This window comes from Streptomyces sp. NPDC057565 (assembly GCF_042801455.1).
GTDB classification, from domain to species: domain Bacteria; phylum Actinomycetota; class Actinomycetes; order Streptomycetales; family Streptomycetaceae; genus Streptomyces; species Streptomyces yanii.
Window position 1 is genome coordinate 55,632 of sequence record NZ_JBHVFU010000012.1, and the last position, 56,911, is coordinate 112,542.

Genomic DNA, 56,911 nt, shown 5'->3' on the forward strand with positions numbered 1-56,911 from the left:
GATGGGACGGCGGGTCCCGGGCGCGTCGAGATGGACGAGCCGGACCTCCGTGCCCAGACGCTCGCTGAACCAGGTGTGGGCGGCGGCCGCAGCCTCCACCACCTCGATGGTGGACCGGTGCAGCGCCACGGGGACCGTGCGTCCGGGCTCGGGCACCTCGACGGCCAGCGGCGCGCTCCCCGACGCGGACAGACCGATGCCGCCCCCGGGCAGCGGCACGGCGGAGACCAGCGTCATGCGTGGCTGCTGCCGCTGTGTGACGGCCCGGCCCGTGGTGTCGACCAGCATCCACCGGCGGTCGCCGTCGAGTCCCCATGGCTCGACGGCGGCCTCACCGGGCGCGCATCCGGCCAGCGACTTGACCGGATGGATGTGTACGGCGCGCAGTACGGGAGGACGCATGTCCCCATCCTGCCAGTCCCCCGGGCCCGTCCTTCGGATCGGGCCCCGGGACGGACCGCGGCCGTGCGCAGCGGGCTCCGCGGCGGCTCAGTACCCCCGGCTCTGGTACGGGCGGTTGTACGGGTCCTCGTACGGAGAGGGCGCGGGAACGGGCCGCGGCGACGCCGGGCGCATCGACTCGTACCCCGTGCCCGGCGCCGGGCGCTGCTGCTGGGGCTGAGGCGTCTGGTAGCCGCCCCGCATGCCGGTCGGCTGCTGCGGGATGTACGGCGCCGGAGCGTGCTGCAGATGAGCCGGCTGCATCGGCGCGTAGCTCTGCTGCGATGCGGCCGTCTGCTGCGGGTAGCCGTACGACGGGTTCGGCTGGGAAGGCGCCGCGGGAAGTGCCGGCAGCGCCGACGGGAGCGCCGGCAGGTAGCTGTTTCCGGTGTCGTACGCGGCCGGCACCCGTATCGGGGCAATCTGGGGCGTACCCCGCTCCGCGACCAGGGAGTCGTAGATCGGAGTGTCGGGGAACGACGGTGCGGCGTAGTAGCCGCCGCCGTAGGTGGAGCGGGGGGAGGTCATGACACCCAAGTAAAGCCCACGATGTGCTGGTTGGGGAGCCCGATAAGAGGGTTGGTTTACGAGATGTGAGTGAACCGCGATCCCCAATGCGAGCGAACTTGGGAAAAAAGGGCGCCAAGACGCGTTGTAATCGTGTAAAGGGCGAGTTCACGGGGGGTTACCGGCGGATCACCGGACGGGACCCGGCGCGACTGTGGGCCCCGTGGCAGGGTGCGGATTAGGTTGGCACGGAAAAGTCGTCGGGTAGCCGGACTCGTGATGGGGGCGAGCATGACCATGCTAAAAGGAGCCAATGTTCCAGTGACGGCCCAGGCCGTGCGGGTCGAATTGGGGTGGCGTAACGTCCCGGGGGCGCCGGACGTGGATGCATCGGCGCTCCTTCTCGTGTCGGGAAAGGTGCGCAGCGACGCGGACTTCGTCTTTTACAACCAGCCGGTGCACGGCTCCGGCGCGGTGCGTCATGAGGGCAAACGGAACGCCGCCGGCAGTGTCACGGACAGCCTTGCGGTGGATCTGGCGCGAGTGGAGCCCGTCATCGAGCGCATCGTCCTGGCCGCCTCCGCGGACGGTGGCAGCTTCGGGCGGGTGGAGGCCCTGTACGTACGGATCATGGACATCTCGAACGGCTCGGAGATCGCGCGCTTCGACAGCGCGGACGCGACGGTGGAGACCGCATTCATTCTCGGCGAGCTCTACCGTCGGCAGGGCGCCTGGAAATTCCGGGCCGTGGGGCAGGGATACAGCAGCGGTCTCGAAGGTCTCGCCACGGACTTCGGCATTTCCGTCGACGAGCCGCAGCGACCCCAGCAGCCTCAGCAATCGCACCAGCCTCTTCAGTCTCAACAACCCCAAGCGGCAACACGAGTTGGCCTGCCGTCACCGCCCCGGCTCCCCCCGCACGCGCAGCCCCCGGCTGCCGCTCCGATGGCACCCCAGGTGCCCCCTGCCGCGCCGCCCGTACCGCCGTCACCCCAGCCCGTCCGGCTCTCCAAGGTGACGCTCACCAAGGACACCCCGTCCGTCTCCCTCGCCAAACAGGGCGGCACGTCGGGAGTCATGCGCGTCAATCTCAACTGGGAGGTGCGCAAACAGTTCAAGAGCTGGGGCAGCAAACTCGGCAGGGCCATCGCCAACCACGCGGATCTCGACCTTGACCTCTGCGCCCTCTACGAACTGACCGATGGCAGGAAGGGAGTCGTGCAGGCGCTCGGAAACGCCTTCGGCGCTCTCGGGCAGCCCCCGTATATCCATCTCGACGGGGACGACCGCACCGGCGCCGTCTCCACCGGCGAGAACCTGACCATCAACCTCGACCACAAGGACCGGCTCCGCCGAGTCCTGATCTTCGTCACCATCTATGAAGGCGCCCGGAGTTTCGCCGATCTGCATGCGACCGTCACCCTGCAGCCGCAGCACGGCGCCGCGATCGACTTCTCGCTCGACGAATGCACCGTTCCCTCCACCGTCTGCGCACTCGCACTCATCACCAACAACGGGGGAGACCTCACCGTGCAGCGCGAAGCCCGCTATCTCGTACCCGAACGCGGGGTGAGTCCGCAGCGCACCATTGACTACGCCTATGGGTGGGGGATGAACTGGACACCCGGCCGTAAATGACCCCCGGTCCGTCCGGGTCCCGCCACCGCGGACGGACCGGTGTCCCCTCCACTCATCGGTCCGGTGCGGCCTCGGGACGGGCGTAGGTACGCCCCTTCCAGGCCGCGCCGCGGCCGCGATGGTGCTGCACGGCCGAGTCCACCGTCATCAGCAGATACAGCACGGCGGTGAACGGCAGCAACGGCGCGAGCCACATCGACTGCCGGTAGTAGCCGAGCATCGGCATGTACGTCCCCGCCATCACCGCCCACGCCGCGCCACCCGCCCACGCCGCCGGCCGGTCGCCGCCCAGCAGCCCAGCCGCCAGCGTGACCGGCGGGGCGAGATAGACGAGCGCGAGACCCAGCACCGTACCGATGAGCAGAACCGTGCTGTGCCGCAACTGTGCGTACGCGCTGCGCGAGACCATCCGCCACAGATCCGCCAGCCGGGGATACGGCCGCACGCTGTCCACCCGCTCCGCGAGCCCCAGCCAGATCCGCCCGCCGCTGCGCTTCACCGCACGCGCCAGCGACACGTCGTCGATGACCGCCTGCCGGATGGACTCCGGAACCCGCGCCCGCTCGGCGGCCCCGGTCCGCAGCAGAACACAGCCGCCGGCCGCGGCCGCGGTCCGTGCCTTCGCACGGTTCACCCACCGGAACGGATAGAGCTGCGAGAAGAAGTACACGAACGCCGGCACGACAAGGCGCTCCCAGACACTCGCCACCCGCAACCGGGCCATCTGTGAGACCAGATCGAACCCGCCGGAACAGGCGGCGGCCACCAGCTCCCGCAGACTGTCCGGCTCATGCGCGATGTCCGCGTCCGTGAGCAGCAGAAATTCCGGCGCCGGCTCCCGGGCCCGCGCGAGCGCGATCCCGTGCCGTACGGCCCAGAGCTTGCCCGTCCAGCCGGACTCCGGCTCCCCGGGAGACACCACCGTCACCGGCAGCCCGCCGTACCGCACGGACAGTGCACGGGCGAGATCACCGGTGCTGTCCTTGCTGCAGTCGTCGACCAGGAAGATCTCCGCTGCCCCCGGATAGTCCTGTGCCTGCAGCGACGGCAGGCTCACCGGCAGCATGTCGGCTTCGTCACGCGCGGGCACGACGATCGCGACCGACGGCCAGCGGTCCGGCGCCGCACGCGGAGGCAGCCGCTGGTCGGTCCGCCAGAAGAACCCCTGCCCCAGCAGCAGCCACACCCATACGGCCAGCGAACCCACGGCGATCCAGGCAACGGCGCTCATTTGCCGCAGTCTGCCCCACTCCGACGAGACCGCAAGGGCGGTCGACTATGGTGACCGGGTGAAGATCGCGCTCATGGACTCAGGAATCGGCCTGCTCCCGGCGGCCGCCGCGGTACGTCGGCTGAGGCCCGACGCCGATCTGGTGCTGTCCTCCGACCCCGACAGCATGCCCTGGGGTCCGCGGACCCCGCAGGACCTGACCGCACACGCGCTGGCCGTGGCCCGCGCGGCCGCCGCCCACCGGCCCGACGCGCTGATCGTCGCCTGCAACACCGCCTCCGTACACGCCCTGCCGACGCTCCGTGCCGCGCTGGAACCCACGCTGCCCGTCATCGGCACCGTCCCCGCGATCAAGCCGGCCGCGGCCGGTGGCGGACCTGTCGCCATCTGGGCGACCCCCGCCACGACGGGCAGTCCGTACCAGCGCGGACTCATCCGGGAATTCGCCGGCTCCGTCGACGTCACCGAGGTCCCCTGCCCCGGTCTCGCGGACGCAGTGCAGAACGCGGACGAAGCCGCGATCGACCGTGCCGTCGCCGCAGCCGCTGCGCTCACTCCACCGGGCGTACGGGCCGTCGTTCTCGGCTGCACCCATTACGAACTGGTCGCCGAACGGATCCGTGCCGCCGTACAGCAGCCCGGCCTGCCGCCCGTGGCACTGCACGGCTCCGCCGGGGCCGTCGCCGCCCAGGCGCTGCGCCGGATCGGGGTCGCACCCGCCCCCTCGGCCGAACCGGCCACCTCCCTCACCGTGCTCCTGAGCGGCCGTGACGCCGAGCTGCCGGAAGCCGCCCTGACCTACGCCGAGGGGCGGCTGCTGGCAGCCGTCAGCCCCGCCCACTGAGCCGTCTTTCGGCTCGGTGAGGGCCGTTGGGCCCATCCCGGATGTCCGGATTCTGAGTACCCTGCTGGCATGAGGGACCACCCCCGGAAACCGAGCGAGACCGGTGCCGAGGCGGCTCCCGCCGTCTGGACCGGCCGGGCCACCAACAAGGCGCAGTGGGTGCTCGCTGCAGCCGGTGCGGCGTGCACGGCACTGGGTATCGAGCTCGCCGTGAGCTCCAACTGGACCTCCGGCATCGCCCCCCTGCTGATGTCGGTGATCGGCTGCGTGGCGGCCGGACTGCTCATGCTGTTCGGGACGCTCGCCTTTGTGAATGTGGCCGTGCGGGTCGACGGAGACGCTCTGGAAGTCCGCTGCGGCCACCTGGGTCTGCCGCGCCGCCGGATCCTGCTCACCCATGTGGTCGGGGCGGAGTTCGTCCCCCGGATCACCCCCCGCCACTGGGGCGGCTGGGGCTACCGATGGCGCCCCGAGCAGGGGACGGCCGTGGTGGTGCGCAGGGGAGAGGGCCTGGTGCTCAAGCTCGGCGACGGCCGGACGTTCACCGTGACGGTGGACGATGCGGAAGAGGGCGTACGGTTCATCCGCGAACGGCTCCACCTGCCGGCGGCCGACGCACCTGCCGGGACCTGACCGGTCGGCGGTGCCTTAGAGGAGCTCACAAAATGGGCGCCCGGCTCGCGACGCCTGGCACGCACGCTCGCTGCGTTGCCGAAATGCCCTAGTAGCTCCTTCCCCGAGCTCTCGGCTTCGTTCGAGCAGGGGAGACCCCGTCCGAGGACCTTCCAGCGCCTTGCGATCGCACGCACCAGACGCCGCGAGCTGATCGGACTCCCATTTTGTGAGCTCCTCTTACCCGTCAGAGAGGCGTGCGACCGACCCCCGGACGGCGTCCGGCCGCGGTCCCCGTGCTGCATGCGGCACGGTCCGCATCCTCGTCACCGTCCGTACGGGATGTGTCCGGCGTGCCGTCCCCGATCGGCTGCCGGGCCGAGGCCAGCCCCGCGAGCAGCCCCACGCCCGCCGTCACCGGCGTGAAGCTCAGCACGTTCCCGACACTCGCCAGCGCCGCCAATGCGGTGAGCGCGGAGCCCGCCGTCAGCACGACCGCCGTGCTGCGGGGTGAACGCCACAGCACGTACAGCAGCCAACCGAACGCCGCCCCCAACAGCGCCAGCCCCACGATCCCCTGCTCGGCGGCCTGCTGCAGCGGCGCCGAGTGGGGCTTCCCGTCCGACCGCACGGTCTGCTGGGCGGTGGGGCTGAGTTCGGCGAACCGGTCGGGCCCGATGCCCAGCAGCGGATGCTCCTCGGCGAGATCCACAGCGTCCTGCCAGAGCAGCACCCGGTTCCTGGTGAGCTGCCCCTCCAGGGAGACCATCAGCCCGTCGGGCAGCGCATCCTCGGCCACCGCCCATGACGTACCGACGACCAGCGCCGTGACCAGCGCCAGCCCGGTCAGACCGAGCAGTCTTCGACGCATCCTGACCGCGGCCAACGAACTGAGCAGCACTCCGAGCGCCGTGGCGAACCCGGCCACCGAGTGCAGGGCCGACGCGGCGCAGGCGGCGCCGAGCGCGAGCAGTCGCAGCGCGAGACGCACCGGTTCACGGCGGGCCGCCGCGGCCGCACAGCAGGCGGTGCCCGCGGCCAGCACCAGCAGTGCGGCCGCCGCCCCGGTGTGACCGGGCGCGACATCGGCAGCCGCGGTGGCGCCCGGTATACCACCGCGCCAGACGAGCGCCAGGACGAGGGCGGCGACGGCGGCGACCGCCGCGGTGGCCACCGGCAGCAGCGTGCCGCAGATCCGGCCGCAGGCGAATCCTGCGGCGACTGCCAGCAGCGCCAGCAGCACACCCTCCGGCCTCGTCTCCCGCCCGGCCGCGCTGATCAAGGACCAGATCGCGCAGGCGGCGAGGATCGCGGCTCCGGCGGCATCGGACGCGTTGCCGCGTTCCCCAGCCCCGTACCGGCCCGCCCGTGCAGTCATCGCGTCCGACCCCCCGAACTGTGACCGTCCCGTCCACGACGGCCGGATCCGGCCGGTCGGCGGGGGACTGGCGCACACGGTAACGGGAGCGGTGCGGGTTTGTGGAGGTGAAGCGCAGGAACGATCCGGCAGGAAGCATTCCGAATGCATTCCGTCCCCGCCCCGGGGCTGCCCCGCGCTTGCCTCACCACCGTAGACTCCGCCAGGTGAGCGCCACCATCAGCCCAGTCGACAACCCGCAGTCCTCCGCCACTCAGCCGCGGGGGAGACGGTTCCTGCCGCGGCTCGCACGGCCGGCCGCGGCCGTGCTGTCGGGTGTGCTGCTGTATCTGAGCTTCCCGCCCCGACCGCTGTGGTGGCTGGTTCTGCCCGGTTTCGCACTGCTCGGCTGGGTCCTGCACAGCCGCCGGCTGCGCGCCGGATTCGGCCTCGGCCTGCTCGCCGGGCTCGGCTTCATGCTGCCGCTGCTGCACTGGACGGGCGAGGAGGTCGGTCCGGTGCCGTGGCTGGCCCTCGCCACCGCCGAAGCGCTGTTCGTCGCCGTGGGCTGCATCGGGGTCGCCGCCGTGTCCCGGCTCGCCTGGTGGCCGGTCTGGGCCGCCGCCGTCTGGGCCCTGGACGAGGCGGTCCGGGCCCGGGTGCCGTTCGGCGGGTTCCCCTGGGGCAAGATCGCCTTCGGGCAGGCGGACAGCGTGTTCCTGCCGCTCGCGGCGGTGGGCGGCACGCCGCTGCTCTCGTTCGCGGTGGTGCTGTGCGGCTTCGGGTTGTTCGAAGCGGTGCGTTCCTTCCGCGCATACCGCAGCACCGGTCGGATCCCCCGCGCCGCGGTCGCCGCCGCGGCCGCGACCGTTCTCGTACCCCTGGCCGCGGCGTTGGCCGCGCGCCCGCTCGTCGACGACTCGGCGGAGGACGGAACCGCGACCGTCGCCGCGATCCAGGGCAATGTGCCGCGCCTCGGACTCGACTTCAACGCCCAGCGCCGCGCCGTTCTCGACAACCACGCACACCGCACCGAACAGCTCGCCCGCGAGGTGAAGGCGGGCAAGGTACCGCAGCCCGACTTCGTCCTGTGGCCCGAGAACTCCTCCGATCTCGACCCCTACCGCAATGCCGACGCGCGGATCGTCATCGACGAAGCGGTGAAGGCGATCAACGCCCCCACCGTGGTCGGCGCGGTCATCGAGCCCGACACCGGCAAGCTGCGCAACACCCTCATCCAGTGGGACCCTTCGGGCGGCCCCGTCGCCACGTACGACAAGCGCCATGTCCAGCCGTTCGGCGAATACATGCCGATGCGTTCGTTCGCACGCATCTTCAGCTCCGACGTCGACCGGGTGCAGCGCGACTTCGGACCGGGCAAGAAGGTCGGCGTGTTCGACCTCGCGGGCACCAAGGTGGGGCTCGTGACCTGCTACGAGGCCGCGTTCGACGACGCCGTACGCGACACGGTCGAGCACGGCGGCCAGCTGATCGCGGTCCCCAGCAACAACGCCACCTTCGGGCGCAGCGAGATGACGTACCAGCAGCTGGCCATGAGCCGGGTGCGGGCCGTGGAACACAGCCGGTCCGTCGTCGTCCCCGTCACCAGCGGCGTCAGCGCGGTCATCCGCCCGGACGGGACGATCGTCCAGAAGACGAAGATGTTCACCCCGGACGCGCTGGTGGACGAGGTGCCGCTGCGCTCCTCGCTGACCCCCGCGACCCGGCTGGGCATGCTCCCCGAAGGGCTGCTCGTGCTGATCGCCGCAGCGGGACTGGGCTGGGTGACCGTCAGGTCGGTACGGGCGCGCCGAGGACGCTGAACGGTGGCGTGGGCCACGTAGGGTCGGCGCATGGCCATTCCTGACTTCATCCGTGAAATCCGTGCCACGGCGGGCACACAGCTGCTCCTGCTGCCGGGCGTCAGCGCCGTGGTCTTCGACGACGAGGACAGGGTCCTGCTCGGCAGACGCTCCGACACCGGCAAGTGGGCGCTCATCGGCGGCATCTGCGAACCGGGGGAGCAGCCCGCGACGACGGCGGTGCGCGAGGTGTACGAGGAGACCGCCGTGCACTGTGTGGCGGAGCGGGTGGTGCTCACCCAGGCGCTGAACCCCGTGCAGTACGCCAATGGCGACCGGTGCCAGTTCCTGGACATCACCTTCCGCTGCAGGGCGACCGGCGGTCAGGCGCGCGTCAATGACGACGAGTCCCTGGAGGTGGACTGGTTCCCGCTCGACGCCCTGCCACCGTTGAACGAGTTCGGCCTCTTCCGGATCAAGCAGTCCCTGACCGACGAACCGACCTGGTTCGAGCCGACGGTCCAGCCGTGACGCGGTGGTAGACGCACCGTGGCCGGACGGGCCGGTTTCCCGGCCCGTCCGGCCACCGGAACTCAGGCGGTACGGGCATCGGTGGGCAGCACCGCGGTCGCGTCCGGCTCCGCCGTCGCCTCGATGTCCGCGAGATCCCGGTGCCGGGTCTCCTTGGCGCACACGACCGCCAGCACAGTGATGAGCGCCGCGGCGATGACGTACAGCGCGATCGGTGTCGAGCTGCCGTAGTCCACGAGCAGCGCGGTGGCGATGAGCGGCGCCGGAGCACCGGCCGCGACCGAGGAGAACTGCGCACCGATCGACGCACCCGAGTACCGCATCCGGGTCGCGAACATCTCCGAGAAGAAGGCCGCCTGCGGTGCGTACATCGCGCCGTGGAAGATGAGCCCGATGGTGACGGCGAGCAGCAGACTGCCGAAGCTGCGGCTGTCGATCAGTGCGAAGAACGGGAACATCCACAGCCCCACACCGACCGCTCCGACCAGATAGACGGGCTTGCGGCCGATCCGGTCCGACAGCGCACCCCACATCGGGATGACCGCGAAGTGGATGGCGGAGGCGATGAGTACGGCGTTCAGCGCCGTCTGCTTGCTCAGGTCGGCGGCCGTCACCGCATAGACGAGGATGAACGCGGTGATCACGTAGTAGCTGATGTTCTCCGCCATCCTGGCGCCCATGGCGACGAGCACATCCCGCCAGTGATGCCGCAGCACGGCGACGAGCGGCATCTTCTCGGCACCCCCCGCGGCCGCCTTGCGCCCCTCGGCCTGCGCCAGCGCCGCCTTGAACACCGGCGATTCATCGACAGAAAGACGAATCCACAAGCCGACGACCACCAGCACACCGGAGAGCAGGAACGGGATACGCCAGCCCCACGCCCCGAAGGCCGAGTCCGACATCAGCGCGGTGAGCGCGGAGAGCACTCCGGTGGCGAGCAACTGCCCGGCCGGCGCCCCGGTCTGCGGCCAGGAGGCCCAGAACCCGCGCCGCTTCGCATCCCCGTGCTCCGACACCAGCAACACGGCCCCGCCCCACTCACCACCGAGGGCGAAGCCCTGCACCAGACGCAGCACCGTGAGCAGTATGGGTGCGGCGACGCCGACGGTGGCGTGCGTGGGCAGCAGCCCGATGGCGAAGGTCGCACCTCCCATCAGCAGCAGACTCAGCACCAGCAGCTTCTTGCGGCCGAGCCGGTCGCCGTAGTGCCCGAAGACCAGGGCGCCGAGCGGCCGGGCGGCGAAGCCGACCGCGTAGGTGAGGAAGGAGAGGAGCGTTCCGACGAGCGGTTCGGAGTCGGGGAAGAACAGCTTGTTGAAGACCAGCGCGGCTGCTGACCCGTAGAGAAAGAAGTCGTACCACTCGATGGTGGTGCCGATGAGGCTCGCGGCGACGATGCGGCGGAGGTTGGACGGGGTCGGTGGAGCGGCTGCGGGGGAGGACATCGGCACCACTTCCTGGCGGTTGACGGGGACGTTTGCGTGTCGCCACACCGTAGGAACGTGCAGGTCAGGGGCGTATGTGGTGGGACACCATAGTTCGAGGCGCCGGAGTGCGTGTGGTCACCATGGAGGCGGTGCCGGGGCCTCTTTGAGGTCCCCGGAGGGCCCGCGAAGGGCGGTGTCCGAGTTGCGTTATTCGGGCACGGTTTGGAGGCGCGGTACGGTTGTGGACGGTTGACCAGGCGCCGAACTCCGTCGGCATCTCGCGCGACTGCCCGCCCGTCCTGAACCGCCAGATCACGCCCTCGAACTGCTGCCGCAGCCGCTCGGGGTACGGGCCGTACTCGCCGATCGGCAGGTACGGCGTGATGAATTCCCACTCCGGGTCGGTCAGTTGCAATCGCGTCACGCGAGACGGTCTATCGGACCGGACCGTGTCACGAAGACACATCCCGCAGATTGATCACGACTCGAAACAGGCCCTAGTACCGCCGCCTGGTGTTTGAGCAAGAAGTGAGCTTGGTCGAGCAGGCGCTGCGGAACATGCCTAACGTGCCTTAAGGGAAGGTTGCTGACCTGTGTTCATGTTTGACAGCACTAGATAATGCTCGATCCCGGCCGGTTCGGATTCCGACGGCACGCGAAGCTGTTCTTCTGAGGTGCGGTGGCCGGTGCGAGAATCCGAACTGTGGCGGTCAGCCCGTGGACGTATGGGACTCCGATCTTAGAGGTTGATCACCTGGAGGAGATCGCGGCCGGTGGCCGCGACCATCCCGAGCAGATGATCGCGCTGTGCCCGAACTGCCACGCGGTCAAAACGCACGGACGCACGCGGGAGGCCCTGCGAAGTCTGCTGGCCGAGGTGGTGGCCCATGCGCACGCCAGGCGGAACCGCAAGGTGGCGCTGTCCTGACGTTCCGCTCGAAGGAGTCCCCGGCATCGGCACTCAGACCTTCAAGCTCACTCAGCTTCTTCGAGCCGGCCACCGATCGGGGGACGGCTTCAGGGCGCAACGGGCGAGGCCCCCGGGCTGTTGATCGAGATGTCTGACGTCTCAACCACACTGCCTGGGGGCCTCGTTGGTCATCTAACCTGCCGGACTCGACCTGCCGCATGCACTCGTGGAGTGGGTCACGATGCTCGTGGTCACCCGTGTGGGCGACCGTCGCTGCAAGCTCCGTCCATCCCAACGTGCGCTGGTGGCACGGGTGTACCTGCGCGAGCACACCACCCTGGCGAAGATCGCCGCCGGGTTCGGGATCAGCGAGCCCACCGCACACGCCTACACCACCACGGTCATCGGCCTGCTCGCCGATCGCGCGCCGGGCCTGCTCAAAGTCCTACGCGAGACAGACCCGGACTGCGTCCTGTTGGACGGCACCCTCGCCGAGTGCGACCGCGTCGGTGACGGACGGGCCGACTACTCCCACAAACACCGACGGCACGGCGTAAACGTTCAGGTCGTCACCGATCCGGGCGGCCAGCTCATCTGGCTCTCGCCCGCGCTGCCTGGCCGCACTCACGACCTGACCGCCACCTGCACCCACCGGATCATCCGTATCTGCGAGCGCCAGGGCGTGCCCATCCTGGCCGATCTCGCCTACCAGGGCGCCGGCCCGTGGCTGACCACCGGCATCAAACGCAGACCCCTGCAGGAACTCACTCCCACCGAAAAGGACCTCAACCGAGCACTTGCCGCGGCACGAGCACCCGTCGAACGCGGCGTCGCGGGGCTGAAGTCCTGGCGCATCTTCCGCAGAGCCCGATGCAGCCCCAACCGCATGACGTCAATCGCCAAGGTCATCCTCACCCTGGAGCGGCAACGCTGAAGAAGCTCACTGTGCGGTCTCCTCGTTGGTGTTCTCGGGCGCGGCCAGTTCGCCCTGACAGGTGGCGCGGCCGTAGGTGCCGAACGCGGTGGCGGTCTGCACGTGCTTGCCACGTATGGCCAGTTAGCACCGGGCCTCGCAGCCCTTGCCGCCGAGCACGACGCGGATCGTGGGCGCCTTGCCCGGCGGGACCCGCACGGTCTTCTTCCAGGGCAGCGTGGCGTCGTGGACGACCACGGCCGTACCCGTCTCGCTACGCGCCTGATAGGTGAGATCGACCGTACCCTTGCCGGTCACCTCGTACGTCACCGCGGCGGTCGGCACCGGAGGCTTGGCGGGTTCCTCGTCGGTGTTCAGGACGCCGTAGACCACCAGGCCCGCGCAGGCGGCGATCAGGGCGACGCCGACCGCGATGCCCCGCCGGTCGACCGAGCGGGCCGAAGCGGCCGTGTCCTTCGGGTCCGCCGTTTCCGCCGTGCTCGCCGTCTCGGGCGTCGGCTCTTCAGGTTCGATCGAAGTCATGGCGGAATGCGGCTTTCGACTAAGGGCTGTCCCGTAATCCCTGGCGGGCGCACGACGACAGCTACGGCACCTCGCTGTGTTGTCGGAACGCCCGAATGCACCCAGTATGAGGACGCTCCTCCGCCTTGCGATGCACCGCATCTGACGCCGCGCGCTGATCCGCCAGGGATTACGGGACAGCCCTTAGGCGGCAGAACGGGTGGTTATACCGCATGCCGATGTGCTGTTTCCAGCGATCGGATGAACCGACATAAAAGCGACTCTCCGGTTCGTCCGAGTTTGCCTGCAAAGATTTCCGCGCTGGGCGGTGCGCAATTCTTGGTGTGTAACCGGCGCCTTCGGGTGAAGGGTCCCCGAATTTGCCGGTACTCACGCTGCTCACCCCAAACCTGAACTGGACCGATGCCTACGAAATCGGCCAGGGTCTGGCCGAAAAGCAATGGTGCCCCGCCTCCGTTCTGGTTACTTGAATGCCTTTTTCAAGTTCCTGAGGTCGATTGCCCTTTTTATGTATTCGGTTGACGTGCCCTCTTCTAGGTGATTAGGAATAACGCCGCAATGAGTAGGCCCGCAGCCAGACGGGAGAAGCCCGTCCGGTCCATTTGGCGTGCCGAAAAAAGAAGGGCATCAGGACGTGAAAGTGCGATACGGGAGACTCGTCTCCTGTCTTGTCGTCTCGGCGGTGGTGAGTACCTCGTTGCCGCAGGTGGCGTATGCCGTCACCAGTTCCGGCGGCGACGGCGGCAAGTCCGACAAGGGCGTCGTCGACACCGTCAAGGGCTGGTTCTCCGACGACGATGACGACGGGGACCCGAAGCCGCCCACCGGCGGCTCGTTGGCGATACCCAGCCGGGAGAAGCTGCCGAAGAGCAAGAAGCAGGCCCCCGCGAAGCGACTGCGCGAGCTGACCTCGCGCCGCACCGAGAACGCCCGGTTCTGGCAGCTGTCCGACGGTCGGATCCAGGCCGAGGTGTCGGCCGTCCCGACGGCGTACGGGACGGGCAAGGGCAAGAAGAAGACCTGGAAGACGATCGAGACGGAGGTCGGCAGGACCTCCGCCAAGGGCTTCGCCTTCTCCAACACCTCGAACTCCGGCCAGAGTTGGTTCGGTACCGATCCCGGCAAGGTGCTGAAGTTCCGGGCCGGTGCGGACGGGCCGGCGATCGCTCTCGGCCTGGCCGGAGTGGACGCCAAGTCCGTCGACCCGCAGGCGAAGGGTTCCACGGTCACGTACAAGGACGTGGCCGCGGGCGGCGCCGATCTGCAGTACGAGGTCGGTCCCGGCCGGGTGAAGGAGAACATCGTCCTGGCGAAGGCCCCCGAGGGCCGCGTCTCGTACACCTTCACCCTGGACACGGGCGGTCTGACGCCGAAGGCGCGCAAGGACGGTTCCATCGGGCTGTACGGCGAACTGCCGAACACGCCGGTGATGAACATTCCGGCCGCGTACATGACGGACACGCGCAAGGACGCCGCCTCGCCGTACGGGCTGTCCTACAGCCCGAAGGTGCGGCAGCAGCTGGTCCGTGACGGCAAGCAGTGGAAGATCGTCGTCACGCCGGACGCGAAGTGGCTGGCCTCACCGAAGCGCCAGTACCCGGTGAAGATCGACCCGACGATCACCATCGCGCCGGACGCGGCCACTTCGCAGGACACGATGGTCCTGTCCGACCAGGCCTCGGCGAACTTCAACAACACCTGGAAGCTGTCGGCGGGCAAGACAGACACGGGCATCGCCCGTTCGCTGATCAAGTTCCCGCTGACGGGCATCCCGGCGGGCACGACGATCGACGCCGCGCGCCTGGAGATGTACTACGACCAGTCGCACACCACCAACGGCAACGACGTCACCATGGAGGCGCACCGGGCGACCGGGGCGTGGGACGAGTCGACCGCGACGTGGTCCAACACCTCGGCGTTGTCGGGTGAGTTGTCGGGTACGACGGTCCAGATCGACGACGGTGACACCGGCACGGCGGCCGTGGGTGAGTGGCCGAAGGGCACCACGACCGGTGGTGCGGCGATCGGTGACGACTTCGCGTACAACAAGAACACCGCGACGGGCGAGACGTACACCTGGCAGCCGCGGATCAAGGAGACGGCGTCCTACCGGGTCGAGGCGCACTATCCGCCGGCGACGGACGGGGCGACGGCTGCCCCGTACACGATCACGCACCGGGACGGCACCGCGCCGGTCAAGACGGTCAACCAGTCCGGCTCGGCGGCTTCCTGGAAGACGGTCGACACGACGCAGTACTACTTCGCCGCGGGCAACGCGGGGAAGATCGTCCTGGGTGACACGGGCAGCTCCACGACCCGCAACATCGCGGACGCGCTGCGGTTGGTGAACCCCGGGCAGATCGTCAAGAACAAGGGCGAGTACAACTCCTGGCACAAGTTCGCGGTCACCGACACGGTCCAGAAGTGGCTGTCGGGCACGGCGACGAACCACGGGTTCGTGATCCAGGCCAAGGACGACACCCTCGCCGGGACGCTGACCGGCGGTCCGCGCTACGAGGCGGGTGACGGCTCGGCCTATGGCGGCGAGACGTCGACGATTCCGCGTCTGACAGTCACCTACGGCAAGACGGGTACGACCCTCAACTCCCCGACCGTGGTGCACTCCACGGGTCCGGAGCTGTCGTGGGCCAAGTACAACAACACCACCGGTGACACGGGCCTGGACATCTCCGAGTACCAGCTGCACCGCTCCACGCAGCAGGCCTTCACGCCCTCGGCGGCGACCCTGGTCGCCCCGATCGCGTCCTCGGCCACCACGTACACGGACACCACCGCGGTGCCGACCCCGGACTCCTCCTCGTCCGAGATCGGCAAGTCGTACTACTACCAGCTGGCCGTGAAGACCAAGAACGGCTCGGTGCTCGGTTCTCCGACGCGTGTGGTGGGCATTCCCAAGGCCGGCCGGACGATGAAGATCATCCAGGGCAGCCAGGGCGGCGTCACCGACACCACGCTCTCCTCGCTCCAGCCGACCACCAACCAGGACACCATCCAGTCCTGGAACGTGGGCCAGAACTGGCTGAGCGTCGGCAACAACTCCACCACGTACGGCAAGACGCGTGCGGCGCTGAAGTTCCCCACCACCTCGATCCCGGCGACCGCCACGGTCCTGGACTCGAAGATGTACATGTGGGGCGCCGAGACCACCACCGACACCGACGGCGCGATCTACGAACTCCACGGCCTCAACAAGGACTTCGACGAGACCACCGCCACCTGGAACAACGCCAACGCCACCACCGCGTGGACCACGGCGGGCGGCGACATGTCCGCCACCGTCTCCGACACGGTGGCCCAGGTCTCCGAGGTCGGCCGCCACTGGTGGGACGCGACCGGTCTGACCCAGTCCTGGGTGAAGACCCCGACGGGCAACAAGGGTGTCGCGGTCAAGCTCAAGGACGAGTCCGCCACCGGCCCCCAGGAGCGCACCCTGTTCCTGTCGGCCGAGGCCCAGGACGCCCAGCTCCGCCCCTACATCCAGGTGATCTACGTCGACTCCACGACGGACGACACCTACTACGCGCCGCAGACCCCCGCGCGGATGACCCCCAACTCCACGTACACGGTGGAGTTCACGGTCACCAACACCACGGCCACGGCTTGGGCGGCGGGTGAGCGCGAGCTGTCCTACACCTGGAAGCTCCCCGACGGCACGGACGTGACCACGGGTGGCAACCAGCTGAAGACCGCGATTCCGGCGCTCCTTCCGGGCAAGTCGGCCACCATTCAGGCCAAGGTCCAGACGCCGATCAACTCGGACTCCGGCTCGAAGCGGACCGAGTACGTGCTGGGCTGGGACGTCCGGAAGGTCTCGGACGGCAGCTGGCTGTCGGCCGGGACGTCCGCGATTCCACCACTGAAGCAGAACGTGGCGGTCGAGGACCCGACGTCCAACGCGCTGGGCCTGGAGAAGTTCTACGGATACAGCGGCAAGAGCACCGGCGCCGGTTCGACGATCATGAACAACCTTTCGTCGGGCAACGCCGTGTGGCAGTACAACACCTTCACGAACCCCGGTCGTGGGCTGTCCACGTTCTTCCGGATGGCGTACAACTCGCAGGACACCTCCGACACGGTCTCCGGTCATGGCTGGTCGATGCAGGCCTCCGGCCCGATCCGGATGGGTGCTCCGCTGGAGTTCCACCCCAAGCCGAATCCGACGGAGATCCGGCTGCCGGACGGTGACGGCACCACGCACGTCTTCCGCAAGCAGGGCGACGGCACGTGGAAGGCCCCGGCGGGCGTCCACTACAAGGTCACGCCGAAGGCGGGCCTGGACTGCACGCCGGCCAAGGACCCGATCCCGGACGCCTGGACGCTGACCCGCCCGGACGGCACCCGGTTCCTGTTCGGCTGTGACGGCTACCTGACGTCGACGGTGGACCAGAACGGCAACACCCAGACGTTCACCTACGAAGAGCGTAAGTCCAACAACAAGCCGACCAAGTTCCTCAAGTACATCACCGACCCGGCCGGCCGCCAGTCGCTGACCGTCGACTACTGGGACAAGGGCCAGTCCGGCTTCCAGTACGTCAATGACTCGGGCGTCCTGACGACCGACAGCGGCAACCTCAACAACTCGAAGATCTACGACCACATCAGGTCCGTCACGGACATCTCGGGCCGGAAGGTCGAGTTCTACTACACGACCAAGGGCCTGCTCGGTCAGGTCACCGACGGTGTCGGCGCGAGCCAGCCGAAGGACTTCAAGTTCACGTACGACGCCACCCAGGGCAACAAGAACGTCAAGCTGGTCAAGGTCACCGACCCACGGGGGAACGGGACTTCGCTCGCGTACTACGCGCCGCAGACCGGTGACGACCCGAAGTTCCACTGGTGGACCAAGAGCACCACCGACCGGCTGGCCAACGCGACGACGTACGCCTACAAGACGAACACGGCGAACGCGAAGTTCATCGACGCCAAGGTCACGGACGCCGAAGGGCGCGCCACCGACCACGTGCTCGACGACTTCGGCCGTCAGGTACAGATCACCAACGCCAAGTCCGAGTCCACCAAGCTGAATTGGGACGCGGACAACAACGTCACCTACATCGAGGAGGCGAACGGAGCCAAGTCGGCCTACTGCTACGACCAGAAGACCGGCTACCCGCTGCGGCAGTGGGACGCGGAGACGACCAAGAGCTGGTCGTCCGAGCAGCTCATCGCCACCTACTACTGCGACCCGGCGAACGACGGCAGCCTGCCCGGCGCGGCCAAGTACGAGTACCAGACGCGCGTGGACGGCTTCGCGGCCGACCTGTTCACCAAGACCTCTCCACAGGGTCGTAAGCACCAGTTCGGCTATGACTCGTTCGGCAACCTGAAGACGGTCACCGACCCCAAGGGTGTCGCCACCGCGACAGTCGACGACTACACCACGAAGTACGAGTACAACGCCTACGGTCAGCAGACCAAGGCCACGGACGCCAACGGCAACCCGACCACGAACTCGGACTTCGACGACAATGGCTACCCGAAGACGATCACGGACGCGGAGAACCACGCGACGACGTTCGTCTATGACGTGCGGGGCCAGGTCACGTCGGTCACCGATGCGCTGAACAAGACCACGACGCAGACCTACGACACCTTCGGCCGCTCGCTGGTCAGCAAGGTGCCGAAGGACCAGGCGGCGGGGATCTACATCACCGCACCGGCGCCGGTGTACGACGCCAACGACAACGTCACCGAGTCCACCGGCCCGACCGGAGCCGTCTCCAAGGCGGTCTACGACGGGGCGGACCAGGTCAAGGAGGCCACGGCTCCGGACAACAACACCACCGGCCGTAAGACCACCTACACCTACGACAAGGTCGGCAACCTCAGGACGACGACGGAGCCGAAGGGTGTGGCCACCACCGGTGACGCCACGGACTTCGTCACCACGAACAACTACGACACGGTCTACCAGCTCACCAGTGTCCTGAACTCCAAGGGAGACAAGGTCTCCTACGAGTACGACAACGTCGGCAACGCGGTCACGGTGATCGACCCGAAGAAGAACGCCACCGCCGACACCACCGACTTCACCACCAAGACCGCCTTCGATCTGAACCACCGGGTGGTCAAGTCCACCGACGCGGCCGGCAAGTACACCACGCGCGTCTACGACAAGGACTCCCTGGTGAAGGAGGTCACCGACAGGGAGCGCAACAAGAGCGAGACGATCTACGACGAGCGGGGCATGCCGGTCGAGAAGAGGGTGCCGTACTCCGGCACCACGATCCGCTCGACCAAGAGCGAGTACGACCAGGTCGGCAACGTCGTCAAGATCATTACGCCGCGCGGCACCGCCACCACCGGCAGCGCGGACGACTTCACCTCCCGCACCGAGTACGACAAGCTCAACCGGCCGGTCAAGCAGTTCCAGCCGTACGACCCGGCGGATTCCCGCTACAACAGCCCGAACGTCTACACCCAGACGACGTACGACGAGGTCGGCCGGGTGAAGAAGGTCTCGGCCCCGCCGTCGGAGGGCCAGTCGATACGCAGTGAGACCGACTTCACCTACTTCGACAACGGGTGGAGCAAGACGTCCACCGACCCGTGGGACATCCGCACGGCGTACGAGTACGACGATGCGGGCCAGCAGGTCAAGCGGACGCTGACCAGTGCGGGCGGCACCGCCAACCGCATTCAGACGACCGGCTACTGGCCGGACGGGTCGCTCAAGACCCGGACGGACGCACCGTCGGCCGGCGCGGAGCGCAAGTCGTTCGCGTACGCCTATGACGCCAACGGCAACAACACGTCGATCGACGACACCTCGGCCGGGGCCAGGATCGACGCGTACACGATGACCTACAACGGCCTGAACCAGGTCGCCAAGGTCACCGAGGCGCTGGCAGGCCAGGAGAAGAAGTCCACCTCCTACACCTATGACGTCAACGGCCAGCCCGAGACCGTCACTCACCCCGACCAGTACTCGCAGTACACGTACGACCTGCGGGACCTGGTCAAGACGGTCAAGGTCGGAAAGTCGGCCACCGACGCGTCGCCCAAGGTCACCGAGTACACCTTCACGGACCGCGGCCAGCGGCTGAAGGAGACCAAGGCCAACAAGAACACGTTGGACTACGAGTACTACCTGAACGGAGCGATCAAGAGCCAGACCGAGAAGAAGGCCGACGGATCGCTGGTCGCTTCGCACGCCTACACCTACGACGCCAATGGCAACAAGGCGCAGGACGTGGCGAAGAAGATGAACGCCGACAACCACGCGGCGCTCCTCGAATCGACCACGGACTACACCTACGACCCGGCCGACCGGCTCGCCAAGTCGGTCAAGTCCGGCAACGGTGCGGGCACGGAGACGTACGTCCACGACGACAACGCCAACGTCGTCAGCCAGTCGGTGAAGGGCGTGTCGACGTCCTTCGTCTATGACAGGAACCGGCTGACCTCCTCCACCACCAGTGGGGTCACCGCCAACTACAACTACGACGCGTACGGTCGGCTCGACACGGTCGTGTCCGGTGGCAAGACGGTCGAGGACAACACCTACGACGGCTTCGACCATGTGGTGGAGCACGTCGGCCTCAAGGGCGACGGCACCTCGAAGACCACCAAGTACGCCTTCGATCCGCTGGACCGCACCACCTCGAAGACCGAGGGCGCCAAGACCACCGAGTACAACTACCTCGGCACCAGCAGCGAAGTGCTGGACGAGCAGGTGGCGGGTGAGATCACCAAGTCGTACCAGTACAGCCCGTGGGGCGAGCGGCTGGCGCAGATCAAGCACACCAGCGGCGGTGGCGAGGAGCTCGGCGTCTACGGCTACAACAGCCACACCGACGCGGAGACCCTCACCGACAGTTCCGGTGACACCAAGGCCACTTACGGCTACACGGCCTACGGCAAGGACGACGAGTCCGAATTCACCGGCATCGACAAGCCCGACACGGCCGACCCGGAGAAGGAGGCGTACAACCCCTACCGCTTCAACGCGAAGCGCTGGGACTCGGCAAGCGGAACCTACGACATGGGCTTCCGCGACTACAGCCCGGGACTCAACCGGTTCACCACCCGGGACATGTACAACGGCGCGCTCGCCGATATGCGCCTGGGCGCCGATCCGTTCACCGGAAACCGGTACGCATTCGGCGGCGGAAACCCGATCAGCAATGTCGAGATCGACGGGCACTGCTTCGGCTGGGACTGGTGCGAGGACCAGGTCGACGAGGCCGGCGACTGGATCTCGGACAAGGCCAACGGCGTCTACATGGGCACCGGTGAGATCTTCTACGGCCTGGTGTCGAACGGCTTCGACACGGCGTCCTACTTCGGTTGGGCCTGGGACGGTGACTGCTGGAACGGCGGGGCCGGTGCTCCCGGCTGCGACTACGGCGCAAGCTTCGACAACTGGGCTGCGGACCAGGGGTACAACACCGACAAGTGGACGTACACCCTGCCGAGCATGATCAGCGACCTGGTCGGCAGGAAGCCCTCCACCAAGCCGTCGATGCCGGGTCCGGGCAGTATGCCCAAGAAGAAGAAGCCGGACGCGAAGCCTCAGCCCGCGCCCGAACAGCCCAAGCGGCAGAAGGCCGATGGTGAGGGACCGTCGCTGTTCCGGGCGCCCAAGCTGGGGCAGAAGGATGCGACCAAGAACGGCCTGATCACCTCGGAGCACGGCGTGCAGGGCCGGCACGAGGGAACGGCCTACCTCGGTGACACCCGAGGGGTCGCCGAGCAGTACGCTGGCCAGCCTGGCTTCGAGGCGGGCTACTGGGAGTATGTGATGAAGCCGGAGTTCGAGGCGGAGTTCCCTGCCAGCCAGTATCGGCAGCGGCATGAGAATTCCAGGGGAGCGGTGGAATACGAATGGGTGATTCCCCAGGCGGATATTCCCCGGTTCAACTCGATGATCGAGGATTCCCATTGGACCTCGTATGAGAAGGGGTTCTCAGGATGACAGCGGACGATGAGCAGCGGAGTGCGCCGAGCGCTCTCCAGCCGGGCGTGGTCCTGCGCGGGGTGGTGGAGTCCGTCTTCCCCACCGGCGCGTTCGTGGACCTCGGTGAGGTGCACGGGCTGCTGAGCACGGCGAACATGTCGTGGCGGCCGTTCTCGAGCAGCGAGGAGATCGTCCACGTCGGACAGGAACTGTCAGTGATGGTTCTTGGCGTGGGCGAGCTGACGGGTGAGGTGACTCTGTCGCTCAAGGACCTTCAGGACGATCCTCTGCGAGCTCATGCGCGGGATTCGTTCATGGAGCCCGTCGTGGGGCGCGTGGTCAAGCTCGGCGGTCTCGGTGCGTTCATCCGGGTCCGTGAGGACTTCGAGGGACTGCTGCCGACGGCCGGGTTCGGCGGGGTGCAGCTCGAAGTGGGCGACGAGGTGACCGTGGTCGCCGTGGAGATCAACGTCCACACGCGTCGGGTGCTGTTCACCAGAGCCGACTGACCGGGACCGCGATGCGACGGCCTGTCGGCCGCGGTCCTGTCGGCGAAGGCCTCTGCGCGTGATCCTGTCGGCCCCCGAGACTGGTTCTCGGGGGCCGACGTCGTGGCGGAGGGAGGACAGCGATGTCACTGCGATCATCGAGTACGGGTGACGTGCCGGCGGAGACAGCACGAGTGGCCAGGGCCGCTTTCCCCAAGGGCAGCCTGGCGATCCGGATCCGCGACGCACTGGGCGTGCTGTTCACTGAGCTTCCGCCAACTTGAAATCGCAGGTTAAGGGACTGGTGTGATCGGTCCTCGGGGTACTCGTGCTGGTCGTGGGCGGCAGTCCGCGGAGTAGATCATCTGGCGGAGCGGTCGGTTCGCCAGTTCCTGCCCACTGTGGCCGGGCCGCCTCCTACGATCCGGTGCATGGATCCCGAGCTGCTGGAACGGATCACCGCGCGACGTGCGGAACTGGACGAACTCGAGGAACAGCTGGCCAAACAGCTGGCAGAGGTGCGGGCGGAGCGGGACGAACTCGCCGTCGCCGAACGTGTCCTTGAGCGGGTCAGCGAGCAGATCGCCGACGAGCGCGCCTCGGCCGCGCCGGCGCCCGGACAGGTGGGCGGACGGCGCCGAGTCCGCGGGCTGGCTCATCTTCCTCGGAATCGTGCCGACCTTGCTCGCCTACCGCTGGTACTTCAACGGGCTGACCACGGTCCGCAGCACTACCGCGGCCGTGCTTGTGCTCCTCGAACCCGCCACGGCCGCAGCTCTGGCAGTCGTACTGGGCGAGCGGATCAGCACCCCCCTGGTCCTCGGGTCGGTCCTCCTCCTGACAGCCATCGCCGTCCTGTCACACGACCAGTCATGAGCTCGTGGCCCTCGCCCGCTCAGGCTGGCGAGGGCCACCCAGCCGGACTGATCCACAGTTCTTGACAATTACTCTCAATATCGCCATCAGCGGCGGTTGTGCGGAGTCTTGTACGGCCTGCTCGCCTCATCCGGCCCTGCACCATAGGACGCCCGCACCAGCCGCCGTGAGCGTGGGCGTCCTATGGTGCAGGGGCACTGCCCTCCACCTGGCCAGCAAGGAGAACCAGGCCGTGAACGTCGAGATCCCCCGCTCTTACGCGACACTGCCACCCAGCTCGGCGTCGGCGTTCCCTATGCCCTGAAAGTCCTGGCCGGCCAACTGGCCTGTCCTGTGGCTGCTGACCGCTGGCGACGACGGGGTCAACGGCCGGGGATGCCTACCCGGCAACCGGGTTCTGATGGCACTGGATGCCGTGGCCGCCTTCTACCGGATGAGGATGAACTCCCAGGCCAACGACGACAGCCTCAACGCCGACCCTCCCGTCGCACAGAACCGCCGCACGGCTGTACTTGTTCTGGTTGCAGTCAAGGGTGTACTGGATCACCGCCCGCGTCACGGGATCGACCGACCCACCCGCCAGGCACACCGAGAAGGTCTGCCCGTGCACGTCGGAATCACGCAATGAGACGGGGTGGATTTCCTCGCCGGGCGACTGGATGGCGGCGTCCTGCGGCAGAGTCCGTGGGGCAGCTACTCTGGAAGTTGACTACGCTCTGTGATCGTCGCTGGCCTCTGGACTTCCTGCTTCGCCCTGCATCGAGTTCGTGTCTGCGTGCCCCAACCAGCACGGTTGAGTTCCGGTGCTGGTTCTGTGCTGACTTTGGTGGCCGGAATCGTGGAAAACCGCAGGTCCTAGCCCCGATCGAATGAGTTGTCGTACCACTCGATGGTGGTGCCGATGAGACTCGCGGCGACGATGCGCTTGAGCGAGCGGGTGGTCGGTGGGGCGGATGCCGAGGCAGCCATGGATACCACTTCCGGACGGTTGCGGGGACGTTTCCGTGTCGCCACACCGTAGGAAGGGGCAGGTCAGGGGCGTATGTGGTGGGGGACCATAGTTAGGGAGACCGCTGTGCGCGCGGGCAACATGGGGCTGCCGCGGGGCCCTTGCCAGGGCTCCAGCGAAGTGTTCAGGGGCTCCGCCCGACATGCGATGTCTGGCACGTTTTGGGGCTGATTCCCGTACTCAAAAGGGTGTTTGAAGTAGGCGGATTGCCGACTGGCCGACTGCCACACCCACCCGGTGTGGGGGCCGTCGAGCGCGGCCGCGGCATTGGCCTCGCGTGGATCGAAACGCTGGACGGCGTCCTCGAAGGATTCGGGTCGGCGGCCACTCGAGCCGCCGAGGGCGAGTGGCTCATCGGCTCAGCCCCCGTCCATCTCCTCGCCGCCACCGTGCTCGAAGAAGCCGCTTCTGTCACCGAGGCACTCGCCCTCATCCGGGCCACTACGAGGCGGTCGGTGCCCCGGTGACACGTCGATTGCCGCCGTTGTGCTTCTGCCACAGTTGGTAGACCTCGACGGCCGCGTCCTGCGGCTCGTGGCGCATCGGCAGGCGGCGCTCGGTGTAGTCCCTGGCGAACTCGGCGTAGAAGGTGTCGAGTTCGAAGTACTTGCGGTCGTCCACGTAGTGCGGTTCGTAGGCGTCGCGGGTGGTGAGGAAGACGACCTCGTCGGGGGAGCAGTAGTACAGCGAACCCAGGCACATGGGACAGGGGTGCGCGAGCACATAGATGGTGGTGCCGACCAGGTGCTCCGTGCCGAGCTTCCTGCAGGCCTCGCGGATGGCGAGGATTTCCGCGTGCGCGGTGGGGTCGGAGGTCTGGGCAACCTTGTTGGGGCTCTCGGCGAGGATCTCGCCGTCCTTGACGATGACGGTAGCGAAGGGGCGTCCGCCCTCTTCGACGTTCTGGCGGGCGATGTCGATGGTGCGCTGGACGAAGTCCATGCTGGGGCCTCCGGTGGAAGGGGGGCGCCTGGCGGCAGGCGGTGTCCCGGGGGAAGAGAGAGGGGCGGGCTGGAGGGACCGTGTCGCGCTCCGGCCCGCCACGATCGATGGCGGACTGTCAGAAGGGCTTGGTCGGAAGGTACTTGCCGTCCAGCGTGATGACGGCGCGCTCGCCGCCCTCCGGATCGGCGACCTTCTTCACATCCAGCTTGAAGTTGATCGCGCTGATGATGCCGTCCCCGAACTGCTCGTGGACCAGGGCCTTGAGGGTCGTGCCGTAGACCTGGAGCATCTCGTAGAAACGGTAGATGGTCGGGTCGGTGGGAACCCCGCCGGGGATCGACCCACGGGTCGGGATGGTCTGCAGCAGCATCACTGCGTCGGCATCCAGGCCCAGCAGCTCCGCGACGGCATGGGCGGACGTCTCCGGCAGAGCGTGCTGGCCGAGCACCGCCGCGGTGACGAAGGCGACCGACAGGCCTGCGGCATCAGCGATCTGCTGCCAGGTCAGGTCCTTGCGGGTCTTGGCCTCGACGGCGGTGGCGGCGAGGATCTGGCGTGCGGTGGGGTCGAACTGGGCGTGTGTCATGAGAAGGATTCCTTTCTGCGGTACCGGCCCTGAGAGTGGCCGACGAGTTCGGTGGGGTGGTGGGTCATGTCGCCGCCGCGACGCCATCGATCGTCTCGATGGCTCCGGTCGCGATATCGAACATCCAGCCGTGCAGGGTGAGTGTCCGATCGACCACGGCGCGGGCCGTCGCGGCGTCGGCGTGCCGCAGCCCGCAGGCGATCACCGGCGTGGCGCTGAGGTCGTGTTCCTCGGCCGGGGCGGTCGTGGCTCGGCACGCGGAGTGACCGCAGACGATGAAGTCTTCACGCCCAGTACGGCGACGGCGTACGCGATGCTTGCTGCGACACCGTCCGGTCCTGGGGCGTAGGCCGGGACCGGATTTCCTGCGGTGCACAGTCACTCCCTTCGGTGGGTGCCGACCCGACGGGCTGACGGAATCAACCATGCATGAGCAGCCCCTATAGTGTCCAAGTCTTGATATCCATAAAATTGATTGATCACATCTATGGCTCGCTGCTGGACGGGCCATCAGGGTGATCGGAATAGACGCACTGCCCCGAATGCACGGTGGGTGCCGGGTTCTTCGCCGCGGCCGGCGAGATCTGGTTGAGCAGCTGTGGCACACCCTGGGTGGCACCCGCACCGACCTGTGCAGTGAGCGCCGGCCCGGGCTCCGGATCGGTGGCGGGGTACCGGCCAGTGACGAAGGACTCCGGACAGCCTTGGAGGCAAGCGGGCTGGGCCGATCGGTTACCGGCCGCCCGGGCTGCTGGCCGAAGTTTCGACCAGGCGCTCCCGACATGGGAAAATCGATATCCCTGCAGTCACGATCCGTCACCCAGAGCGACATCTGCTGGGTGTGGGGCTACTGAGAGGAATCGCCATGAAACGCCGGATCGCCCCCATTCTGAGCGCCGCTGCGCTCGCGGCCGGAGTTCTGGGCATCAGCGCACCATCGGCGAGTGCCGTGCCCGGAGGGTGCGCCTACGCCTCGTCGACCTACCGGCCGGCCCTGCAGTACGGCAACACGGGAGTGGCCGTGAAGCAGGCCCAGTGCCTGTCGAATGTCTGGGGCGGTGTGCCCAAACTGACCGTTGACGGCGCCCTCGGCAGTCGGACGCTCACCAAGATCAAGTGGATCCAGGGGTGTCACGGCCTGGCCAAGGACGGAATCATCGGCGCTGATACGTGGGAAGTCCTCTACAACCCGGCTCTCGACTGCTACGACCCCTACCCGGGGTAAAAATGCCCAGATGGCCGGCGCTTGTCCCGCACGCGTCGGAATGGAGCGTGCGGAACAGGTTCCAACCCCCATGGCGGGACACCGTCGGCCGGGACGTCGCTGGTCCGCAGGTCCAGCTGACGGGCCTCACGGTGTCGGTGGCGCCGTGGAGGCGGCCCAGGAACCGGCGGCCACCTCGTCGGAGTCGAGCACGTCCTCGCCGTAGAGATCCTCCAGCCAGTTGGTCTGGTAAATGGTGTCGAGGTACCGCTCGCCGAGATCCGGGCCGACGGCCACCGCGGTGAGATCGGGGGCGTCATGCCGGGCCAACCAGTCCGTTGCGCCGCTGACCACCGTGCCGGTGGAGCCGCCGAACAGGAATCCACGCCTGGCCAGACGATGGCAGGTACGGACGGTGTCCGCCTCCTCGACACGTATCACCTCATCCACGTAGGACTCGTCGAGCAGCGGTGGGCGCATGCTCATCCCCAGGCCGGGAATCATCCGGCGGCCCGGCGAACCGCCGAAGGACACCGAGCCGACGCTGTCCACTGCGATGATCCGCACCGGCCGGTGCCACTCCCGGAAGTAGCGCGCGCAGCCCATCAGGGTGCCCGTGGTGCCGGCTCCGACGAACAGCACGTCCAGCCGCGGGAACTGGCGGGCGATCTCCGGTGCTGTCCTGCGGTAGTGCGCCTTCCAGTTGCTCGGATTGGTGTACTGACTGAGCCACACGTACCGGTCGTCGGCGGCGCACAGCGCACGGACGTACTCGATCCGCGCGCCGAGAAAGCCGCCGTTGGCCTCCTGCCCGGCGATCATGTGCACCTGGCTGCCCAACGCCTCCATCATCATCCTGGTCGACAGGTTGCCGCGGGCGTCCGTCACGCACAGGAACCGGTAGCCCTTGCTTGCCGCGATCATGCTCAGCGCCACGCCGAGGTTTCCGGACGAGGACTCGACCAGGATCGATTCCGGCGTCAGGATTCCATCCCGCTCGGCGGCCTCCACCATCTCGGTCGCGGCCTTCAACTTGATCGAGCCGGCGAAGTTGAAGCCCTCACACTTCAGGAAGAGCGAGTGCCCGAAGATCGACCGAAGGTCGACATAGAGCTCCTCTTCGTTGAAGGCGTAGGGAACGGATACGACGGGCACGATGGTCTCCTCTGTCTGGAGCAGAGCACTTCCGGAACGTCCATCCGACCGTGGGCGGGCTTCTCGCTCTTGCGGGCAGGAGCCAGTGCCGAACCGGGCCGGACGGGGCCCTGCGTCAGCGGTCGCTGTCTCGTACGCCCCGACCTGCGGCGACTTGACCGGCGATCTCTCCTGGGACGGGTTCTGGACAAGCCTCCTGGGCTCCGGGCCGACTCATCCGTAGCGGCTCAGTTCGTGGAAGAAGTCGTCGACGACGTGCAACTCTCCGCGGCGGACCACTTCGTCGTAGACGTCTTTGCCCACTGCGAGGTCGAGCACCCCGAGGCCGAAGGGCGAGAACACCACCGTCCGGTCCGCCGGCACTGTCACCCGCCCGGCCATCACGTCGTCCAACGTGCCGTGCAGGAAGTCCCGGTTGCCGGTGAGCTGCTCGGCCAGATGCGGCGAGGTGTCGGCCTTCAGGCAGTGTTCGATGTCATCGACGATGTTGGTCGAGGCGAGCAGGATCTCCGGCGCGAGATCGCGCAGCGACACGTGCAGCACCAGCGGATGGTGTGCGAACCATGACAGGTCGCTGACATGCGGCCGGCCGGCGACGGTGGCGAAGACCACCAGGTCGCTGTGTCGGATCAGCTGCTCGGCGCTGTCGTGCACGGTGATCCGGCCGGTGGTCCCCGACTGCTCCAGGTAGCACCGGAAGCCCGCCGCGCTGTCGGCGGACAGGTCGTGCACACCGATCTCGTCGAACGACCAACCGGTGCCGGCCAGGAAGGTGTGGATGTAACGGGCGATCAGACCCGCCCCGACGAAGCCGACACGCGTCGGTCGCGGCCGGTCGCGGCTGAGCCAGTCGGCCGCCGATGCCGCCGACGCGGCCGTCCTGGTGGCGCTGATGATCGAGCTTTCCAGGCAGGCGAACGGGTAGCCGGTGTCACGGTCGTTGAGGATCAGCACGGCGGAGGCCCTCGGGATGCCGGCCGTCACGTTCTCCGGAAAGCTGGAGATCCATTTCAGCCCGTCCACCCCCACCTCGCCGCCGATCGAGGCGGGCAGCGCGATGATCCGTGAGGACGGGCGGTCGGGGAAGCGCAGGAAGTACGACGGCGGGTTCACCGAATCACCGGCGCCGTGCACCCGGTAGGTGTCCTCGACCAACTCCACGATCTGTTTCTCGCGCCCGTGCAATGCGCGCCGTACCTGGGCACCGGAGATCACGGCGAACGGGGGCACGGTGACCGGAGCGGACATTGCGGACTTCACAGCGGTGGAACCGATGGTGGTCATCCCACGGTCACCTCGACGGTCGGCGAGCAGTCGGCCAGACGTACCGGGTCGGCCATGGCGACGAGCACCTCGCGCGGTCCTTCGAAGGGCTCCCTGCTGTGCGCGGTGCGGACATTGTCGACGAGCATCAGGTCGCCGGTCTGCCATGGCTCGCGCGCGGTGTTGGCCTCGTACACGCTGTTGAGCAGCTGCACGACGTCCTCGCCGATCGGGTCGCCGTTGCCGAAGCGGGTGTTGAACGGCAGCCCGTCGGCGCCGTAGACGTCGACCAGGTACTCGCGCACCTCGGGGGCCATCGTCCACTCGTTGAGGAACGCGATCTGGTTGAACCAGCAGCGTCGGCCGGTGACCGGGTGACGCACCACGGCGCTGCGGCGCTGTCTGGTGCGCAGTCCGCCGTCGGGCTGCCACTCGAACGTGATTGCGTTGGCGCGGCAGTAGCTCTCGACGGTGCCACGGTCCGCGGTGCCGAACGCCTCGGCGACGGAGGCCCCGATCTCGTCGTTGTAGCTGCGGGTGAGCAGCCAGCCCTCCCGCTCGAACCGCTCGGTCAGGTCGGCGGGCAGCGCGTCGAGCACGGTCGGTGAGTCGGCCACCGCGGTTGCCCCGCCGGCGGTGGGCGCGCCGAGACAGGCGAACATCATCAGGCCGGGGAACTCAAGCGTGTAGCTCAGTTCGTGGTGCATGCACATCGGCTGGTTCGGCGGCCACTTCGATGAGGAGTACACGCGGTCGGAGTAGGTCCGTCGGGGCGCGAAGACCTCCTTCTCGGTCATCAGACCGGTGGCCAGTCCCGAGAAGACGGCGCCGGTCCCGTCCACGTCGCGCAGCCCGAGACCGCGGACCAGGACCGAACCGTGCTCGGCGACGACAGCGCGCAGCGCGTCCCGGTGCTCGGCCGCCCAGCTCGGCGCGTCGCCGGTGGCCTCGACCCGGAGGAGAGGAGGTTTGCCGGTTTCGAGTTCGACGTCGAGCGGCGACGCCGTGGATATGGAAGACATCTCGGTTCCTTTCAGTTGCCGGTCAGGGAGAAGCGAACAGTTCGGCGGCGCGCAGCACGGCCCGTGCCGCTTCGGTGGGACGGGTACGCAGGAAGTAGTGGCCGCCGTCGGCGAGTTCGTGCAGGTCGACCTGCTCGGCGAGGAGCTGCCAGTCGCGATGGCGACGTGAGTACTCCGCAGTGCTCGGGTCGTCGGCGGCAACGACCACGGTGACCGGCGCGGACAACTTCGGCACCGGCGGGTTGTCCAGGGCGTCGGCGAAATAGCGGTGTGCGGACAGGCAGTCGTGCCGGTAGGCGGCACCGATGCGCTCGGCGTGCTGTGCATCCAGCTCACCGAGCTCGGGGTACCCGCCGTCCGCGCTCAGCATGCCGGTGATCTCGGGGTCGCTGCGCCCGGTCAGCTCTGTGATGCCGGCGCGTCGGTCGGTGGTGTTGCCGAGCAGCTGCGCGCCGAGGAACACCCGCTGGACGTCCACCCCGCGCTCCTGCAGCTTCCTGGCTGTCTCCACGGCCGACGCGGCGCCCGAGGAGTGGCCCCAGAGCAGGACCCTGGTCAGGCCACGCCGGATGATCTCGACGACGACCTGCTCGACCACCTGTGCCATCGGCGCGAACGGCTCGCTCCCGGCAGCCATGTCGTGACCGGGCAGCTCGACCGCGTAGACCGCCGGCCCGCCGCTCGGCATCGCTCCGGCCATCGGCTGGAAGTTCACCGCGTTGCCGCCGGCGTAGGGGAAGCACACCAGGGCAGCGCCCTGCGTACCGTCCGATTCCGACAGTGACTGAAGCAGCCCGGAGCGCCCGGAGCGCAGCTCGGACCTGCCGTCGACCAGCCCGGCCAGATCGGCCAGGATCGGGTGACGGGTGACGTCCTTGAGGGACACCGCACGGTCCAGGGTGATCGCCAGCTTCACTGCCGACAGCGACGTGCCGCCCCGGTCGAAGAAGTGGTCCCGCCGTCCGATCTGGTCCTGGGGGATGCCGAGCACCTTCGCCCACGCGGCCGCCAGCTGCTGTTCGGTCGGCGTATTCGGTGCGCGGTACTCGTCCTGGACGAGGCCGAGTTCTCCGGCGAGCGCCTGCAAAGTCTTCCTGTCGATCTTGCTGTTGGCCGTCAGGGGCAGACTTTCGCGCCAGTGGAAGGCCGACGGGACCATGTAATCGGGCAGCGACTCACCGAGCCGGTCCAGCAGGACGTCTTCCTCGAGTGGCCGCCGACCGGAATAGAACGCCACCAGGTGCTTGCTCTGATCGGCCCGCTCGGTGACCACCACTGCACCGTCGCGCACACCGGGCACCCGCAACAGGGTGTTCTCGATCTCGCCGATCTCGATCCGGAAGCCACGAATCTTCACCTGCGTGTCCCGGCGGCCGAGGAACTCCAGCTTGCCCTCGGGCTGCCAGCGGCCGTAGTCGCCGCCCCGGTAGAGCCGGGCGCCCGCACGGTGCGGATCGGCCAGGTAGGCCTGCCGGGTGCGCTCGGGGTCGTTGACGTATCCGCGGCCGACGCAGACACCGGAGAAGACGATCAGACCGGGAGCGCCGAGCGGCACCGGGGTCAGGTGCTCGTCGACGACATAGACGTGCACGTTGTTGACCGCGGGACCCAGCAGGACGCGGTCCCCGTCGGGCACGCGGTCCATGACCTCGTGGTTGGTGTCGTCCGACGTCTCGGTCAGTCCGTAGGCGTTGATCAGCTTGATTCCGGGCTGGGCGGCGAACCAGCGCTGCGTGAGCTCCTTCTTCAGCGCCTCGCCGGTGACCGACACGCACCGCAGGTCCGGCAGCTCGCGGGGGTGCTGCGTCAGACACGACACGACGACGTCCAGGTAGGAGGGTACGACCTGGAGGACGGCGACCCGGCCGTCAACGATCTCGTCGACGAACCGTCGGACGTCGAGGATCACCTCCTGCTCCACCAGCAGGGTCCGCCCCCCGACCAGGAGCCCGGACACCAGTTGCCACAGCGAGATGTCGAAGCACTGGGGTGCGGTCTGGGCGACCACCTGTCCCTCGCCGATCCCCAGGTCGTCGATCTTGGCGTAGAGGTGGTTGAGCATGCCCGCGTGCTCGCACATCGCGCCCTTGGGCTCCCCGGTGGATCCCGAGGTGAAATAGATGTAGGCGAGCTGGTCCGGTGCGACGCGGAGGCCCAGATCGTCGTCGGCATGGTTCTCCTCGTAGGCTGCGCCGACGAAGAGCTTCTGGACGCCGGACAGCGATTCGAGGGCCTGGTCGAGCGTGGAAGTGCTGCCGGGCTCGGTCAGCACGAGCTCGCATGCGGCGCGGGAGAGCATGGTTGCGAGGCGATCGGCCGGGAAATGCGGCTCGATGGGCAGGTACACGCCGCCGGCCTTGAAGACCGCGAGCACGGCGGCCATCCAGTCCAGGTTGCGCTCGGTCACCACCGCGACGACACCCTCGGGGCGAAGCCCCCGCGCCAGCAAGGCCCGTCCCAACCGGTTGGCACGCGCGTTCAGTTCCCGATACGTCAGCTGCCGCTCTCCGTGGGCCGCCGCGACGGCGTCCGGGTGTGCCGCCACCCGCTGCTCGAACAACTCGTGGAACCGGTGGTCCGGGAGCTCCCGGCGCGGACCGGCGAGCGCCTCGATCTGGAAGCGGAGTTCCTCGGAGGAGAGCAGGCTCTGCCGCCCGTGTTCGGCGTCCGGATCGGCGGCGATCAGTGCGAGCGCGGTGAGATGGTATCCGGCGATCCTGACGGCGCAGTCCGCGTCGAGCGCGTCGGTCCGGTACCGCAGCCGCAGCACGAGCCGACCGCGGCATTGCGAAAATCCCACCCGCAGCACGGTGTCACCGGCGAGTTCGCCGCCCGAGCCGTGCGGATCGAACACGGTCTCCATCGACGGTTCGGCCAGGCCCAGTTCGCGCCTGAGCTCATCGACCGGAAAGTCCTTGTGCGCCAGCAGATCCGACGCGACTCGATGGGTGTCCAGCAACAGCGTCCGCCACGAGAGGGGTTCGGTCGTCAGTCGGCAGGGCAGCGGCCGGCTGCCTTCCGCCGTGACGTAACCGGTCGCGACCTCGTGCTCGCCGGACAGCGCGGCGAGTACCTTGGCGTGCGCGGCCAGCAGTACCGAGTCGAGTGGCATCGCCAGGTTCTCGGCCAGCCGGCCCAACGCTGCCACGACGTCGTCCGGGATCGTCGCCTCGTGTTCGCCGACGCCCGTCATCGGATTGAGCGTCCACCGCGGTATTGCGGTGAATTCACCGGCGACGAGCACAGCGCGCCAGAACTCCCGGTCGGCCTGCACGTGCGTTCCCATCTGGTCGTCCCTCTCCATTCACCGTCGCCACCGAGCTGTTCGGCGCCGACAAGGGCGGCGCTGCTACGCCTTCTGCGTCAGTGCCTCGGGCTGACAGGGGGCATCTCGCATTTCCGTGGCGGGATTTCCTCCCCAGCACGCGTGCTGCGGGACTTCCTCGCCTTTCATGAGAAAGGAGTCCGGGGCGAGCACCGCTCCGTCGCCCATCGTCACGCCGTAGTGGACGTGGGCTCCCACGCCGAGGGTGCAGCCGGCACCGATGGTGCTGCGATCGGACTTGAAGGTGCCGTCCTCCTGCGAGTGGCACTGGATCTTGCTTCCGGCATTGAGCGTGCAGTCGCTTCCGATGGTGGTGAGCGTCCGCTCCGTCAGATAGCAGCCGTCATCAAAGACCCTGCTGCCGATCCGAACCCCCAGCATCCGCCAGATCACGTTCTTGAAAGGGGTGCCGTTGAAGACGTCGAGGTACTTGTCAGGCACCTTCCAGAGGCGCTCGTGCCACCAGAAGTACGGGTCGTAGATGGAACACAACTGCGGTCGCAGCGCGCGGAATGCCGCGATACCGCGCTCCACCAGTACGAAGTAGACCGCGGTGAACCCAAGGCTGAACACCAGGAACACGGGGATCAGCGCATGCCCGTAGGAGTCGTACAGATCGACGTTCGCCAGGCCGAGCATCGTGAGCACGAAGAAATGCAGCCACCGCACGAGCAGGAAGAGGATCATCGAGCGGATGTTGTAGCGGTTCTTTGCGGCGAGGTTGCGGCGCAACTCGTCACCGGCCCGGAGACCGTCGAACCGGGAGTCGCGCTCGACCGACCGGGGAATCTCGAAGCACGGCGAGCCGAGCAGGCCCACCCCCTCCCGCACCTCGCCGTCGAGCGGAACCATCACCTTCGTCGCGAGGAGGCAGTTCTCACCCGTCTTGGCCCCTGAGGGATAGGCGATGTTGTTGCCGAGGAAGTTGTGTGCCCCGATCGAGGCCCGGGACACCCGGAAGGAGGTGCTCGAGAAGTCGGCGTTGATGATGGAGAGCCCGTCGGCGACCATCGTTCCACTGCCGACAGAGCACAGATACGGGGACTCGTGTTGCACTTCCGTGCCGAAGTTCGACCCGGTCTGCTCGACCTGGGACAAGTCGTATCCGAGGCCGCGCATGTAGGGGACGATGTAGGAGCTGTCCCCGAACAGCCAGGTGAAGAACTTGATGTTGGTCATGCGCCCGATCGCCCGGTGTATCGAGTAGTGAAACCCGTACAGCGGATAGACCTTGTCCGGTTCGACGGCCAGGTTCAGCAGGCGCGGGACGGTGAACAGGACGGCAAGGCCCACGACGACGAAGCCGAAGAACAGCACGAAGGAAAGGATCAGCGCGTCGATGTAGAGATCCGGCGAGGTGAACCCCAAAGCACCCGGGCTCAGCCGGTTGTGCAGCGCCGGAACCAGGGTCACCAGCATGTACGCGCCCCCGACAGTCAGCGGCACGTAGAGGAGGAACAGCTGAAGCACGGTGAGGAGACCGAAGCCGGCCCGACGCAGCGTGCCGCACTTGGCCGGCCGGATCCTCAGGTAGTCGTGCTCGGTGAGCTGTGCCGGTGATCCGTGCCGGCGCTGGCCGTCCGGGACCACCTGGCCGCTGTACAGCGTGGACGTGTGGCCGAGTTGTGCGCCGTCGCCCATCGACGTGTCGATGTCGAGCACGGTCTTCTCGCCGATGAACACGTCCCGGCCGAGGGTGACCCTGCCGGTCCGGATACGGCCGGCGTCTGCCCGGTAGCAGAGGAAGAACGAGTCTTTGCGGATCACCGTGCCGGCGCCGATCGTCAGCAGGTCGGTGCAGACCGGAACGTTGCGGGAGAGGATCGTGACTCCCTTGCCGATCCGCGCGCCCAGGGCGCGCAGGTAAAGCACGTACAGGGGATTGCCGACGAAGAAAATCATCGGGTTGGCGTGGATCAGCACCTTGATGGTCCAGAAGCGCAGATACGTCAGACCCCAGACCGGGAATTCGCGTGATTTCCACCGACCGATGAGGAGCCATTTGGCCACGATCGGGAAGGTGCACAGGCCGACGAAGCCGACGCCACCGAAGACGAACGATCGCAGGTAGATGCCGATCACATCCGAGCCGGCGGAGACCCATGCATAGCCTCGGTCGGCAAAAAGTCCGGCGAGGAAGGAATATCCCAGGAAAAGCAGGAACTGCAGCGTTCCGCAGAGGGCGTACCGGACCGTTCCGGCAGGGGGAACCACCTCGGTCGACACCGGGACCTGCGGCTCGGAAGGGGTGGTTGCGGCGTCCGCGAGTCCCGTCGCCAGACTTCGGATCGTGGGGTGCCGGTAGATATCCTTCATCGACGCCGAGGGGAGGTCCGTCCGTTTCCTGACCCGTGCACAGAAATGAGCCATCACCAAAGAGTTGGCGCCGAGGTCATCGAAGAAATGACTGTCGACCGACACCCTCTCGACGCCCATGACGTCAGCCAGCACCTCGGCGAGGTTTGTCTCGATGCCGGTACTCGGGCCGGTGTACCTGCGCTCGTCGATCGCAGATTCATCCGACCCAGGCGTCAAGACGTCGACGGATTTCTCCTCCATGCGAGCTCCTTGAGAAACATTCGAGCGCCATCGACCATGATGGTCGGCGCTCTGACACTCGCGCTTTTCGATGGCCGGAGCGAGCAATCCGGAATTCCGAGGCCGGGATCTGTTGTCCAGTTCCTAAACCGTTGCCCAGTCTCTGCTGCTCACCGTCGGGCTGCCACTCGAACTCGATCACATCGACGCGGCTGCGACTCTTGGCGGCACCCGGGGGTCCTCGCTGCCAAGAGTCCTGGCGTCGGGAGAGCGGAGCGATCGCCGCCCGATTTCATTCCTCATGCACGTTCCTGCCGAATACGACGGCGATGAGCTGCACACGGTTCTCGCCCTACTGCATACGAGTGGCGTGGGCCCGATCCTGGACGGGGCGGCGCAGATGGCGGGCAGCGGAGTGCCTGGCAGGTCGGGGCTGCCCGAAAGTCACGGATGTGCCGGGCCTTGAATCCCCGGCGCTCGGGGTTTCCGGCCTCGGTTGGGACGAGCGCTGCGTCAGGCTGGGTATGCGTGCGTCTGTGCGGCCTTGACCGCGGCCCAGACCGGGGCTCCCGGATGGAGGTCGAGTTCGGCTGCGGCGACCGTGGTCAGGTCGGCAGCGAGGGGGAGCTCGCCGGTGAGGTCCGCGCGGATCTGGTCGCCGTGCGTTTCGAGTCCGGTGACCTCGCAGTGCCACAGGTTGCGGGCGCTGGAGCCGGTGGGCCGGTCGCGATGGAGGGTGACTGCGCCGGGCGGGAACGCGACGAAGGCGGGGCCGGTGAGATCCTCGGTGGTGGTGATCGCCGGGCCGGAGTCGAGCTGTACGGTGTGGCCCTCGGCCAGCCCCTTGTAGAGGTTCAGGCCGACCAGTTGGGCGATGTAGTCGGTACGCGGATGGCGGGCGATGTCGGAAGGGGTGCCCTCCTGGACGACCCGGCCGTGCTCGATGACGACCAACCGGTCGGCCAGCACCATGGCGTCCAGCGGATCGTGCGTGACCAGCACGGCGACTGCCTCGAAGTCGGCGAGGTGGCGGCGGAGTTGGGCGCGTACATCGAGGCGGGTGCGGGCGTCGAGCGCGGCCAGCGGTTCGTCGAGCAGCAGCAGGCGGGGGTGGGTGGCCAGAGCGCGGGCGAGGGCGACGCGCTGGGCCTGGCCGCCGGAGAGTCGGCGGGGTTTGGCGCCGGCGTGGTCGGCGAGGCCCATGCGGTCCAGCCACTCGGCGGCCTGCGCGCGTGCCTCGGCCTTGGACGCGCCCTGGCAGCGGGGGCCGAATGCGATGTTGTCGAGGGCGGAGAGGTGCGGGAAGAGCAGGTAGTCCTGGAAGACGACGCCGACCGGACGGGACTCGGGCGGCGTACGGTCCAGCGCGACGCCGTCGAGACGCAGATGACCGCCGATGAGTGGGGTGAGACCTGCGAGCGCGCGCAGGGCGGTGGTCTTGCCCGCGCCGTTGGGTCCGAGGAGGGCCACGACGTCGCCGGGCGCGGCCGTCAGCGCCACGTCGAGGTGGAAGGCGCCGTGGTTGACGACCAGATGGGCGTCCAGGCCCGCGGCGGATGCGTCCGTGGCGGGGAGGCTGCCCGTGGCGTCGTCGATGTCCGTCATGAGGGGTTCGTCCAGCGGTTGCGCGGTGGGGGAACAGGAAGGGAAGCGTCGGCGGTCCGGCGCCTCGGCGATCCCGGGCGGACTGCGAGCGGCTCACGGGCGGTTCGGGTCATGAGGCCGTCATCCAACGGTCCCGCAGTCCGGCCAGGACCGCGATCGACACGGCGAGCAGGACCAGGCTCAGCGCGATGGCGGCGGCCGGGTCGTTCTGGAGGGCGAGGTAGACGGCCAGCGGCATGGTCTGCGTACGGCCGGGAAAGTTGCCCGCGAAGGTGATCGTCGCGCCGAACTCGCCGAGCGCGCGGGCCCACGCCAGCACGGAACCCGCTGCGATGCCCGGTGCGATCAGCGGCAGGGTGACCCGGCGGAACGCGGTGAAGCGGGAGGCGCCCAGCGTGGTGGCGGCCTCCTCGTACCGGGGATCGGCCGCCCGTAGGGTGCCCTCCACGCTGATGACGAGAAACGGCATCGCCACGAATGCCTCCGCGACAACCACTCCCGCCGTCGTGAACGGCAGCGTGATCCCGAAGGCCGAGTCCAGCCACTGCCCCACGACACCGTTGCGCCCCAGCGCCAGCAGCAGTGCCACACCACCCACCACGGGCGGCAGGACGAGCGGCAGCGTCACCAGGGCCCGTACGAAACCCCGCCCCGGGAAGTCCGTGCGCGCCAGAAGCCAGGCCAGCGGCACGCCCAGCACCAGGCTCACCCCGGTCGCCGCGGTCGCGCACACCAGGGACAACTGGAGGGCTTGCCACACCTCCGTGCTGGTCAGCTGGTCCGGCAGGCTGCGCCAGGGAGCCCGTACGAGAAGGGCGATCAGTGGCAGCGACAGAAACGCCAGGCCGACGAGCGCGGGCAGCAGAAGAGGCAGAGGCACCCTGCCCCGGGCGTCCGCCCGCACGCGCCGGCGCCGCGGCCCGTCCCCGCGGGCCTTGCCACCCGCGAGGAGCTCGTCCGCGGCGCCGGACTTGTCCAGCGCGGTCACGGCTTGAGGAACCCGGCCGCCGTCAGGACCTTCTGGCCCTCGGCGGACTGCACCAGCGCGATGAACGCCTTCGCCGCGTCGGCGTTGGGCGCGCCCTTGAGCAGCGTGATCGGGTAGTCGTTGATGGCCTCGGTGGACTCGGGGAACTCCACGCCCTCCACCCTGTCACCCGCCGCCTTCACATCGGTCCTGTAGACCACGGCGGCGTCCGCCTCCTTCAGTTCCACCTTGGTCAGGGCGCTCTTGACGTCCTGCTCGTACGAGACCGGGGTGAGCTCGAGCCTGCTGGCCTCCAGCGCCTTCTGCGCGGCCGCCCCGCACGGCACCGTCCTGTCGCACAGCACGACCTTGAGGCCGGACTTGGTGAGGTCCTTGAGGGAGGAGACCTTGTCGGGGTTGCCCGGCAGGGTCGCGATCTCCAGCTGGTTGCGCACGAAGGTGGACGGCGTGCCGACCGCGTCCTTCGCGTCGGTGACGATCGCCATCGTCTTCGGGCTGGCGGCGGCGAAGACGTCGGCCGGGGCGCCACCGGTGATGCTGGCGGCGAGGGTGTCGCTCCCGCCGAAGTTGAAGGTTACCTTCGTACCCGGGTGGGTCTTCTCGAAACCCTTGCCCAGGGTCGTGAAGCTCTCCTTGAGCGAGGCGGCGGCGAAGACGGTCACCGTGCCGGAGAGCTTCTTCGACGAGCCCGTGGACGCCGAGGAGTCCGGCTCGGCCGAGGAGTTGTCGGACGAGGAGCAGGCGCTCAGTGCCAGCAGCGCAGCGGCGCCTGCCCCGGCCACCTGCAGCGTCCGGCGGGTCCGGCGTGCGGAACGGGTCATCACGGGGTCTACTCCCTCTGGTTTCTTCCGGAAGAGTCCGTCGGACTCTTCCACGGCCTCTCGACGACCCATGGGGTCGACTTGATCACGGCAACCGCCGGAGCATCAGGCTCCGGCGCCAGTTCCTCAGCCGGGTGTCGGCTGAGGACGGACACCACCCGGAACGGCCCGGGCTGGATCCCCACCCGCGCCGACACATCTCCGAGGATCACGTCGGTGACGATCCCGGCAAGGCGGTGGCGCGCCGAGGATCCGTTGTTCGTCCGCTCGGCGCGGTGCAACTCCCGGGCGCAGGAAGCCGGTTCCGGCCTGTGGATCATCCGTCGGCCCAGCTCGTCACGCTCGGCCTGCAAAGGTCCGCCCCGACCCGGCGCCGCAGTGTGCCGACGCTCGCATCGAGGCGGCTGCTTCCCCGACCCGGTAGGTGCATGTGCAGATCATACTGCCGCAGATACAAGGTGGAAGTCTCCTGTGGCATCGCATGAGCTGGACTGTCTGGAGATGATGGTGGGCATGTGCGTTTATACGGGACTGCTGCCCGGGTATCGACATCCGGGAGGTGGTAGCCCGTGAGTCGTTCCCTTCCGGCCGTCGATCCGGTGGCAGAGGTCGCCCTGTCCGGCGACCTCGCGCGGCCGGCCCGGCTGTCGGTGCCCGACCTGCTCGCCTGGCCCCAGCACCGGGTACAGGTGAGCTTTGAGTGCGCCACCAGCGGAATCCAGCACCATTGCTTCGCAGGACCGCTGCTGCACGATGTCCTGTCCGACGCCGGCCCCGCCTTCGACCCCGTCCGACGCAAGGACCGCCTGCGCTTCCTGATCGCCGTGACGGGCGCGGACGGCCATCACGCCGTCCTGTCCTGGGCGGAGATCGACCCCGACTTCGGCCGTGCGTCCGTCCTGCTTGCGGTCAGCGTCGACGACACCCCGCTTGTCGGGGCCGGCCCGCAGCTCGTGCTGCCGCGGGACCGCTGCGGCGCCCGGCACATCAGCGGCATCAGCGCGATACGCGTGGACGGCGGCTACACGGCGTGGACGTGACACCGGCGAGACGAACCCGGTGGGGTTTCGACAGCTCCGTGAGGGGCTGCTCACCCCCGGCTGACGCGCAGCCACCGCACCCACCGCATCCAGGGCCGGCCACACCCGGTCGCGGGTCGGCGAAAGCTCCGTGAAGCGCACGCCGGTGGCGACGCGGACCGCATGGCCCGGCCGTACGACCTGGAGGGCTCGAGCGGGTGTCGGTGCCGGCCTTTCATCCGCCGCAGCCGACATGGCGCCGCACGGTGACCCGCCACCGTCGACGCACTGCCGGGCGCGCTCCCACTCGGTGAACGCGTGGCCCCGGCCGCCGTAAGTACGTGTCCGCTCAGGTGCGGTCGATGTGCACGCTGGTCGACTTCACGCGGGCGGTGGCCTCCACGCCGACCTCCAGCCCCAGTTCCTCCACGGCCTCCCGGGTCAGCAGCGAGACCAGCCGGTGCGGCCCGGCCTGGATCTCCACCTGGGCCGCGACATCGCCGAGCTTGACGGCGGTGACGATGCCCGGAAAGGCGTTGCGGACAGAGGTGTACGAGGTGTCCTCCTCGCCGCCACCGGTCCTGGCGACCTCGATCGAGAAGGCGGCCAGATCCCTGCCGTCGATGAGCCGGCGTCCACCCTTGTCCCGATGCGTGGCCACCCGGCCTGCATCCGCCCACCGCCGCGCGGTATCCGGGCTCACGCCCAACAGACGGGCCGCCTGCCCGATTGTGTAGGATTGCATACGCGTCAAGATAGTTACATATTCCTTGCATATGCAAGCTCTTAGCCGTGATTGCGTTGGCATGCGCCGCACCGCTTGAGTGGGCTGCGGCGTCCGGTTCCGGCGGGAATGCGGTCGCGAAAGTCTAGTAGGGCTCTGCCGGGCGGCGCCGTACGCAGGGCTGCCTCGGGGAGGGTTGTCGGCAGGTGGGACAGGCGCCGGTCCCGGGCTCCGCACTCGGTGCGCGGCCGGGCGCAGTGCCGAGGGCCTTGACCGCCGGGTCACGACGCGACAGCACCCCGGCGGACCCGGCCCGTCGGCCCCACCTCCCCAGGGCCGGGTCGCAGTCCATTGCGTGAGGCAGGCCATGAAGTGCGTCACAGCGCTGTACGGGGACCGGGTCAGTCGTCGGGGCTCTGGCGCCCGCAACGCCCCACCCCTGTCGGCCGATCCGAGGGTTCCTCGCTGATGGGCCGGGCGCTACGTCGCCCCAGAGCAACTTAGGTCACCCTTCCCCCTTGCTGTGGTCGCCTGGTACATGTGGGATTCCATCAGCGCATCGGAAGTATGGCCATGAACAAGGAAGATCCCACCGATCTCATACCTTTCACGATCGATCTGACCTTGGACGAAGCCCGGCGCCGGGCCGAGGTCATGGCCGCACTCGGGCCCGACTGGGACCCGGTCGCCGTTCTCCAGGGCGAGGACGAGGCGTACGCACTGCTCTACTCGGGCCTGGACGCCGAGCAGCAGCGCACCTACGACCTGCTGGTGGCGGCCGGTGTCCTGCCAGGAAAGGAGCCGGGCCGTGAGGCTGCCCATTGACCCACAGGCGGACGTGGCCCGCCGTGCCTGGATGGCCTGCCCCGTCTGCGACGACGCCCGCCATTGCGGGACCTGCGCAGACCGCCGCAACTGCGCTGATCACTGGCGCTACTTGATATCCACCAAGGGACCGGTCGTTCACCTTCAGTGTCCGCAGTGCACGCACATGTGGTCAGTGAACACGAGGCCCGACGTCACCTGCCGCGACGACAGCACCCCCGGCTTCTGATAGACGGCGGGCCGGGCGAAGAGTCGCAGCTCATGCCACCGGCCGCCTGATCACAGCTCGGCGGGGCCTTTCCACCGGACGAAGACCTCGGTGCTCGGCCGGAGTTCGGAGAACCGGCTCGACGGGGAGCGCTCCCGGAGCAATCGACGTACTTCTGCCTCGAAAGCCCCACGATGCGTGCCGAAATGGTGCGGAGCCGAGGACGACATCGAGACAGTCGTGTCGGAGCTCAAACGGCGCGGCGTGGTGTTCGAAGAGGTCGCCGTACCGGGGTTGCGAACGAGGGACGGGGCGTCTGAGGAGTGCCCGTTCGCCGCCCGCTGCGGCGAACGGACGACCTGCGGCAGAGCCGGTCAGCGAGGGACCGGGCAGGGTGACCGGAGCGTCGCCGAGACGGTTGCGGATGGTCTCGCGATCTCTTCGATGCGGTCGACGGCCGGCCCGGACGCGTGTCAGGGGCTGTCTGCCGGGTCGCGGCCGGTGATGGCGCGGGCGTAAGCGCGCAGGGCGGCTATCACCTCGGCGTGGTGTCCGGCGAGCTCATCCCTCCGGCAACTGTCCTCGATCGCGACGAAACCGGCAGCGAGCATGCTGGGGGCGAAGTGGCCGTGGAGCTGCCCCAGAACCTGGATCGCGGTGCGGACAGCGATCTGGCGCTCCGTCAGCGCGAGGTCGAGCGCGGCTTCCTTCGTGTCGCGAAGGCGGCGGTGCCCGTACTCGAGCAGCAGCCGGGTCGGCGCGTCGTCGGGGCCGCCGGACCTCCGTTGTCGATGGGGCCTGGGAGCGGTGCGACCGGGGTACGTGGCCATGGAGACGGCAGTGGAGCTCGGCATCCGTCCATGCGAGAACGGCAGGCGGATTCGGGCAGGAAATTTTGGAACAAGGCAATCCCGCGAGCGCTCTGGAGCGTATCCCGTCTGGAAGCCTCTTCAGGAGGGAAGCCCATGGCGATCTTCAGTTATCTCATCCCCGCGAAATACCGTCACGACAAGAGGGACATGACGTCGAGGAACTTCGACGACCACGGATTCGACGACCACGGATTCGACGACCACGGAAGGGATCACGGTCACCATCGTCGTCACTCCCACCACGGTCACCACTGGTGACCGCATAGGACGGCTGAGCGGGCCGGGGCTCCTGGACCGTTCAGCCGACGATCTTGAGGAACGCGTCTATGAGGCGTGTCTCGCTTCATGTTCTGCGGCGGCTGCTGTCGGTGGCCGATGATCCCGACGCGGTCGTCGCCGCCGCGCCGCCGGTCGCCCCGCGTGACGCGTTCCGTCGCTTCTGGCCCTACACACGCGGTGGCCGGCGCTTCCTCATTCCGATACTCGTCTTCAGCGTGATCGGACCCGTCGTCGACGCGGCCGAGATCTGGCTCTTCAAGATCGTGGTGGACGACGTCCTCGTTCCGCGCGATCTGCGTCCCTTCCTCTGGATCGCCCTGGCATACACAGGACTCATCATCGGCTCCGGCGTTCTGGGGTTCGCCGACGACGTGACGTCCACCTGGGTCAGCGAGCGCTTCCTGCTGGCCCTGCGGTCGGATGTGTTCCGGCACGTCCAGGGCCTCTCGCTCGGGTTCTTCGAACGGCGGCGGCTGGGGGACGTGCTGTCGCGTATCACGGGCGATGTCGACGCGGTCGAGACGTTTCTGCTCTCGGGGGTGGCGGACGGCCTCTATTACGTGATCCGGTTGGGCGTCTTCCTGGGGCTGCTGTTCTACCTGAGGTGGGATCTGACCATCCTCGCGCTCGTCATCGTGCCGCTTTTCTGGTGTGCGGCCCGCCGCTTCTCCCGGCTGATCAAGGCCGCATCGCGGGAGCGGCGGCGGCGCAGCGGTTCGATCAGCGCGATCGCCGAGGAGTCGCTCGGCAACATCGCGCTGGTGCAGGCATACAACCGGCAGGAGACCGAGGAACACCGGTTCGCACGCGAGAGCGTGGGAAAGTTCCGCGCGGCGATGGCCTCGGCACGCATCCATGCTGTCTACAGCCCCATCGTCGAGGTCATCGAACTGATTGGCGCGCTGGCCGTCATGGGCCTGGGTACATGGAAGTTGGCCCAGGGGCAGCTCACGCTGGGCGGGCTGCTGGTCTTCCTCGCGCTGCTGAGCAGCCTCTACAGTCCGATCCGCGGTCTGTCCCACCTCACCAACACGTTTTACGCGGCGTCCGCCTCCGCCGAGCGGATCATCGAGTTGCTCGACCAGCGCCCCCAGGTCGTCGAAGCCGCCGACGCCCGGAGGATCGGGCGGGCCCGGGGCGACGTCGAATTCCGTGGCGTCTCCTTCCGCTATCCGGGTACGTCCCGGTGGGCGCTGTCCGATGTGTCGTTCCATGTGACGCCCGGCACGACGCTGGCGCTGGTCGGTGCGAGCGGTGCCGGAAAATCCACGGTCGGGAAGCTGCAACTGCGCTTCTACGATCCGGATCAGGGGTCAGTCCTTCTCGACGGCACCGACCTCAGGGACCTGCAGCTGTCCGAGCTGCGCGACAACGTCGCGGTGGTACTCCAGGAGACGCTCGTGTTCCACGGCACCGTACGGGAGAACATTGCCTACGGTCGCCCGGACGCGGCAGAGGCGGACATCGTCGCGGCGGCGCGCGCCGCCGACGCCCATGACTTCATCCAGCTGCTCCCCGAGGGCTACGACACCGTGGTGGGCCAGCGCGGCCGCACGCTGTCCGGCGGGCAGGCCCAGCGACTCGCGATCGCCCGCGCGATGATCAGGGACGCGCCCGTACTGATCCTGGACGAACCGACCACCGGCCTGGACACCCAGTCGGGCCGCCGGATCATGGAACCGCTGCGCCGGCTCATGGCCGGGCGGACCACCATCGTCATCTCCCACAATCTGATCACCACCCGCGACGCCACCTCCACCGTGGTGTTGGACGGCGGCCGGGTCGTCGAGCGCGGCACGCATGAGGACCTGCTCCTGCGCGACGGGGCCTACGCCCGGCTTCACCGGTTGAACGGTGTGACCGTCCCGGCCCTCTCCGTCTCCCCACCCGCTCGGAAGGTTCTCTCATGAGCCGCGTCATGTCCCGACCGGTTCCGCCCCTCGCGCCCGGAACGATCCCCGCGCCGGGGTACGAGGTCCTGGCGCACCTGGCCCGGACCGGCTGGCTCGACCTCTACGACGCCTGGAGCGAGGAGCGGGACTGCCGATGCGTCGTGAAGGTCCTGCGCCCCGACCACCGCCACGAGGAGCAGCTGCGCGACCGGCTGCTGCGAGAGGGCCGTTGGCTCCGGACATTCACCCATCCGCACCTGGTCCGCGCTTACGAGACCTTCGAGTCGCCCGAGCCGCTCGTGGTGCTGGAAACGCTGACAGGCGAAACGCTGGCCCACCTCATCGGACGGTTGCGCCGCCGGCCGGCCGCCGCGGACGTGGCCCTTCTCGGCGTGCACCTGTGTTCCGCGATGCACTACCTCCACGGTCACGGCCTGTTGCACCTGGACCTCAAGCCGGCCAACGTCGTCGTCGACTGCGGGCACGCCAAAGTGCTCGACCTGAGCGTCGCACGACCGCCCGGAAGCGTACCTCCGGGCATCGGCACCTTCTGCTACATGGCTCCCGAACAGGCGCGTGGCGGGCCGCTGTCGGCCGCGGCCGACGTCTGGGGCATCGGCGCAACGCTGTACGAAGTCGCCGTGGGCGACGTGCCGTTCGACATCGGCGTCGCCACGGACGGGACCGACGACAGCGACGACACGGGCGGCGAGGACGACTGGTATCCGCAGCTCGAGGAACCTGCTCAGCCCATCCGGTCCCGCCGACGCCTCCCGCGTGATCTCGCCACGGCCATCGACGGCTGCCTGCGGCCCGATCCGGCTGCCAGGCCCACGATTCCCGAACTCGCCGCCGCCCTAGACGCGACGCTGCCTCAGCAGCGACGCCACATCGCTCCGCCGGAGGACGACTGACACGGCACGCAGCCGCTTGCGATGATGTGGTCCGCCACATCAGCTCCGGTTCGCACAGGGGCCGTGCCGACCGCGACACCGCACGTCCATGGGACTGGAAATTAGCGCCATTCACCCCCTTTATTGCGCTATGGGCGATTGACTGGCTCAAGGAGTCCGGGTGGCTGCGCTCGTCCGGGTGCTGCACGAACGGCGATCGCGGACCGTGGTGACGATCCGGAGGATGACGCCCGGTGGGCGCCGGTACACCGATGAAAGGGGAGGCGCCCCTCGGGACGTGTCCGAGGGGCGCCATGGCGGACGGCCGGCCAAGGGACGGGGGAACTGTCAGGTCCAGAGCCGGTATGTCACCATTCTCGGCATCCCCGACGGCCTGCTGTCGGTGAAGACGAGATGGAGCTGGGTGTAGTGCCGCACGTGAGGATGCTTCTTCAGCGGCTCCGAGCGGTCGAGCCTGACGGTCACGGGATGGGAGTGGAACGTGCCGGCGGCGCAGAACGGCCGGCAGTCGTTCACTACATTGAGCCCGCGGCCCGTGGCGAAATTGGGTTTCCAGGCCGACCACCGGAGCGCGGTGAGGATGCTGTTGCCATCCCCGCAGGCGATCAAGAACTCGTTCGGGCGTACTTGAGGATGCGAGAAGCAGTCGACGATCACGACGTCGGCGGGTGACCGTGTCCTTGTGGAAGCGGATGCCGGTGCGATTGCTGTTGCGAGCGATGCCGCGGCACAGATCAATACCGCTGCCTTCAGCTTGTGTCTCTGCATGTCCGCTCCCAGCCGTCTCTCTCCGAGCCCATCTGGCCTTAGCCGTACGCCTGGTCCGCCCCGGGGTGCGAACTGCGAATCCGGGGCAGATGCCGGACGGTGCTGCTGGCCCCTTCCCAACGGTTGTTCCGATATCGACGCTACGGCCGCGTTCAGGGACGCACCACCCGCACAGGTAACAACTTCGCAAAATGGAAGAAATATGCACATCTTCTCGCACGCGCGCGGAGTCCGTGAAGGCGCCGGAGGTGGCGAATCGGGGATGTGTCCCCGTCTACGGCAACCGCGCAGGCGGAGCCTTCGTGCGGGGAGCTTCTCGGGGTCCCAGATCCGCAACCCGCCCGGCGCCGCTCTCCCTGAACCAGGCCAGAAAGGTGAGAACGAAGATGCCTTCCACCACCAGGGACAGGACGCCGTACGGCGGCTCCCAGCCGGCTTCGCGATAGTCCGGCAGCCCGACGGTGCGGGACAGCAGGAATCCGATGATCATGCCGATGCTGGTGATCGCCCCGATCAGCCATGCGCCGAACGGTTCCCTCTGAAGGGCGAGTGCTGCGGCGACGGCGAGCATGACCACGCTGCCGACCAGGAAAAGAATGCCGATGTAGGGCATCTCCGTCAGGTGGGAGGGGACCAGCGAGAGGTGGATCACCGCGTTGGCCAGGGCGCAGAATGCTGCGGTCCCACGCAGTGCGAAGTGCGTCGTGCGAGACGTCATCACGACTCCAGGGGTCCGAGGCGGCCGACGCCGCCGTGCTTCTGACAGGGGCTGCGGACCGGGGCCACGCCGGGGCGTTGCCGGTGCCCGCCGAGCCTTCCGGTCCTGGGACCGGTCGGCCACTGTCGTTCGTCGGAGCGTGCCTTTCTTACCTACGGTGCTGCCGGGCCAAGGGTTCATGATCGGCCCGGTCCGGGTGGGTCGGTGCCGCGTGCTCGCGCCAGGAGGCTTTGGCACCTGGACCGCGACCCGGGTTTCGACCCAGTTCTTCGGCAGCGCCGAGGGCCGCCGGGCGGAGGCAATCCCTGGGGGCTCGTGTTACGTAGGGAGTATGCGCAGGATTGGCATTCCCCTGGAGCGGGTGCCCGACGAAGCGCTGCTGGCCGGCCTCATGACCGGCGATCCCGAGATCGCCGTGGCCTTCGTTCGGCGGTTCCAGCGCCGGGTTTTCGGCGTGGCCGTCGCCGTGGTCGGAGACGTCCAGCTCGCCGAGGACATCGCTCAGCAGACCTTCGAGCGCGCCTGCCGACACGCTCAGGTCTACGACCCGCGCCGGGGATCGGTGCCCACCTGGCTGGCGGCCATCGCGCACAACCTTGCGATCGACGCCGTACGCGCCCGCAAGGCCACTCCAGTCGACCCCGCGGATCTGGAGAACATGATGGAGACCGTCACCAGCACGCCGGAGCGGGAGGCGCTCTCCGCCGAAACCGCAATGGAACTGCATCGAGCGGTTGCCGCGCTGCCGCGCGATCAGGCACGTGCGCTGGTGATGGCCGGCATTTACGGGATGACGGCTCAGCAGGTCGCCGATTTCGAGAAGATCCCGCTCGGTACCGCCAAGACCCGGATCAGGGCAGCCATGGGCAAGCTCCGCGCATCCCTCGCAACCAAGCAGGCGGACCACGATGACTGAGACCCGTGGATTCACCTGTGAGCAGCTCCGGGAGATCGGTGCGGAGCTGGCGCTCGGCGTTCTGCCCGCCAAGGAGCGGGCCGGGGCGATGGATCACCTGGAGCACTGTCCCGCCTGCCGCGAATACGTCCACGAGCTGGTGGCCACGGCGGACGCGCTGCTGGATCTTGTCCCAGGAAGCGAACCGCCGGTCGGCTTCGAGGACAGGGTGATGGACCGGCTGGGACTGTCTTCCGGGCGACGGCCGCTCCGGCGCGTACGGTGGCGGCGCTTCGCCCTCGCTGCGGCGGCAGCCGCCGCGGGCCTTGGCCTTGTCGGTGGCGGGGGTTGGGTGCTCGGCGCATCCATCGGTCGTCCGGCCCCGGTCGCGCCGATCGTCTCTCCGGTGCAGTCGCACCTGCTCACCGCCCCACTCACCCACAGGGGCGAGTCGCGCGGGCAGGTTTTCCTCTACACCGGAGCCTCGCCCTGGCTGTACATGACGGTGGACGCCGACGGGCACTCCGGCACCGTCCGGTGCCAGCTTCAGCGGGCCGACGGCTCCACCGTCCAGGTCGGTTCCTTCGCCCTCAGCAAGGACGGTTACGGCGCCTGGGGCGCGCCCTACCCCGCCGCCACGGCGCCGGTCACCGGCGTCCGCCTGCTCGCCGCTGACGGCTCCGTGGTCGCCGCCGCCACCTTCGGACAGTCCTACCACTGAGCAGGGGTCGGACTGCCACGGACCGCGAGCAAACCCTCGGTAGCTGTCAACCTGCCTGTCCCGGCCGCGCCGCCGTCTCGATCTGGCGGAGCGGACGCGCACCCCGGAGAAATACCCTCGGGATGTCTCCTTCCGAGGTTCGGCGAGACGCCTCCATGTGCGGACTGGCCGGAGGTCTAAGCGGTCGCGTACACGCGGCTCGCGAACTCGGCGATCTGTTCGTCGCGCAGGTTCTTCGCGAGATTGGCCTCCGTGATCATGCCGACCAGGCGGTGGCCGCCTTGGACGTCGATCACCGGCAGCCGCTTGATCTGATGTTCCTCCATGGTCGTCAGGACCTCGGAGGCATCCGCTGCGGCATCGATCCAGTGGACCTTGGCGCTGAGGGACCCGGCCTGCACGGTCGCTGGGTCGACGCCCTCGGCGCAGCACGTGATGACGATGTCACGGTCAGTGATCAAGCCGGTGAGCCTGTTGTTGTCGCCGCAGATGGGCAGGCAACCGACGTTGAGATCGCGCATCATTTTCGCCACATCGAAAAGTGACTGGTGCGCACCGACGCACTGCACGCCACTGGACATGATGTCTCGCGCTAGCAGCTTGGCGGTCATGATTTCCTCCGTCCTCGACAGTGTTGCCCCTCCGTCATCGATCACAACACGAATGGCTCAGCGTCGCTCCCCGGATGTGGTGGCGAAGTAGCGGATCCCGAATCGGCCGCGACCGGGCGCGGATCCAGACGCTCGTGCAACCCCTCATGTGCCGTCGCCCGTGAGTGTCGGCCCGGTGGCTGTGCGGCGCGGTCGATATCCGGACCGCCGGCTGCTATGGCTCCACGTGGCCGAATCCCACCTCGAAGCGCTCGACCGAGACAACCCGTTGGCCTTCCCTGTGGGCGACTTCCTCGCGGAGCCGGGTGGCCCGGTCCTCGCTGGCCTGCATGGCCTGCTCGTCATCCCACAGGGTCAGGGACGTGGCCTTCCCGGAGGCCCGGTCGACGAGGTAGTACACGCCCCGGAAGCCGGAAACTTCCCGGATCTGCTCGAGAATCGCTTCCCAGTTCGCGGTCAGGTCTCCCTCCGCAGGAATGGGTGAACCCTGATAGGTGCTCAGCCTTGCGAACATGGCTGCCACCCCTTTCCTGGCCGGCTGCCGGTCGGGGGGACAAGCAGCCTCAGATCCAGCGTGCTCCGGCCCACCGCACGCCGCATGCCGGAGCACGCTGCCATGTGTCCACCGGCCCGTCGAGGGGTGGTTCGTGCGGTACGAGATGTATGCCCGACTCCGAACCGGTAGTGACGGCATGCCTGACGCCCCTCGAAAGGGGCGTGCTCCCCGGGCCCGGGACCGCCTCTCGTTGCGCTCGTACCCCTTTGCCTGGGCTTCCGACCCACCCGCACGGGAACTGTACGCGCCAACTCCTCTCCTGCCTCCAAAAGGTTGCGTAGCAAGCATCCTGAGGGTGCGTCAGGTGATGGTAATGGTGCGATTCACGCCGGCGGGAACGCCGGACGGGGCGGCGTCGCGCCCGGCTGCGCCGCAGGAAAGGTGGGATCCGGTCGAGGTGGACGCGGAGACGGCGGCGGGCGGCCGGCGCGTTCGGCATCGACGAGGGCGGGGCTCCGGTCACCCTCGGTGCGTGCGCGCTGACGATTGGGTCGGCCGGGAGGGTGGCTGTGGCGTCGACAGCGGTGCGGTTCGACGCCCGCCTGTCGATGGATGGGCGTGACCTGCGCCTCCCGGTCCGGTCTCACTATGTAGTCCAACTTGACATTAGTTCGCCTTATGGAAGATAAAGAAGGTCCTTTGGGCTGAACTTCACACAGTGTGACATTCGACGTGTGGCAGCCAGCGATCGTCTACGTGAATGAGTAAAGCCGTGTCCCACGCCGCCGTCCCGGATCAGCCGACCGACCCCGCCGCGGACTGGGAGGCATGGCGCGCCGAGCGGCGCCGCTCGGTCACTTCGCCCGCGGGGAACCTCGCTCTCGTCGAGACCCGCTGGGCCCCTGCCGGTGAGCGCCCCGACCTCGATGCGGCCCGTGCCGGACAGCCGGAGACAGTGACCGTCACCACAGTCGAACGCACCGACTTCGTCACCGGCGACCCCGAGCACGGCCTGCGCTTCTGGGACGCGCAGTCGCCCGCGATCCAGAACTTCGAGCGCACCGACGTCTTCCCGTACGACCCGGCCTGGGTGCTGGAGGCCTCGTACACCCCGGTGCCCGGTGCCCGGCGGGTGGGGTTCGAGCACATCCGGGACAACGGTGGTACCCGTGACCTCGCCGTGCCGGGAGACATCGTGCTCACCCTGGACGGCCGGGACTACACGCTGAGCGCCTTCGACGACGACGGCACCCTGCTGCTCGTCTTCGGCGACCCCACCAACGGCGACACCACGTACGGCGCCGGGCGCTTCCTCTTCGTCACCCACATCGGCGAGGGCCGCGTCCTTCTCGACTTCAATCGCGCCTTCGTGCCGCCCTGCGGATTCTCCGACCAGTACAACTGTCCGATGCCGCCGCGGCAGAACCGTTTCCACCTGCCCGTCGAGGCCGGCGAGAAGCGCCCCGTCTTCCGCGACGGCTTCCCCGCGCAGCACTGACCAACCCCCGTACTCCCGCATCGCAGCACGAAAGCGCGTACTCCTCATGAGCATCAAGAAGACCTCCCTGTACGGCGGCGCCACCGCGGCTGCCCTCGCCCTGACCCTCACCGCCTGCGGCGGGGGCTCCAACGGCGGCGGCGGCGCTGCCGGAGGGGCGTACGACAAGAACGCCACGGTCAACATCGGTTCGCTCTACGAGCCGCAGAATCTCGACAACACCGCGGGCGGCGGTCAGGGCGTCACCGAGGCGCTCAACGGCAATGTGTACGAAGGGTTGTTCAAGCTCACCGACGACGGCAAGGTCGAGAACCTGCTCGCCCAGGACTACAAGGTCAGTGGCGACGGACTCACGTACACCTTCACCTTGCGCGACGGCGTGAAGTTCCACAGCGGCAAGGAGCTCACCAGCCAGGACGTCAAGTACAGCCTGGAGAAGGTGATCGCCAAGGACTCGCAGTCCGCGCGCAAGAGCAATCTCGAGGTCATCAAGTCCTTCGAGACACCGGACGCACGCACGGTGAAGGTCCAGCTGTCGAAGAAGTCGATCTCCTTCGTCTACAACCTCTCCTACGTGTGGATCATCAACTCCGACGCGAAGAGCCTCAAGACGAGCGAGGACGGCACCGGCCCGTACAAGCTGAACAAGTGGACCCGCGGCTCCGCTCTCAGCCTCGACCGGTTCGCCGGCTACTGGGGTGACGCGGCCAGGAACAAGCAGGTCGTCTTCCACTACTACAAGGAAGCGACCGCTCTCAACAACGCGCTCCTGACCAACGCCGTGGACGTCGTCACGAGCGAGCAGTCGCCCGACGCCCTCGACCAGTTCAAGAGCAACCAGAACTACAAGGTCAACGACGGCAACTCGACGACCAAGCTGCTGCTCGCCTTCAACGACAAGGCCAAGCCGTTCACGGACGTCAAGGTTCGCCAGGCCGTCTCCGCGGCCATCGACGACAAGAAGCTGCTGGAGTCGGTCTGGGGCGGCTACGGCAAGCTCATCGGCTCGATGGTGCCGCCCACCGACCCCTGGTACGAGGACCTCACCAAGGTCAATGGCTACGACACCGCACGCGCCAAGAAGCTGCTCGCCGAGGCCGGATACAAGAACGGCTTCACCTTCACCCTCGACACCCCGAACTACGACCCGCACCCGACGGCGGCGACCTTCATCAAGTCGCAGCTCGCCAAGGTCGGCATCACCGTCAAGATCAACACGATCACGCCGGACGAGTGGTACACGAAGGTCTACAAGAACCGCGACTTCACGGCCACGCTCCAGGAACACGTCAACGACCGCGACCTGGTCTGGTACGGCAACCCCGACTTCTACTGGGGCTACGACAACAAGCAGGTCACGAAGTGGGTCGAAGAGGCCGAGCAGGCGTCCGGCACGGCTGAGCAGACCGAACTGCTGAAGAAGGTCAACCGCCGGACCGCCGAGGACGCGGCCAGCGACTGGCTGTACCTGTACCCGCAGATCGTCGTGGCGAACAGCAAGCTGTCGGGCTACCCGGTCAACGGCCTCAACTCGCAGTTCTTCGCCTACGACATCGAGAAGGGCTGATGGCGCGGTATCTCCTGCGCCGCCTCGCCTTCCTGCTGGTGTCGCTGGCGCTCGCGAGCGTGGTCCTGTTCGTGCTGCTGCGGTTGCTGCCGGGTGACCCCGCCAACGCGCTCACCTCGGTGGGCGCCGGCCCCGAGCAGATAGCGGCGGCGCGGCACTCCATCGGCTCCGACAAGCCGCTGCCCGAACAGTTCGTCCACTGGATCGGGCAGTTGGCGAGCGGTGACCTCGGTACGTCGTTCGTCAGCTCGCTGCCGGTCGCGCCCGAGGTCGGCTCGCGGCTGAACGTCACCATTCCGCTCACGCTCACCGCGTTCGCCCTGGCGGTCCTCATCGCCGTCCCGGTCGGCTTCGTCGCCGCGCACCGGCGCGGGACCTGGTACGGCGCGCTGCTCAGCGGAGTCTCCCAGCTGGGCATCGCCGTACCCGTGTTCTGGCTCGGGATGATCCTCATCGCCGTCTTCGCGCTGAACGCCGGCTGGCTCCCCGCAGGCGGCTTCCCGCCGGACGGCTGGTCGCAGCCGGTCGAAGCGGTCCGCTCGCTCGCCCTGCCCGTCATCACCATCGCGCTCGTGATGAGCGCCTCGCTGATCCGCTACGTCAGATCGGCCACGCTCGACGTACTGGACAGCGACTATCTGCGCACCGCGCGCGCCCTGGGCTCGTCGTTCGGGCGGGCCATGTGGCGGCACGGGCTGCGCAACGCCTCGGTACCGGTGATCTCGATCCTCGGCATCGAGCTGGCGTCCACGCTTCTGGGCGCGGTGGTCGTGGAGTCGGTGTACGCGCTTCCCGGCCTCGGCTCCCTGCTCGCGACCGGCATCGCACAGCACGACTATCCGGTGATCCAGGGCGTGCTGTTCGTCTCGACGCTCGCGGTGCTGATCATCGGCTTCGCGGCCGACTTCGCGCAGCGGATCATCGATCCGCGGCTGCGGGGCAGGCTCTCGGGAGGTACCCGATGAAGCAGTCGACGAAGCGTTCGTACACCTTGAGCGTCGGATGTGTACTGGCCGGCCTGATCGCTCTGCTGGCGCTGGTCTCGGCCCTCTGGGTCCCGTACGCCCCCGACGACACGTCCGGCGGACGGCTCACGGGCCCCGGCGCGGGACATCTGCTGGGCACCGACAAGCTCGGCCGTGATCTGTTCACGCAGCTGATGACCGGCTCCCGCGTCGCCTTCGAGGCGGGCCTGGGCTCGGTCCTCATCGCGGCCGCGGTCGGCGTCACGCTGGGGGTGCTGGCCGCGTTCGCCCAGGGCTGGCTGGACGACACGCTCTCCGCGTTCCTCGACATCCTGATCGCCTTCCCGACGCTGCTGCTGGCGATGCTCATCGTCGCCGCCCACTCGGCCACACTGGGGTCGGCCGTGCTGGCGATCGGCCTCGCACAGAGCGCGGTCGTGGGACGGCTCGTGCGGATCCTGGTCAAGCGGGTCCTGGCGCAGGACTACATCACGGCCGCGCGCACGTCCGGCACCTCGTGGCCGCGAATCGTGGCCGGTCATGTGCTGCCCAACATCTGGCCGACGCTCGTGGTGAACCTGGCCCTCCAGTTCGGACTCGCGGTGCTGGCCGAGGCCGGCCTGTCCTACCTGGGTCTGGGGGCGCCGCCGCCCAACGCCTCGTGGGGCCGCATGCTCCAGGAGGCGCAGGCCACCTTCACCACCGCCCCGGCAGGCGCGCTCGCCCCCGGCATCCTGCTCGTCCTGCTCGTCATCGGCGTGAACCTCATCGCCGACGGACTGCGCGACACCCTCGACCCGGCGGCCCGACGGAGGCGCGCATGAACATCCTCGACGTGCGCGACCTCGGGATCCGTACGGCAGACGGGCGCACGCTCGTCGACGGCCTCTCGCTGACCATTGCTCCCGGCGAACGACTCGGCCTCATCGGAGAGTCGGGCTCCGGGAAGTCGCTGACCACCCTCGCCGTGCTCGGCCTGCTGCCCGACGGCATGACGGCCAGCGGCGGCGTGGAACTCGCCGGCACCCAGATCGTGGGCGCGAGCGAGAAGCAGCTCACGGGCGTACGCGGCCGGGACGCCGCCATCGTCTTCCAGGAGCCGCTCACCGCACTCGATCCGCTGATGCGTGTCGGCAGGCAGATCGCCGAACCGCTGGGCAGAAGGCGAGGGCTGAGGGGCGCCGAGCTGAAGCGGGCTGTCGTGGACGCGCTGGAGCAGGTGCGGCTGCCCGAGCCCGACCGGATCGCGCGCGCCTTCCCGCACGAAATCTCCGGTGGGCAGCGGCAGCGCGTAGCGCTCGCCATGGCACTGGCATGCGACCCGAAGCTGCTCATCGCGGACGAGCCGACCACCGCGCTCGACGTCACCGTGCAGTCCGACATGCTCGACCTGCTCGATACCCTCGTACGGGAACGGGACATGGCCGTCCTCTTCGTCAGCCACGACCTCGCGGTCGTCTCGAAGGTCACCGATCGCGTCGTGGTGATGAAGGACGGCCGTGCCGTGGAGGAGGGCGACGTCCGCACGATCGTGCGGGAGCCGCGTGAGGAGTACACCAAGGCGCTGGTGGCGAGCGCGCGGCAGCTGGAATCGGCTCTTGACCTGAGGAACGCGTGATGACGCCCGTACTGGAGCTGGACGGAGTCTCCTTCGCCTACCGCGGACACACCGCGCCCGTCGTCGAGGACATCTCCTTCACCGTCGAGACCGGGCACAGCCTCGCCCTCGTCGGCGAATCGGGAGCGGGCAAGACGACTCTGCTGCGGCTGTTGCTCGGGCTCGCCCGGGCAACCTCCGGCACCGTCCGGTTCGACGGCGACGAGCTGAAACCGCGCGACCGCGAGCAGATGCGGCGTTTCCGGCGCAGCGTGCAGTGTGTCTTCCAGGATCCGTACTCGTCGCTGGACCCGCGTCGCCGCGTCGGCAGCATCGTGTCCGAACCACTGCGTTCCCTCGGTATCGACAGCCGGAGCACGGCCGCGCCCAAGGTGGCCGAAGCCCTGGAACGGGTCGGACTCCCGGCCGACGCCGCCGAGCGCTATCCGCACGAGTTCTCCGGCGGCCAGCGCCAGCGCATCGCGATTGCCCGCGCGACCGTGTGCGACCCGCGGGTGCTGCTCGCCGACGAACCCGTCAGCGCACTCGACGTCACGACCCGCGTCAAAGTCGTCGACCTGCTGAACGAGTTGAAGCAGGAGCAGGGTCTGACCCTCGTCATGGTCTCCCACGACCTGTCGGTAGTGGCCTCGCTGTGTGAACGCACCGCCGTCCTGGAGAGCGGCCACATCGTCGAGCAGGGCGAAACCGGACAGGTGCTGGGCGCTCCCGCGCACCCGTACACACGTCGCCTGGTCGACAGTGTGCCGCGCCTGCCCGTGTGACCGGTGGGCCCGATCACGGGGCTCCGGTACCGCCTCGGCCGACCGGTAGCGGCCGG

50 protein-coding genes and 2 pseudogenes (1 of these 52 running past the window's edge) are annotated in these 56,911 nt (G+C 68.1%); 26 read left to right on the forward strand and 26 right to left on the reverse strand.

The genetic code is table 11. The features are described from left to right. Together ACFU8W_RS22530 and ACFU8W_RS22535 are read right to left on the reverse strand one after the other, a co-directional pair. Positions 1-402, reverse strand: partial view of an MOSC domain-containing protein gene (locus ACFU8W_RS22530; protein WP_384039914.1) — the beginning only. It extends 423 nt beyond the left edge of the window; 402 of the gene's 825 nt are visible here — the first part of the coding sequence; it begins with the start codon at positions 400-402; its stop codon lies beyond the left edge, outside the window. 87 nt (positions 403-489) lie between these two features. Then, positions 490-969 carry a DUF6643 family protein gene (locus ACFU8W_RS22535; RefSeq protein WP_384039917.1) on the reverse strand — a complete coding sequence of 160 codons (480 nt, stop codon included), beginning with the start codon at positions 967-969 and terminating at the stop codon, positions 490-492. Between the two features lie 300 nt (positions 970-1,269). Between ACFU8W_RS22535 and ACFU8W_RS22540 the strand changes: the two genes are divergently transcribed. Next, a complete protein-coding gene (locus tag ACFU8W_RS22540; RefSeq protein WP_384039920.1) occupies positions 1,270-2,586 on the forward strand; it encodes a TerD family protein in 1,317 nt (438 codons plus the stop codon). A 52-nt stretch (positions 2,587-2,638) separates the two neighbouring features. Here the strand turns inward: ACFU8W_RS22540 and ACFU8W_RS22545 are convergent, their stop codons facing one another. Then, entirely contained in the window at positions 2,639-3,817 is a 1,179-nt protein-coding gene (locus tag ACFU8W_RS22545) for a glycosyltransferase (protein ID WP_384039923.1), read from the reverse strand. Positions 3,818-3,875: 58 nt separating this feature from the next. Between ACFU8W_RS22545 and ACFU8W_RS22550 the strand changes: the two genes are divergently transcribed. After that, entirely contained in the window at positions 3,876-4,661 is a 786-nt protein-coding gene (locus tag ACFU8W_RS22550; RefSeq protein ID WP_384039925.1) for a glutamate racemase, read from the forward strand. A 69-nt stretch (positions 4,662-4,730) separates the two neighbouring features. After that, a complete protein-coding gene (locus ACFU8W_RS22555) occupies positions 4,731-5,294 on the forward strand; it encodes a hypothetical protein (protein WP_384039928.1) in 564 nt (187 codons plus the stop codon). A 226-nt stretch (positions 5,295-5,520) separates the two neighbouring features. Here the strand turns inward: ACFU8W_RS22555 and ACFU8W_RS22560 are convergent, their stop codons facing one another. Continuing rightward, positions 5,521-6,651 carry an O-antigen ligase family protein gene (locus ACFU8W_RS22560; protein WP_384039931.1) on the reverse strand — a complete coding sequence of 377 codons (1,131 nt, stop codon included), beginning with the start codon at positions 6,649-6,651 and terminating at the stop codon, positions 5,521-5,523. A gap of 206 nt (positions 6,652-6,857) precedes the next feature. On the opposite strand from ACFU8W_RS22560, the gene lnt reads away from it, so the two are divergent. Next, positions 6,858-8,453, forward strand: coding sequence for an apolipoprotein N-acyltransferase (gene lnt / locus ACFU8W_RS22565; RefSeq protein WP_384039934.1), 1,596 nt, complete (start codon positions 6,858-6,860; stop codon positions 8,451-8,453). A gap of 30 nt (positions 8,454-8,483) precedes the next feature. Further along, a complete protein-coding gene (locus ACFU8W_RS22570; RefSeq protein ID WP_345510748.1) occupies positions 8,484-8,963 on the forward strand; it encodes an NUDIX domain-containing protein in 480 nt (159 codons plus the stop codon). Positions 8,964-9,025: 62 nt separating this feature from the next. Here ACFU8W_RS22570 and ACFU8W_RS22575 read toward each other — a convergent pair whose 3' ends face one another. After that, positions 9,026-10,408, reverse strand: coding sequence for an MFS transporter (locus ACFU8W_RS22575; protein ID WP_384039937.1), 1,383 nt, complete (start codon positions 10,406-10,408; stop codon positions 9,026-9,028). A 217-nt stretch (positions 10,409-10,625) separates the two neighbouring features. Beyond that, a pseudogene (locus tag ACFU8W_RS22580) lies at positions 10,626-10,814 on the reverse strand (transposase); the annotation flags it as partial. 279 nt (positions 10,815-11,093) lie between these two features. Between ACFU8W_RS22580 and ACFU8W_RS22585 the strand changes: the two are divergent. Next, complete coding sequence (locus tag ACFU8W_RS22585; protein ID WP_384039940.1) at positions 11,094-11,318, forward strand: HNH endonuclease; 225 nt, start codon at positions 11,094-11,096, stop codon at positions 11,316-11,318. Between the two features lie 223 nt (positions 11,319-11,541). Next, on the forward strand, positions 11,542-12,234 hold the full coding sequence (locus ACFU8W_RS22590; RefSeq protein ID WP_384040247.1) for a transposase family protein: 693 nt from the start codon (positions 11,542-11,544) through the stop codon (positions 12,232-12,234). Between the two features lie 123 nt (positions 12,235-12,357). On the opposite strand, the gene ACFU8W_RS22595 is transcribed toward ACFU8W_RS22590, so the two are convergent. Beyond that, positions 12,358-12,756 carry a hypothetical protein gene (locus ACFU8W_RS22595; protein WP_384039943.1) on the reverse strand — a complete coding sequence of 133 codons (399 nt, stop codon included), beginning with the start codon at positions 12,754-12,756 and terminating at the stop codon, positions 12,358-12,360. Positions 12,757-14,413: 1,657 nt separating this feature from the next. Between ACFU8W_RS22595 and ACFU8W_RS22600 the strand changes: the two genes are divergently transcribed. The 3 genes from ACFU8W_RS22600 (at position 14,414) to ACFU8W_RS22610 (ending at position 23,040) form a co-directional block, all read left to right on the forward strand. Continuing rightward, the gene (locus tag ACFU8W_RS22600; RefSeq protein ID WP_384040250.1) at positions 14,414-21,694 is read left to right on the forward strand and encodes a DNRLRE domain-containing protein; all 7,281 of its coding nucleotides are present in this window, start codon (positions 14,414-14,416) and stop codon (positions 21,692-21,694) included. Beyond that, positions 21,691-22,185 (forward strand): S1 RNA-binding domain-containing protein, encoded by a 495-nt coding sequence (locus tag ACFU8W_RS22605; RefSeq protein WP_384039946.1) that lies wholly within the window; start codon positions 21,691-21,693, stop codon positions 22,183-22,185. Before ACFU8W_RS22600 ends, ACFU8W_RS22605 begins: the two co-directional genes overlap by 4 nt. Positions 22,186-22,719: 534 nt before the next feature. Then, complete coding sequence (locus ACFU8W_RS22610; RefSeq protein WP_384039949.1) at positions 22,720-23,040, forward strand: EamA family transporter; 321 nt, start codon at positions 22,720-22,722, stop codon at positions 23,038-23,040. A 379-nt stretch (positions 23,041-23,419) separates the two neighbouring features. Here the strand turns inward: ACFU8W_RS22610 and ACFU8W_RS22615 are convergent, their stop codons facing one another. Further along, positions 23,420-23,665, reverse strand: coding sequence for a hypothetical protein (locus ACFU8W_RS22615; protein WP_384039952.1), 246 nt, complete (start codon positions 23,663-23,665; stop codon positions 23,420-23,422). A gap of 623 nt (positions 23,666-24,288) precedes the next feature. On the opposite strand from ACFU8W_RS22615, the gene ACFU8W_RS22620 reads away from it, so the two are divergent. Next, a complete protein-coding gene (locus tag ACFU8W_RS22620; protein WP_384039955.1) occupies positions 24,289-24,516 on the forward strand; it encodes a hypothetical protein in 228 nt (75 codons plus the stop codon). Here ACFU8W_RS22620 and ACFU8W_RS22625 read toward each other — a convergent pair. From ACFU8W_RS22625 to ACFU8W_RS22635, 3 genes and pseudogenes are all read right to left on the reverse strand, one after another. Next, positions 24,491-24,991: a nucleoside deaminase gene (locus ACFU8W_RS22625; RefSeq protein WP_384039958.1), complete on the reverse strand. Its 501-nt coding sequence runs from the start codon at positions 24,989-24,991 to the stop codon at positions 24,491-24,493. The two genes, ACFU8W_RS22620 and ACFU8W_RS22625, sit on opposite strands and share 26 nt — an antisense overlap. A 118-nt stretch (positions 24,992-25,109) precedes the next feature. Beyond that, positions 25,110-25,580: a cyanase gene (gene cynS, locus ACFU8W_RS22630; protein WP_384039961.1), complete on the reverse strand. Its 471-nt coding sequence runs from the start codon at positions 25,578-25,580 to the stop codon at positions 25,110-25,112. A 64-nt stretch (positions 25,581-25,644) separates the two neighbouring features. Further along, positions 25,645-25,952 (reverse strand): annotated as a pseudogene (locus tag ACFU8W_RS22635) (carbonic anhydrase); the annotation flags it as partial. A gap of 493 nt (positions 25,953-26,445) precedes the next feature. Here ACFU8W_RS22635 and ACFU8W_RS22640 point away from each other — a divergent pair. Further along, positions 26,446-26,805 carry a peptidoglycan-binding protein gene (locus ACFU8W_RS22640; protein WP_384039964.1) on the forward strand — a complete coding sequence of 120 codons (360 nt, stop codon included), beginning with the start codon at positions 26,446-26,448 and terminating at the stop codon, positions 26,803-26,805. A gap of 126 nt (positions 26,806-26,931) precedes the next feature. On the opposite strand, the gene sbnA is transcribed toward ACFU8W_RS22640, so the two are convergent. From sbnA to ACFU8W_RS22685, 9 genes are all read right to left on the reverse strand, one after another. Further along, entirely contained in the window at positions 26,932-27,939 is a 1,008-nt protein-coding gene (sbnA, locus tag ACFU8W_RS22645) for a 2,3-diaminopropionate biosynthesis protein SbnA (protein ID WP_345510756.1), read from the reverse strand. A gap of 213 nt (positions 27,940-28,152) precedes the next feature. Next, positions 28,153-29,223 carry a 2,3-diaminopropionate biosynthesis protein SbnB gene (gene sbnB / locus ACFU8W_RS22650; RefSeq protein ID WP_384039968.1) on the reverse strand — a complete coding sequence of 357 codons (1,071 nt, stop codon included), beginning with the start codon at positions 29,221-29,223 and terminating at the stop codon, positions 28,153-28,155. Beyond that, complete coding sequence (locus ACFU8W_RS22655) at positions 29,220-30,224, reverse strand: TauD/TfdA family dioxygenase (RefSeq protein WP_384039971.1); 1,005 nt, start codon at positions 30,222-30,224, stop codon at positions 29,220-29,222. Before ACFU8W_RS22655 ends, sbnB begins: the two co-directional genes overlap by 4 nt. Before the next feature lie 22 nt (positions 30,225-30,246). After that, entirely contained in the window at positions 30,247-33,510 is a 3,264-nt protein-coding gene (locus ACFU8W_RS22660) for an amino acid adenylation domain-containing protein (RefSeq protein WP_384039974.1), read from the reverse strand. A 63-nt stretch (positions 33,511-33,573) separates the two neighbouring features. Further along, a complete protein-coding gene (locus tag ACFU8W_RS22665) occupies positions 33,574-36,108 on the reverse strand; it encodes a Pls/PosA family non-ribosomal peptide synthetase (RefSeq protein WP_384039976.1) in 2,535 nt (844 codons plus the stop codon). 492 nt (positions 36,109-36,600) lie between these two features. Continuing rightward, complete coding sequence (locus tag ACFU8W_RS22670; RefSeq protein WP_384039979.1) at positions 36,601-37,692, reverse strand: ABC transporter ATP-binding protein; 1,092 nt, start codon at positions 37,690-37,692, stop codon at positions 36,601-36,603. Positions 37,693-37,801: 109 nt separating this feature from the next. Further along, positions 37,802-38,680, reverse strand: coding sequence for a molybdate ABC transporter permease subunit (gene modB / locus ACFU8W_RS22675; RefSeq protein WP_384039982.1), 879 nt, complete (start codon positions 38,678-38,680; stop codon positions 37,802-37,804). Then, the gene (modA, locus tag ACFU8W_RS22680) at positions 38,677-39,501 is read right to left on the reverse strand and encodes a molybdate ABC transporter substrate-binding protein (protein WP_384039985.1); all 825 of its coding nucleotides are present in this window, start codon (positions 39,499-39,501) and stop codon (positions 38,677-38,679) included. The genes modB and modA overlap by 4 nt, the downstream gene beginning before the upstream one ends. Positions 39,502-39,509: 8 nt before the next feature. Next, complete coding sequence (locus tag ACFU8W_RS22685; protein WP_384039988.1) at positions 39,510-39,821, reverse strand: molybdopterin-binding protein; 312 nt, start codon at positions 39,819-39,821, stop codon at positions 39,510-39,512. A gap of 249 nt (positions 39,822-40,070) precedes the next feature. Here ACFU8W_RS22685 and ACFU8W_RS22690 point away from each other — a divergent pair, with 249 nt between their 5' ends. Continuing rightward, positions 40,071-40,541, forward strand: a complete 471-nt coding sequence (locus ACFU8W_RS22690) for a molybdopterin-dependent oxidoreductase (protein WP_384039991.1) — start codon at positions 40,071-40,073, stop codon at positions 40,539-40,541. Positions 40,542-40,869: 328 nt separating this feature from the next. On the opposite strand, the gene ACFU8W_RS22695 is transcribed toward ACFU8W_RS22690, so the two are convergent. Continuing rightward, on the reverse strand, positions 40,870-41,265 hold the full coding sequence (locus ACFU8W_RS22695; RefSeq protein ID WP_345510767.1) for a helix-turn-helix transcriptional regulator: 396 nt from the start codon (positions 41,263-41,265) through the stop codon (positions 40,870-40,872). Between the two features lie 552 nt (positions 41,266-41,817). Here ACFU8W_RS22695 and ACFU8W_RS22700 point away from each other — a divergent pair. Together ACFU8W_RS22700 and ACFU8W_RS22705 are read left to right on the forward strand one after the other, a co-directional pair. Further along, entirely contained in the window at positions 41,818-42,069 is a 252-nt protein-coding gene (locus ACFU8W_RS22700; RefSeq protein WP_345510768.1) for a DUF6400 family protein, read from the forward strand. After that, on the forward strand, positions 42,053-42,298 hold the full coding sequence (locus tag ACFU8W_RS22705) for a hypothetical protein (RefSeq protein ID WP_345510769.1): 246 nt from the start codon (positions 42,053-42,055) through the stop codon (positions 42,296-42,298). Before ACFU8W_RS22700 ends, ACFU8W_RS22705 begins: the two co-directional genes overlap by 17 nt. A gap of 452 nt (positions 42,299-42,750) precedes the next feature. Here the strand turns inward: ACFU8W_RS22705 and ACFU8W_RS22710 are convergent, their stop codons facing one another. After that, the gene (locus ACFU8W_RS22710; protein WP_384039995.1) at positions 42,751-43,131 is read right to left on the reverse strand and encodes a hypothetical protein; all 381 of its coding nucleotides are present in this window, start codon (positions 43,129-43,131) and stop codon (positions 42,751-42,753) included. Between the two features lie 111 nt (positions 43,132-43,242). Here ACFU8W_RS22710 and ACFU8W_RS22715 point away from each other — a divergent pair, with 111 nt between their 5' ends. The 3 genes from ACFU8W_RS22715 to ACFU8W_RS22725 all read left to right on the forward strand — a co-directional run bounded on the left by ACFU8W_RS22715 (position 43,243) and on the right by ACFU8W_RS22725 (position 46,234). Further along, complete coding sequence (locus ACFU8W_RS22715; RefSeq protein ID WP_384039998.1) at positions 43,243-43,407, forward strand: hypothetical protein; 165 nt, start codon at positions 43,243-43,245, stop codon at positions 43,405-43,407. A 68-nt stretch (positions 43,408-43,475) separates the two neighbouring features. Continuing rightward, entirely contained in the window at positions 43,476-45,338 is a 1,863-nt protein-coding gene (locus ACFU8W_RS22720) for an ABC transporter ATP-binding protein (protein WP_384040001.1), read from the forward strand. Next, positions 45,335-46,234 carry a serine/threonine-protein kinase gene (locus tag ACFU8W_RS22725; protein WP_384040004.1) on the forward strand — a complete coding sequence of 300 codons (900 nt, stop codon included), beginning with the start codon at positions 45,335-45,337 and terminating at the stop codon, positions 46,232-46,234. Before ACFU8W_RS22720 ends, ACFU8W_RS22725 begins: the two co-directional genes overlap by 4 nt. A gap of 327 nt (positions 46,235-46,561) precedes the next feature. Here the strand turns inward: ACFU8W_RS22725 and ACFU8W_RS22730 are convergent, their stop codons facing one another. Together ACFU8W_RS22730 and ACFU8W_RS22735 are read right to left on the reverse strand one after the other, a co-directional pair. Continuing rightward, positions 46,562-46,699, reverse strand: coding sequence for a hypothetical protein (locus tag ACFU8W_RS22730; protein ID WP_384040007.1), 138 nt, complete (start codon positions 46,697-46,699; stop codon positions 46,562-46,564). Positions 46,700-47,276: 577 nt separating this feature from the next. Beyond that, a complete protein-coding gene (locus tag ACFU8W_RS22735; protein ID WP_384040010.1) occupies positions 47,277-47,720 on the reverse strand; it encodes a hypothetical protein in 444 nt (147 codons plus the stop codon). A 331-nt stretch (positions 47,721-48,051) separates the two neighbouring features. Here ACFU8W_RS22735 and ACFU8W_RS22740 point away from each other — a divergent pair, with 331 nt between their 5' ends. Both ACFU8W_RS22740 and ACFU8W_RS22745 read left to right on the forward strand, forming a co-directional pair. Next, positions 48,052-48,636 carry an RNA polymerase sigma factor gene (locus tag ACFU8W_RS22740; protein WP_384040253.1) on the forward strand — a complete coding sequence of 195 codons (585 nt, stop codon included), beginning with the start codon at positions 48,052-48,054 and terminating at the stop codon, positions 48,634-48,636. After that, positions 48,629-49,336, forward strand: coding sequence for a hypothetical protein (locus ACFU8W_RS22745; RefSeq protein ID WP_384040012.1), 708 nt, complete (start codon positions 48,629-48,631; stop codon positions 49,334-49,336). The genes ACFU8W_RS22740 and ACFU8W_RS22745 overlap by 8 nt, the downstream gene beginning before the upstream one ends. Positions 49,337-49,512: 176 nt before the next feature. Here the strand turns inward: ACFU8W_RS22745 and ACFU8W_RS22750 are convergent, their stop codons facing one another. Next, complete coding sequence (locus ACFU8W_RS22750; RefSeq protein ID WP_345510779.1) at positions 49,513-49,947, reverse strand: CBS domain-containing protein; 435 nt, start codon at positions 49,945-49,947, stop codon at positions 49,513-49,515. A 214-nt stretch (positions 49,948-50,161) separates the two neighbouring features. Then, a complete protein-coding gene (locus tag ACFU8W_RS22755) occupies positions 50,162-50,461 on the reverse strand; it encodes a hypothetical protein (RefSeq protein ID WP_384040015.1) in 300 nt (99 codons plus the stop codon). A 742-nt stretch (positions 50,462-51,203) separates the two neighbouring features. Here ACFU8W_RS22755 and ACFU8W_RS22760 point away from each other — a divergent pair. The 6 genes from ACFU8W_RS22760 to ACFU8W_RS22785 are packed head-to-tail and all read left to right on the forward strand — an operon-like array spanning position 51,204 to position 56,855. Further along, positions 51,204-51,941 carry a DUF1684 domain-containing protein gene (locus tag ACFU8W_RS22760; protein ID WP_345510780.1) on the forward strand — a complete coding sequence of 246 codons (738 nt, stop codon included), beginning with the start codon at positions 51,204-51,206 and terminating at the stop codon, positions 51,939-51,941. Positions 51,942-51,987: 46 nt separating this feature from the next. After that, positions 51,988-53,508 (forward strand): ABC transporter substrate-binding protein, encoded by a 1,521-nt coding sequence (locus tag ACFU8W_RS22765; protein WP_384040019.1) that lies wholly within the window; start codon positions 51,988-51,990, stop codon positions 53,506-53,508. Next, positions 53,508-54,473, forward strand: a complete 966-nt coding sequence (locus tag ACFU8W_RS22770; protein WP_384040022.1) for an ABC transporter permease — start codon at positions 53,508-53,510, stop codon at positions 54,471-54,473. The genes ACFU8W_RS22765 and ACFU8W_RS22770 overlap by 1 nt, the downstream gene beginning before the upstream one ends. Continuing rightward, the gene (locus tag ACFU8W_RS22775; protein WP_345510784.1) at positions 54,470-55,297 is read left to right on the forward strand and encodes an ABC transporter permease; all 828 of its coding nucleotides are present in this window, start codon (positions 54,470-54,472) and stop codon (positions 55,295-55,297) included. Before ACFU8W_RS22770 ends, ACFU8W_RS22775 begins: the two co-directional genes overlap by 4 nt. Next, positions 55,294-56,091: an ABC transporter ATP-binding protein gene (locus ACFU8W_RS22780; RefSeq protein WP_327247994.1), complete on the forward strand. Its 798-nt coding sequence runs from the start codon at positions 55,294-55,296 to the stop codon at positions 56,089-56,091. The genes ACFU8W_RS22775 and ACFU8W_RS22780 overlap by 4 nt, the downstream gene beginning before the upstream one ends. Next, positions 56,091-56,855 carry an ABC transporter ATP-binding protein gene (locus tag ACFU8W_RS22785; protein WP_345510786.1) on the forward strand — a complete coding sequence of 255 codons (765 nt, stop codon included), beginning with the start codon at positions 56,091-56,093 and terminating at the stop codon, positions 56,853-56,855. Before ACFU8W_RS22780 ends, ACFU8W_RS22785 begins: the two co-directional genes overlap by 1 nt. Positions 56,856-56,911 lie beyond the last annotated feature (56 nt).

Excerpts from the sequence above, each read along its gene's own strand:
- ACFU8W_RS22535 (WP_384039917.1), bottom strand. The coding sequence starts at position 969 with ATGACCTCCCCCCGCTCCACCTACGGCGGCGGCTACTACGCCGCACCG.
- ACFU8W_RS22545 (WP_384039923.1), bottom strand. The coding sequence starts at position 3,817 with ATGAGCGCCGTTGCCTGGATCGCCGTGGGTTCGCTGGCCGTATGGGTG.
- ACFU8W_RS22555 (WP_384039928.1), top strand. The coding sequence starts at position 4,731 with ATGAGGGACCACCCCCGGAAACCGAGCGAGACCGGTGCCGAGGCGGCT.
- ACFU8W_RS22560 (WP_384039931.1), bottom strand. The coding sequence starts at position 6,651 with ATGACTGCACGGGCGGGCCGGTACGGGGCTGGGGAACGCGGCAACGCG.
- ACFU8W_RS22570 (WP_345510748.1), top strand. The coding sequence starts at position 8,484 with ATGGCCATTCCTGACTTCATCCGTGAAATCCGTGCCACGGCGGGCACA.
- ACFU8W_RS22575 (WP_384039937.1), bottom strand. The coding sequence starts at position 10,408 with ATGTCCTCCCCCGCAGCCGCTCCACCGACCCCGTCCAACCTCCGCCGC.
- ACFU8W_RS22590 (WP_384040247.1), top strand. The coding sequence starts at position 11,542 with ATGCTCGTGGTCACCCGTGTGGGCGACCGTCGCTGCAAGCTCCGTCCA.
- ACFU8W_RS22595 (WP_384039943.1), bottom strand. The coding sequence starts at position 12,756 with ATGACTTCGATCGAACCTGAAGAGCCGACGCCCGAGACGGCGAGCACG.
- ACFU8W_RS22600 (WP_384040250.1), top strand. The coding sequence starts at position 14,414 with ATGGTCCTGTCCGACCAGGCCTCGGCGAACTTCAACAACACCTGGAAG.
- ACFU8W_RS22605 (WP_384039946.1), top strand. The coding sequence starts at position 21,691 with ATGACAGCGGACGATGAGCAGCGGAGTGCGCCGAGCGCTCTCCAGCCG.
- ACFU8W_RS22625 (WP_384039958.1), bottom strand. The coding sequence starts at position 24,991 with ATGGACTTCGTCCAGCGCACCATCGACATCGCCCGCCAGAACGTCGAA.
- cynS (WP_384039961.1), bottom strand. The coding sequence starts at position 25,580 with ATGACACACGCCCAGTTCGACCCCACCGCACGCCAGATCCTCGCCGCC.
- ACFU8W_RS22640 (WP_384039964.1), top strand. The coding sequence starts at position 26,446 with ATGAAACGCCGGATCGCCCCCATTCTGAGCGCCGCTGCGCTCGCGGCC.
- sbnB (WP_384039968.1), bottom strand. The coding sequence starts at position 29,223 with ATGACCACCATCGGTTCCACCGCTGTGAAGTCCGCAATGTCCGCTCCG.
- ACFU8W_RS22655 (WP_384039971.1), bottom strand. The coding sequence starts at position 30,224 with ATGTCTTCCATATCCACGGCGTCGCCGCTCGACGTCGAACTCGAAACC.
- ACFU8W_RS22660 (WP_384039974.1), bottom strand. The coding sequence starts at position 33,510 with ATGGGAACGCACGTGCAGGCCGACCGGGAGTTCTGGCGCGCTGTGCTC.
- ACFU8W_RS22665 (WP_384039976.1), bottom strand. The coding sequence starts at position 36,108 with ATGGAGGAGAAATCCGTCGACGTCTTGACGCCTGGGTCGGATGAATCT.
- ACFU8W_RS22670 (WP_384039979.1), bottom strand. The coding sequence starts at position 37,692 with ATGACGGACATCGACGACGCCACGGGCAGCCTCCCCGCCACGGACGCA.
- modA (WP_384039985.1), bottom strand. The coding sequence starts at position 39,501 with ATGACCCGTTCCGCACGCCGGACCCGCCGGACGCTGCAGGTGGCCGGG.
- ACFU8W_RS22685 (WP_384039988.1), bottom strand. The coding sequence starts at position 39,821 with ATGATCCACAGGCCGGAACCGGCTTCCTGCGCCCGGGAGTTGCACCGC.
- ACFU8W_RS22695 (WP_345510767.1), bottom strand. The coding sequence starts at position 41,265 with ATGCAATCCTACACAATCGGGCAGGCGGCCCGTCTGTTGGGCGTGAGC.
- ACFU8W_RS22700 (WP_345510768.1), top strand. The coding sequence starts at position 41,818 with ATGAACAAGGAAGATCCCACCGATCTCATACCTTTCACGATCGATCTG.
- ACFU8W_RS22710 (WP_384039995.1), bottom strand. The coding sequence starts at position 43,131 with ATGCCGAGCTCCACTGCCGTCTCCATGGCCACGTACCCCGGTCGCACC.
- ACFU8W_RS22715 (WP_384039998.1), top strand. The coding sequence starts at position 43,243 with ATGGCGATCTTCAGTTATCTCATCCCCGCGAAATACCGTCACGACAAG.
- ACFU8W_RS22720 (WP_384040001.1), top strand. The coding sequence starts at position 43,476 with ATGAGGCGTGTCTCGCTTCATGTTCTGCGGCGGCTGCTGTCGGTGGCC.
- ACFU8W_RS22725 (WP_384040004.1), top strand. The coding sequence starts at position 45,335 with ATGAGCCGCGTCATGTCCCGACCGGTTCCGCCCCTCGCGCCCGGAACG.
- ACFU8W_RS22735 (WP_384040010.1), bottom strand. The coding sequence starts at position 47,720 with ATGACGTCTCGCACGACGCACTTCGCACTGCGTGGGACCGCAGCATTC.
- ACFU8W_RS22740 (WP_384040253.1), top strand. The coding sequence starts at position 48,052 with ATGCGCAGGATTGGCATTCCCCTGGAGCGGGTGCCCGACGAAGCGCTG.
- ACFU8W_RS22745 (WP_384040012.1), top strand. The coding sequence starts at position 48,629 with ATGACTGAGACCCGTGGATTCACCTGTGAGCAGCTCCGGGAGATCGGT.
- ACFU8W_RS22750 (WP_345510779.1), bottom strand. The coding sequence starts at position 49,947 with ATGACCGCCAAGCTGCTAGCGCGAGACATCATGTCCAGTGGCGTGCAG.
- ACFU8W_RS22755 (WP_384040015.1), bottom strand. The coding sequence starts at position 50,461 with ATGTTCGCAAGGCTGAGCACCTATCAGGGTTCACCCATTCCTGCGGAG.
- ACFU8W_RS22760 (WP_345510780.1), top strand. The coding sequence starts at position 51,204 with ATGAGTAAAGCCGTGTCCCACGCCGCCGTCCCGGATCAGCCGACCGAC.
- ACFU8W_RS22765 (WP_384040019.1), top strand. The coding sequence starts at position 51,988 with ATGAGCATCAAGAAGACCTCCCTGTACGGCGGCGCCACCGCGGCTGCC.
- ACFU8W_RS22770 (WP_384040022.1), top strand. The coding sequence starts at position 53,508 with ATGGCGCGGTATCTCCTGCGCCGCCTCGCCTTCCTGCTGGTGTCGCTG.
- ACFU8W_RS22775 (WP_345510784.1), top strand. The coding sequence starts at position 54,470 with ATGAAGCAGTCGACGAAGCGTTCGTACACCTTGAGCGTCGGATGTGTA.
- ACFU8W_RS22780 (WP_327247994.1), top strand. The coding sequence starts at position 55,294 with ATGAACATCCTCGACGTGCGCGACCTCGGGATCCGTACGGCAGACGGG.
- ACFU8W_RS22785 (WP_345510786.1), top strand. The coding sequence starts at position 56,091 with ATGACGCCCGTACTGGAGCTGGACGGAGTCTCCTTCGCCTACCGCGGA.